A 53,347-nucleotide genomic window follows, 5' to 3' on the forward strand; every position below is an offset into this window, starting at 1 on the left:
TACTTAACATACTGGTTGTTTTGTTCAGTTTTCAAAGATCAATTTTTGTTAGCGACAATTATTAATATTATCAAAATCTATCAAAAATGTCAATAACTTTTTTGTTTTGTTTCGCTGTTTTGCTCGCTCCTGTTAAAGCGACAATTTCTATAATATCACACTCACAAACAGAAAGTCAATAACTTTTTTGTTTTGTTTGCTAATAAAGTGAAATGTGTTTTGTTTTGTCGTTTTCAGCAACGTTTTATAATATAGCACACAGAAAATAAGGTGTCAACATAAATATTGAAGTTTTATAGATAGAGAAATATACTGTAACAACCTTTCCTCTAAGCTAAATATTATACGCATGTTTTAATGAATATATATAAAGAGCACTTCCGTTTAAGAAATGCTCTTCTTTCTTTTTACTTATTACGCATTTGCGGAAATAGTAATACATCACGAATAGATGGAGAATTAGTTAAAAGCATTACTAATCTATCAATACCGATACCTAAACCACCAGTAGGAGGTAATCCATATTCTAATGCTTCAAGGAAATCCTCATCCATTTCATGTGCTTCCTCATTTCCCTGTTCTTTTTCTTTCACTTGAGCTTCGAAACGCTCTCTCTGATCTACTGGATCATTTAATTCGGAAAAGGCATTCGCATGCTCACGTCCAACGATAAATAATTCGAATCGATCTGTAAAACGGTCATCCTCCTTATTCTTCTTAGCTAACGGAGAGATTTCAACTGGATGGCCGTATACAAATGTTGGTTGAATTAGTTTTTCTTCTACTTTTTGTTCAAAAAACTCATTAACAATATGACCATAACTCATATTATCCTCTACTTCAACATCATGTTCTTTAGCTAAAGCTTGTGCTTCGTCATCAGACATCTGCTTCCAAAAGTCTACACCGGTGTGCTCTTTGATAGCATCTACCATATGAAGTCTTGTCCACTTAGGTTCTAAATTCAATTCAACGTCCCCGTAAGTAATAGTCGTTGACCCTATGACCTCTTCTGCAATATGAGCCACCATATTTTCAACTAGCTCCATAATATCATGATAGTCAGCATAGGCTTCGTATAACTCAATCATGGTGAATTCAGGATTATGTCTTGTAGATACTCCTTCGTTGCGAAATACTCTCCCTATTTCATAAACTTTTTCCATTCCACCTACGATTAATCTTTTCAAATGAAGTTCAATCGCTATACGCATATATAAAGGTATATCCAGCGCATTATGATGTGTAATAAAAGGACGTGCCGAAGCTCCACCTGCTATTCCATGCATCATTGGAGTCTCTACTTCTAAGAATCCACGTTCATCTAAATAACGACGCATTGATTGAATAATTTTACTGCGAGTCATAAATGTTTCTTTACTATCTGGATTTGTAATTAAATCTAAGTAACGTTGACGATATCGTTGTTCCACATCTTTTAATCCATGGAATTTTTCAGGCAGTGGTCGTAATGACTTTGTCAACATAGTGAAATTGTTCGCTTTTACCGAAAGCTCTCCTACCTTTGTTTTAAATACCGTTCCCGTTACGCCAACGATATCGCCCAGATCCGCAGATTTAAACAATTCATAAGCTTCTTCCCCAATCATATCTTTACGTACATATAATTGAATTTGCCCACTCAGATCTTGAATATGAGAAAATCCTGCTTTCCCTTTTCCTCGCTTTGTCATAATACGGCCAGCAACTGTTGTTTCTACAGCGATTTCTTCCAATTCTTCTTTAGAGTAATGGTCGTACTTTTCTCTTAATTCTTCTGACAAATGTGTGCGAACATATTTATCTCCAAAAGGGTCTACGCCTTTTTCTCGATACGTCTCCATCTTTTCTAGGCGCACACGCATCTGCTCATTTAATTCTTCGCTCATTTTTTTCACCTCGATATAATTGATAAAATAGCACTTTTTATTATAAAAATAACCGTTCTTCTTTTATATCAAAAAACTGCCAGCAACTTACTGGCAGTAATCAAGTTCATGAATAGTATAGAAAAGGAAACCATCAATGTCAATGTTAACCTACTCTTAACTTTAGCAATATACTAGGAAACTTCCATTTTTGCTTCTAATTGCTCGATATAGTCGAATAATAACTCCTCAAGTTCTACTTTTGTATCAATTTGGTTTATTTGATTACGAACTTTTCCATTTCCTCGCAAACCTTTTAAATACCATGCAGCATGCTTCATCATTTCCATAACTGCTACTTTTTCACCCTTTAATTTTAACAGCCTGTCTGCGTGAAGCATGCATACTTTTACTTTCTCTGCAGGGCTTGGTGTGCTTCTTTTTGAATATTTATATCATCTATATTTCACATAGCGTAAACCTCCTTACAAATCTTTTTGTTTAGGTTCTAATTCTTCAAGAGATATACCCAAGTGTTCTACTATGGCATCTAGCTGCTCTTTCATTGGTGTACGCTCTCCACGCTCTATTTCTCCTAACTGCGTAACAGAGACTCCAAGTTCACGAGCAAACGCTACTTGAGTATATCCCTTGAGCTTTCTAAAAGCCTTTATTCTTCTCCCCCATTGGTTTCTTTCCATTTGACGACCCCTTCTTTTTCTTCTGCAGGTAGCTTTTCTATAAGAGTAGAGACATCACTCTCTACATGAGATAAATACAATTGACCGTATATTTCTTGTAATGGGATTAAAACAAATGCACGTTTCTGCATATGTGGGTGTGGTAATATTAATCGATCTGTTTCTATATTTTCTTGATTATATAATAAAATGTCAAGGTCTAATGTCCTTGGACCCCATTTTATCTCACGCCTTCTCCCTTGCCGCCGCTCTACTTCTTGGCAAATATCTAATAATTGTTGAGGAGTTAAATTGGTTTGAATTTCTATAACCATATTTAGAAATCGATTCTGCTGCGTGTAGCCAACTGGTTCTGTTTCATAGATAGAAGATTGGCGTCCGACATCAATTTCAGCTTTGGTCTCTAATTGCTGTATAGCTTCCATTAAATGCTGTGAGCGCGGTTCTATATTAGAACCTAACGCTATATAGGCTTTGTTCATATACTACTTCTCTCCCTATATATTTCCACAGCAACTGACCGATAGTGTCCCGGTATTGGAGGATCAGGTTTATATACCTTTACACGACAAGCTTGTAAAGAAGGAAAATTTTGAAACAATTCCTTTGCGATCTTAGATGCAACTGCTTCTATTAGCTGTTTGGACGGTCCCTCGACTATGTCCTTTATCACATGATACACTGCTCCATAGTCAATGGAAGCATCCATTTGATCCGTTTCTCCCGCTTCACTTAAGTCTAATTCCAAGGTGAGGTCCACATAATAACGTTGCCCTAGTTTTTTCTCTTCTGCGAACAGCCCATGATATCCATAAAAAGCCATTTGCTCCAAAACAATTTTATCCATTTTATTGATCTCCCTTTTCCATTAGACAGTCCATCATTTTTGTCATACGATAAGTCATTTCAACATTATGAACCCTTACCACTTCAACGCCTTTCATGAGACCATAACAAACAGTTGCCCCTGTTCCTTCATCTCTTAGGTCCACAGGCAAATCCAACGTTAATCCAATAAAAGATTTACGGGAAGTACCAAGTAATATTGGATAACCTAAGCTTTTTATTTTGTCTAATCTTCTCATAACATTTAAATTATCCTCATATGTTTTCGCAAATCCTACCCCCGGATCTAAAATGATATGTTCATGTTTTACACCAGCAGCTAATGCAATATCTACGCTTTCTTGCAGATCTTTGATCACATCATCGATTAACGATTGATATTCCTTATTATCTCTATTGTGCATTAATATAATAGGTGCATCATATTGAGCAGCAACTTTAGCGATTTCGGGTTCTTTTTTAGCTCCCCAAATATCGTTAATAATGGACGCTCCTGCTTCTAGTGCTGCTTTAGCAACAGCGGCTTTGGAAGTATCTATTGAAATGGGAACGGATAGATGTTTAGATAATTCTTTTATTACGGGCTTTATTCTGTCTATTTCCTCAGCTTCTGGTACCGGTTCGTGCCCTGGCCTTGTTGATTCACCACCAACATCTATAATATGTGCGCCTTGCGCTTGCATTTGTTGAGCTTGTTGAATCGCTTTTTCGATTGTTGTATAGTTTCCTCCATCTGAAAAGGAATCTGGTGTTACATTTAAAATCCCCATCACTAATGTTTGATCATGATAATAATAATTCTTCACTTTTGTTTTGAGCCATTGACTCATTACTGTTCACCCTCTTAAAAAGTTTCTATCTTAGTATAGCACAGGAGTTGTTTAATATAAAAAAGCGATCACCTGATAAGTAGTGATCGCTTTTATGTAACTAGCTTGTGGTGTTTTTTATTATTCTTCGTCGAATTGGTATAATGGAGTTGATAAATAACGTTCCCCATTACTAGGGATAACTGCAAGTACTTTTTTCCCTTTACCAAGTTTACTCGCTACTTGTTTAGCAGCATAGATAGCGGCACCTGATGATACTCCTCCAAGTACACCGTCTTTACGAGCAGCCTCTCTCGCTGTCTCATATGCTTGATCATTAGAAACTGCAATAACTTCGTCGTACACATCTGTATTTAAAACTTCTGGAACAAAGCCTGCACCAATTCCTTGAATCTTGTGAGGACCTGGCTTTCCTCCTGATAAAATAGCTGAATCAGTCGGCTCTACTGCATAAAGCTTGATATCTTTAAAGTGATCCTTCAACACTTTACCAGCACCTGTAATCGTTCCACCTGTTCCTATACCTGAAACAAACGCATCTAATTGATCGCCCATTTGTTCGACAATCTCTTTACCTGTTGTGCGTGCGTGAACATCAGGGTTTGCTTGGTTATTAAATTGTTGAGGCATGAAATACCCGTTTTCTTCTTGTAGTTCTGTTGCCTTTTTAATCGCACCTTTCATTCCTTCAGCACCTGGAGTTAAAACTAATTCTGCTCCATACGCACGAAGTAGGTTACGACGTTCCATACTCATTGTATCCGGCATTACTAAGATAGCACGATATCCTTTAATAGCTGCAACCAACGCTAAACCAATGCCTGTGTTACCACTAGTTGGTTCAATGATGGTATCGCCTTCTTTTAATTCCCCTTGTTCTTCCGCTGCTTCAATCATTGCCAATGCAATACGGTCTTTAACAGAGCTTCCAGGATTCATAAATTCAAGTTTTAAGTAAATTTCTGCACCTTCTGGATCCACTGTACGGTTCAATTTAACAATTGGAGTGTTTCCGATTAATTCTGCGATATTTTGAGCAACTTTCATCCTATTTCCTCCTCAATCCCAAGTATTTTTATTGGTATTATAAACAATTTACACGACATAAGGCTGTATTGTCAACCCATAAGTTGGAAAACGCTTCATTAAATTACTTTTAAAGTACGCCACATCCCCCTTTAGCTCGGAAATCCCTTTCTTAACCTTATAAGAAAATCAGAGCATAAACCGCACGGTCCTTAATGATTTTTCTAACATGCATAAATTTCGTAGCAGAACCAAACTGCGAAATAGTGAAAATTTGACTTGGTGTAGATTCCTTCCATTCTAATTTGAGATGCGTGCTATCATTCGCTCCGGCAGAATACTACGCTTTCCGTGGGCTCGGCTTCAGCTAACTTGGTAAAGAAAAGCCCTTTACCAAGTGGATCTTCAGCTCTCGCTGTCCCACAGGAGTCTCCGTATTCTGCCTTCGCTAATAAAGAAGTTCTACCTTCTGGAAGAATAGATCCATAAGAATTCATTTCTTTATTCAATCAGAACTCCACACAAAGCGGAGGCAAGATACGTAGACTCCTGCGGAAACAACACGTGTCCGAAGACCCCGCAGCGAGGGACGAGCGAGGAGGCTGAGGCCGTGTCCGCGGAAAGCGAAGTATCTTGCCGAAGCGATTCTTTGCACTCAGCTTCGGAAGTATGGTAGAAAGTCATACTAAATTTATTGCGTAGTGTATGGATTTTGCGCACTATTTTTATACTTTCTGTTATAAAGAACAAAAAGGGATATGTGTTCACATATCCCTTATTTTTTCGTTTTTAATTTTTTGAGTTCATCAATGGAAAAAGTGTAAGTTTCATTACAAAAATGGCAGGAAGCATGGGCGCCATGGTCTTCTCGAATCATAGCATCAATTTCTTCGTTGCCTAAACCAGAAATAGCTGTTGCCAACCGCTCTTTAGAACACGGACATGTAAAACCAACAGGCAACTTCTCATGAATCTTCACATTTTCTTCTAATAGAAGATGCAATATCTCTTCAGGTGTTTTACCATCCTGTACCAGTTGGGAGATAGGCGGAATTTTATTTATGCGTGTTTCAATTTTGCCTATTGTTTCTTCCGAAGCTCCTGGCATCATTTGAATAATAAATCCACCAGCTGCTAGAATAGAATGATCCGGATTCACCAGCACTCCAGCCCCAACTGCAGATGGTACTTGCTCCGAATTCGCTAAATAATACGTAAAATCCTCACTTACTTCACCAGACACAATCGGCACTTGACCGGTAAAATGATTTTTTAGCCCCAAGTCTTTAACTACGCTTAATGTACCGTCTGTCCCTACCGCTCTTTTAACATCTAATTTTCCATGTTCATTGGACTCAAAATCTACATGGGGTTGTGTTAAATAACCACGCACTTCACCTTTCGCATTGGCGTCAGCAATGATGGCTCCAGTAGGGCCATTCCCTTCTATTTTAACCGTTAATTTATCTTCTCCCTTTAGCATAGCACCCATCATAGCCGTTATAGTGATCGTTCTACCCAATGCAGCAGATGCTGTTGCCCAAGTATCTTGTCTTTGTCGAGCTTCCTCTACCGTATCAGTTGATGTAATCGCATATGCTCGAACATTTCCTTCATAGGCTGTCGCCTTTAATAAATAATCACTCACTTTACACCGTTCCTTTCTCTTAAAAATTTTCCTCATTTCGTCTATAAATTTCGTATAACCCTTTTAACGTCAAATATGGATCCACTATATCTATAGTCGAAGAATCTTTCGCTATTAATGTTGCTAAACCACCCGTTGCGATTACCTGAGGTGTGTCATTCATCTCTTGTTTAATACGATAAACTACTTCATCAACTTGCCCTACATAACCATAATATACCCCAGACTGCATCGCGCCTACTGTGGATGCACCTAACACTTGATCAGGCTTTTTTAATTCGATCTTCGGTAATTTTGCCGCATTCATATACAAAGCTTCTAAAGAAATATTAATACCTGGGGTGATCACTCCACCCACATATTCTTTCGTTTCATTGATATAACAATAAGTAGTTGCTGTACCAAAATCAATGATAATCGCTGGCGCTCTGTATTCTTTTATGACCCCTACAGCATTAACAATCCTGTCCGCTCCTAATTCTTTCGGGTTCGGATATTTCATTTTTAAGTGAGGATTTACCTTCTCATCCCCAATAACCATTGGTTTACAATGAAAATATTTATCAGCCATACGCTGAAATGCAAAAAGAATGGGAGGAACTACAGACGAAATAATCAACCCATCGATGTCTGAAAAATGCAGATCTTCATGGGCCAGCAATGACTTAATAAACATCGCATACTCATCTTCTGTTTTATTTTTATCTGTTTGCATTCTCCACTGGTATTTTAGTTTATCCTCTGCAAAGACCCCTAATACAGTATTTGTATTCCCAACATCTAATACAAAAATCATTTTATGCACCGCACTTTACTATTTAGAGTTTACTTCATTTCATATTGTATCGATAGTATGACATATATCGCAAGTTAATTGTATGATGAATGAAAAAGCAGCTTCTCTTCGATTCGAGAAGCTGCTTTTTTTATTGCTTATTCCTTTTTGTCGTCTTCTTCTTTTGGCTTATCTTGATCCTGTGACTGGATGTTTACTCGTACATCCTTTTCCGTAGTCTGTTCCCCTTTTTTAGCGGAAGAGCCTGTACCATCTTGCTCGGATACTACCGGATCTGGCAACTCACCTTTATCGATAAGGGACTTAATTTGCGCTGCATCCAGCGTTTCTACCTCTAGTAATGTTTTAGCTACTAATTCTAACTTATCTTTATTATCTGTTAAAATCTGTTTTGCTCGATCATAGCAGCTCTGAATAAATTCTTGCACTTCTTGGTCTATTTCATATGCAATAGCATCACTATAATTTTGCTCTTGTTGCATATCTCTACCTAAGAATACTTGTCCACCGCTGCTGCCAAACTGTAATGGACCAATTTTTTCACTCATACCATATTCCATGACCATCTTACGAGCGATGCCTGTAGCGCGTTGGAAGTCATTATGTGCGCCAGTACTCACTTCACCAAAGATAATCTCTTCTGCTACACGACCACCTAACAAGCCAGTGATTTTATCTAACAATTCCGGTTTTGTCATAAAGTAACGGTCTTCGCGAGGTAACATAACAGCGTAACCACCTGCTTGCCCACGTGGTACAATCGTTACCTTATGTACCATATCTGCATCATCTAGTACCATACCGATAATGGTATGTCCACTCTCGTGATATGCCACAATATTTCTTTCCTTGTCTGATATAACGCGACTTTTCTTAGCAGGTCCAGCAATGACACGATCGATAGCTTCATCGACATCTTCCATGCCTATTTTTTCTTTATCATGTCTTGCCGCAACTAACGCTGCTTCATTAAGCAAGTTTTCTAAATCTGCACCTGAGAAACCTGGAGTTCGCATGGCAATTGTTTTTATTTCTACATCGTCTGCTAAAGGCTTATTTCTTGCATGAACTTTCAATACATCTTGACGACCTTTTAAATCTGGTCTATCCACTGTAATTTGACGGTCAAAACGACCTGGACGCAACAATGCAGGGTCTAAAATGTCTGGTCGGTTTGTCGCAGCGATAATGATAATTCCTTCATTTTCACCGAAACCATCCATTTCGACAAGCAATTGGTTTAAGGTTTGTTCACGTTCATCGTGCCCGCCACCAACACCTGCTCCACGTTGTCTACCTACAGCATCGATCTCATCTATAAAAATAATACATGGTGCATTTTTCTTTGCATTTTCAAATAAGTCACGTACACGTGACGCACCAACACCAACAAACATTTCCACAAAGTCTGAACCACTTATAGAAAAGAACGGAACACCGGCTTCACCAGCAACTGCTCGTGCAAGCAATGTTTTACCTGTACCAGGAGGTCCTACTAAAAGCACCCCTTTAGGTATCTTAGCACCGATAGCAGAGAACTTTCTTGGATCTTTCAAGAAGTCGACCACTTCTACTAGCTCTTGCTTTTCTTCATCAGCACCAGCCACATCTCTAAATCGTACCTTCTTCTTATCTTCACTGTACATTTTCGCCTTACTTTTACCGAAGTTCATGACACGACTGCCGCCGCCTTGCGCTTGGTTGAGTAAGAAGAAAAATAAGATGAATATAATCACAAATGGAATCATGGTTGTTAAGAATGTAACCCATCCACTTGGTTGTTCTTCTTCATCGACAGATAATATCCCTTGATCGGAAGCTATTTCCGTCACTTCCTCAACAATCGTTGGATTATCAGGAATATTTGTCACAAAAGCTGGGTTGTCCCCTGTTGCTAATTCACCAGAAATACGCATTACTCCATTAGAGGGGCGCATCTCCATGTCCTGAATTTCATTATTTTGCAATGCTTGCATAAATTCATTTACTTTAAATTCTTCAGCCTGGTTATTTTGGCTGCTAAATACTGATATGATCCCTATAACAACAAGGAATATTAAAAAGTACAGGATCACATTACGTATTATCCGATTCATTGCCTACCTCCTCCCGAAACGAGAAAACTATAGTAAATAGTACCATATTGAAATAGTTTATTACAACTAATATAACTATTATTTACGATATGTATGTGAAAAGTCCTGTCATTATTTCTTAATATGACAACTTTATTCATCCCCACCGTAAACTTCTGGCTTTAACACACCAATATATGGAAGATTCCGATATTTTTCTTGATAATCAAGTCCATAACCAACAACAAATTTATTAGGTACTTTAAATCCGACAACATCTGCTTTTATATCCACTGTTCTACCTTCAGGTTTATCAAGCAGCGTCACAATTTTAATCGAATTTGCCCCTCTATATTTAAATAAATCGACTAGATAGCTTAGGGTTAATCCACTGTCAATAATATCTTCCACAATTAAAATATCTCTTCCTTCTACTTTTGTGTCTAAGTCCTTAACGATTTTTACTTCTCCAGATGAACGCATTTCATTCCCATAACTGGATACGTCCATAAAATCCATTTCTAAATGTGTACGAATATTTCGTAAAATATCGGACATAAATGGTAGTGCTCCTTTTAAAACACCAATTGCAAGCGGAAATCTACCTTCATATTCATCCGTTAATTGATCACCTAATTCCTTGCATTTTGATTGGATATCTTCTGCAGAAATTAAAATTTCTTTTATTTCGTTATGCATTCCTATGCCTCCTGGTCCGTTTGTTCTTGATATTCAATACATACGAATTTTTGTGAATGCTTTGGGGTCATTATCTCTGCTTTTCGCAAGCCAATAACCCAAAGAATCGTTTGATCTTTTGCTACTAGAAGCGGCCAGTGATCTCTTTTATATAAGGGAATTTTCTCATCAATAAATAGATTTTTTATTTTTTTGCTGCCACCTAACCCTTTTATATTGATTCGGTCCCCAGGTTTTCGGGCTCTAACACTTAGCGGGAATAACTCTGCTCTCTCTAAGGGAACTTGCAAAGAGCTTGAATCCTCACTACAAGCATTTGTCGTAATCCAAGTTTTAATAAGATCTCCATTTGTCAGTGTTGTGACACCAGGAACTGTTATATGCTTTTCTTCCAATGAAGCATGTACCATATTGCTTTCAAAGAAAAAAATAAAGTCATCGTAGTTTTTCATTGCTTTTAATGAACTTGGAAAATCTATTTTGACATTTGCCTTATCTTGATGCAACAATGCAAAAAAATCTTCTTCATGCTTTATAGACAAACCTTCTGGAACCTTATCATATAGATATCCTAATATTAGATGAAAGGCTCTCCTTTGTAAAGCAATCGGGTGTTTGACGAAAGAGGATATAGAAAATGTAACAGTCCTATTTACAGAAGAAATGGTGACAAGTCGCTGAATTAATTTTTTTGATTCTTCTACTAAGTATTTTTCATCCTCTGTGACACGCTCCGTTAAATGCTGAACATGCCTATGTACACTGGGACTTTTCTCTTTTAATAATGGTAAAATATGATTTCTGTAAAAATTCCTTGTGTAATCATCTGATTGATTTGTGGGGTCTTCTCGAAAAGAAATCTCATACATGTGACAATATTCATAAATAGTATCTTTAGCGATACACAAAAAAGGACGAATGATTTCTCCTTTTGCAAGACATCTTTTCACGGGAATCCCTTTTAATAACGAAGGATTGGTATGTTGGGCTATTCGCATCATGACCGTTTCTACTTGGTCATCTCCATGATGAGCTAAGGCCAAATAATCAGCTTGGTAGTCGCTCATTAACCGCTCAAACAGAAGGTAGCGTAGGTTTCGCGCAGCTAATTGTGTACCTGCCTGTGATTGCCTTTTATATGCTTTTACATCTACCTGCTCACCTACAAATTCTATGTCAAGGGTTTCGCATAGCTCTTTCACGAAGCAAACATCCTGCTCTGATTCCTTTCCCCTTAAGCCGTGATCAATGGTTATTGCAATCAAACGAAGCTGCCAAGATTTACGAATAGAATGCAAATAATGAAGTAATAAAGTAGAATCTGCTCCACCAGATACTCCAATAATAACCGTTGCCCCATTATGCAAGAGCCGATGCCTTCTAATAAATGGCATCACATTATCATTTAAATCCTCAAAGACCACTAACCACCACCCCGCAAAAGTACCATTTACACTATTTTAACATATTATGAGTTAACTTTAATCATTATGATAAGAATATCGTAACATAAAGATAAACGGCACCACTAACAGAAAGTACACTCAGCATTTCTAATAGTGGATAGTAACTCTCCTCATCGCTATTGTTTAAAGTTCTATATGAAGAGCGCTTCTTGTCTCGTTGTTGATAATAATAAGTTAATAGATACTGCTTTACTTCTATTGCTTCTTTCACATGACCCAGAATTATCCCCTGTAATAATTTTCGAAATGGAGCAGGCTGTACTGCCTGATTTATTTTTTGCATTAATGTCCGCTTTGGATTATTACCTCTATTAAAGCCATTTGGATAATAGATTCTTAGCACAACCATAACAAGTGCAAATAAATCATAACCGGGGTCTGCTTTCCTTTCTCCCATTTTCCAATAAGCTCGATCATAAAATTCTGTATATTCTTTGATAGATCGTCCTTGCAAAGTCGTTCCACCAACGTCCACCCACCTTAAACGGATGGGATTTCTCGAAACAATTAAATTATCCAGCTTTAAATCACCAAATACATACCCTTGTTGATGCAAGAGATGTAAGTCTTTTGTAAAGCCAATTAATAAAGAAACAATCCATTCATCACCATTTCTTCTTATAAAACTCTCCAGCCTTTCACCAGAAATATATTCCATGACATAAAAAGCATACATATAACCATTTGATGCCTGATAGTCATCGACATCGATTAAGGCAGGTCCAAGGTTATCTCCTTGAACCTTTTGAAACGTTTTTAAGACATTGACTTCACTAGTAATCGATGTGCTTTGTTTACTTACTTTTAGTGCTACCTGCTTTTGTTCACATACACATAAATAAACAGTCCCTATAGCCCCTCTCCCGAGCTCTCGCACAATTTGATAACTTTTGTGATGCCACTTCCCTGTAATCTTTTGTCCCTTTCTAAGTTGAATATCAGGCTTCTTCAATGTCTCGGAAATCATTTCTCATGAATCTCCTTTTTAATGTCTTTTTACCAAATTGATACATAGCTTCCTTTAATGCGGGACCTGTAGGTGTAACACCACCACTTGCAAGTTTGGAAAAAATAGAGGTAATAGAGTCGAGCTGTGCTGTCCAATCAACTAATTGTTCTAACGGCTTCTTCTTACCTGGAAATTGGTAAATGGAGAAGCGATTACGGCCTATTCTTGCATTCATGCTCATGGATAAATCCATTAATGCCTCTTGCACCATTGGCAGCTTATTGCCCATACTAGCACTTGTATCAACCAATACTAAAACCTCTATGTCACAAGTTTCCCCTAAGTCATCTACCACCTCCATTACTTCTCCACGTTGTTCCGGAGGTAATTCCTCTAAAGATTGCTGATCACCTAATATTTGTTTAAGCTCTTTATTAACAACACCTTGTAATGTTTCATTCATCGCCTGCTTTGTAACAGTTTGTACCGTTTGAGACAAGGCTTGCTTATAAACTATTTGACTTACTCCTAATCCACAGTTTGCAATATCTTCTACCTCTTGCAGGCCGCTTGGCTGTTCTGTTTGATCATCTTCTAATATACCAATAACATTTACAGTAATCCCTTGTTCTGCGACCATTGTTGCAACATGGGCGGGGTTTTCTCCTTGATTGGAGCACCCATCGGTGATTAATAAAATTTGCTTTAACGTACCTGTTTTCATCGTGATATTCCTCCCGTTCATTAACTCTCACTATCGTTAACATGATCGCCAATGGACTGGGAGAATATACATTTAGTTAAAGACTTTACTTTCAACCTGGCACTGCTTGATCAATCGTGTGTGCTGTTTTGATCGGTGCCCACTCTGGTTGGTTTTTTTGTAATTGAGCTACTAATACAGTCATATCATCTACTATCTCTCCCGCTTGGGTGCGAATCACTTCTTCTAATAACAAATCAGCCATTTCTTGAGGATTTCTCGTTTCCATGTCTCTTAATTTTCTCTTTATCCAAAGATCCACATTTTCAATTTCCCTAGGTCCATCGAAAATGCCATCACTCATCATAATAAGGTAATCATCAGCCTTTAACTGTGCGTTTACTACCTCTACGTCAAATTCTTGAATAATACCAATTGGCAAATTACTTGCTTCAATCTTTTCAATGTTGTGATGACGCATAATAAAACTTGGTGTCGATCCTATTTTCAAAAATCTCACAGAAGCTTGATGTAAATCTATCATTGCTAAATCTAACGTCGCATAAATTTCTTCATTTGTTCGTAAAGACAATATAGAATTAATCGATTTAATCGCCACTTGTTCATGCATACCTGATTCTAATATTTGTTGTAGAAGCCTTAACGTTTCTGTACTCTCTTCATGGGCTCTGTCGCCATTCCCCATTCCATCACTAATTGCTAAAGCATATTTTCCTGCACCTAGCTCCATTGACTTATAACAATCCCCTGAAACTAGACCGCCGCCTTTTGCAGCATGGGCCACACCAGTTTTGACAACATATTTACGAGCTGATCCAAATGTAAAAAAACTATGCCCCTTCGCTAACGGCGATACATCTTCCGTAACTACTATAATGGTCTCATCTAATATATCTGACAAAATTGGTGCTATAAGTTTCGCTGCTTCCCCATGATAATGTTGGAACGTTATCACCATTTCAATATCTACATTGCCTTTTTCTAAATTATATATATCTAATTTCTCTAACTCGATACCTACATGTTTTAACGCTGCCACAATATCAAGTTCTTGTTGTTCATGGTTCTCCTTTTCCTTAATAATTTCTCTAGCAAAGTTACCCATCACCTCTGATACACCATTCAGTTGTTCCGCAACAAATTTACGACTTTCTAATACTTGTTTTTTTAACTGCTTATTAGCTTGGAAAAATGATAATTCTTGCTGCATCGTATCCATGACTCTTCTTGATTTGATACAATGATTCTCAAATTGACGTTGTGTTGTTTTGTGCAACTCTTCCTCTTCTTCTAATTGGTTTTTCACTTCTCTCATCAAATCATAGGTTTTATCAAACTGTTGTACCCAACAGACCTCTTTTTTAAAGCAAGTCTGGCATGTTTTTTCAGCAACATTACTAAGATAATAATCAACTTCCACATCCTGTTCCTGTAATTGATTGGAATCTGTTTGAAAGCTTCGTGATAATGCTTTGAATACATTGGAAAACCGCTCGACTCGATGTGCGGTTACGTTTCTCACTTTTTGCAGGTATTGCTCCTGTTCTTTGGAATGTTCAACTGTACCCGGAATATATCTAGCCACCTTTTTAATGTATTGGTCTGGGGTAATAATTAACAGGACAATAGCAAAAACAGATTCCAACAAGGCAGTTGTTATATATTCCATAGAACCACCGTATAAACCTATTAACAATGTACTAATCAACAGCCCGATACTTACAGCAATCTTTTTTCCTTCTTTTAACAAACCTCCCAATAGTCCTGAAAAAGCTAATAAGCTCATCTGATAAATGTTTGCAATATTGGCTAGACTTAAAATCAATCCTGCTACAACCCCAACTGTTGAACCAATAGCAGCCCCGCCTACATAAGCAAGTAATATAACTAAATACCTTGCTAACACTTGCTCTAATTGAGCACCATATACCGTTATACCAATTAAACCTGTTAGAACAGATGCTAGTAAGATAATTAGGCATACAATTTCTTCGTTTTTTAACGTTGGTTTATACCTTTTAGGTGATAATAATGGAATGCTTTGCATAAATATTAATAGTAAGACAGCAGCTAAAACACCTTCTACTACCGCCAGTGCCCACTGAACGTACGTAAGCGGAACAGTCATGGCATAAATACTTAACCGAGGTAAAACAGCTGCGCAAAAACCAATCACAGGGAGAATCTTCTCCAACCTTTCGCTTTGATTAAAACATACACAACAAAGCAAAAAGAAAAGCACACTCAAAAAGACATATAATCCATGTTGGAAACTATATGTACAAGCTCCAATGATGGAAAATAAAATTAATGGCATTACTTTATCCCTTCGTAAATACCACACAGATGCAACGAAAGCGATCACAAAAGGAGATAATGTTGACAATATGACGGCTCGTCCTAACAAAAAGCCTAATAAACATAATAGAAAACCTTTTTCGATCATCCAATAGCTCCATTGCATGGATAGCTTCTTCTTCCAGTTTACATAAAACGGTTGATCGTTGGATATTAACGATTTTGGTTTTTCTTCTGTAAAAGTATTCATTATTATCACTCCTCTTGTCCTCATTTAAGCATATTTTTCCTCCTTTTTTTGTCAAAACAAGGAACATGCCGTTCCAAAATGTTCGACTTGTTTCTTATCAAAAAGAAGAAACTAAGCTAAAAACGACAATTCCCTATGTGTAAACATGTCAATATTGCATGAAATAAGCTATTTTTACAAAAAAACTTTTTTACCCGATTGACAGATAAGTAAAGCTGTTGTAATATATTTTTTGTCGCCTAAGATTAGGTGATCCTTTTTAATAAATGGCGGTGTAGCTCAGCCGGCTAGAGCGTACGGTTCATACCCGTGAGGTCGTGGGTTCGATTCCCTCCGCCGCTATCATGAACGAAAAAAGCTACCGATCTGTGATCGGTAGCTTTTTTCTTTATGTCATAAACCCTTTTTTACAGTCTTCTTAACATGAATTTCCTTATATAGACAGCAAGTATTTAGCCTTTTCTCGCCCCTCGTCCTCCACGCTTCGATTCTGTATGCTTACGTAATGTTGCTAAGCGATCTTCAGAATCTTTTAAGAAGCGATTCATCTTTTGCTCAAAAGATTCGCTTTTCTCGCGGTTATTTTTTGGATTACCTTGACCTTTACGACGGTTTCTTTGAGTAGGATTATCTTTTGCTTTCTTAATAGATAATCCAATTTTTCCATCGTCTTCCACATTAAGAACTTTTACTGTTACTTCATCTCCAACAGTAAGGTGTTCATTAATGTCTTTCACATAATTATCGGCAACCTCACTAATGTGAACGAGACCTGTTTTTCCTCCTGGTAGCTCGATGAAAGCCCCAAAATTAGTGATTCCTGTTACCTTTCCCTGCAACTTGCTGCCTACTTCGATTGACATAAAAAAATTGCTCCTCCTTAAATTAATAAAAAAATATACTACAATTATATTATAGCCAAGCAATAAAAACGGTGTCAATAAGATGGTTCTTCTTCTGGCAATTTAAATATAATTTCGCCTTTTTCCGTGAAGAAATAGTTAGTCTTTGCAATCTGCAATAAATACTCTTCATCATTTAATAATTCTATTTCTTCTGTCAGCTGTTCTTCTTCTTGCTTTAGTGTTGTTAACTGATTGGACAATTCGGTGTATTCTTGTTCCATATCCTTTAATTTCGCTCTTTGGTCTAAGTGATAAGTAGTTAACCCTGTCATGGTAATCATCACGACAACAGCAAAAAGAGCTAATCTGCGAACCAACCTTTTTTTTCGCTTTTGCCGCCTCTTCATTTGCGCCTGATACTGTTCAATATAAGCATCATGAATACGTGAAACATTGTTTTGTTTTACCATGGGGTACACTACCTCCTTCTAATCCAACCTCAGTCTTTTCCTATTATTCTACTACAAAACTGACGAAAATGATGTAAGTATTTTTTCACATTTTTTGGCAATAATTTATAAATAAGAGTAAAGAGTAGGTGTATTGGGTAGTATATGAGCTTGCTTATCCACTTTACCATGTAAATAATGAGGAGGAATAATTTTGTAACAACAAAAGTGATCAATGCGACTATCAGCATAATTGGTTTGATTACCATAAAATAAAAGCACCTAGCTATAATACGATAAATATGTGAGATTATTTTAAATAGCTTGTCCAACCATCGATCGTATGTTTGTTCTAATAATGCTTTAAACATCGCATAACCACATAAAATAGCTAAGAAAATGTACATTCTGATAATGCCTTCATTAACAAAATACAGAATGCCATACAAAATACCTGCTTGCAATAACCAAAAAATGATCTCCAACACATATTTACTGATAGATGAGCCTGCCCAAAAGTTCGCTACTCGGTTATAGGTATGATAAGCTATTCCTACATATACCCCGGCACCAATCATTGTAAACATGGTCAGAAATTGAGTATCAAGCGTCATTTGAATAGCTTGCTAAATATACCTTTAGCTTTCTCCCCATGCTGTTCATCTAAATAAGAAAGCTCATAAACCTTGCCTTTAATGGAAACATGCCCTGACTCCACATCTAAATTTTTCATTTGGAGATTATCTCCACGTACGACTAAATAGCCCATAACAGTTTGTAATAAAAACTCTTCACTGTCGAAACTATCCACCTCTTTAACACCATCTATCTCTAGCAAACGACGATTCATCATCTTTACATGATGTTCCATTTGGGTAGTGCTCATCGGTTTTTTATCATAATAGTTCATTTTGTTCCCTCCTTTTATCCATTATTAATTTATGAATAAAAGGACAAGTTTAGAACTACGAGTTATCACTCTTGATCAATGTATTCTTCATTTTTAATGGTGTACAAATCACTTGCTTCATCTTTTTTAACTGTATCTTTCAGTTTACTAATTTTAATAGTTAGAAGTTTTTGACCAAATTGAATCTTCAATTCATCACCTACAGCTATGGTTGTGGCAGCTTTTGCCACATTATCATTCACTAAAATTCTCCCTTGGTCTGCAATCTCTTTTGCTAAAGTTCTTCGTTTAATCAACCTGGAAACTTTCAAAAATTTGTCCAACCTCATATACGATTTCCTTTCCTCTAATCATAAATTTTCTGTTGCTTAGCTTCATTCCAAAATCGATCAAGCTCTGCTAATGAAAATTCTCCCCAAGACTTTCCACTTTGTTGCACTTGCTTTTCAACATATGAAAACCGATGCTTAAATTTTTGATTTGTTCTCATCAGTGCTGTTTCTGGATTAATGTTATAATATCTTGCTACATTAATGATTGCAAATAAGATATCTCCTAGTTCTTTTTCCATTTCAGCTTCCACATTCTCAGCAATCGCTTCTTTCCATTCCTGTATTTCTTCCTCTACCTTTTCCCACATGTCTTTAGGGTTATCCCAATCAAAACCTACTTTGGATGCCTTCTTCTGCATCTCTTCAGCTATTAATGAAGCTGACATGCCTTTTACTATTCCATCTAGTATAGACTTAGGGTCTGTTTTTTTCTCTTCGTTTTTAATCGCTTGCCATTTACGATGCAGCTCTTCTTCATCATTGATTTGTTCACCTGCAAAAACATGAGGATGTCTTCGAATCATTTTTTCCGTTATATTATATATTACGTCATCGATAGTAAAAAATCCTGCATCCTCACCAATTTGACTATGTAGCATGACTTGCAAGAGCACATCTCCTAGTTCTTCCGCTATCGCATCGTCATCTTGCTCATCAATCGCTTCCAGTACCTCGTAAGATTCTTCCAATAAATATTTTTTAAGAGATTCATGTGTTTGCTTTTTATCCCAAGGGCAGCCATTAGGTCCACGCAAGATGCGAATCGTTTCTCTTAAGCGGAAAAATTGATGATTTAAATGTTCTTTTTTCGCAGGGGGTACATAGATACTTGTTAAATTACTTAAAGACATTTGTTGATCCAGCTCTACTAAAGAAACTGCTTTAATTTGCTCTTGGTCACTGCCTGCTGCTTCTACAATGTAGACAGTGTATTCTGGCGGTAAATCTTCCATTAAGGTCAGCTTTACTTCTGAAGCCATGATGGCATTATACACTTGACAGAATACAATATGGTGACGATACTGTAACTCGTCCCTGTTAAAACTTGTTGCGTCTATAAATTGAAATCCGTCTATTGGATCTATTTTCAAAGACGCAAATAATGCATCAAGGTAACTGTGACCTCCTTGCACATTGATTTTTACATCAGATTGATCTACTAAAAGTTTAACCGTTTGTTCTGCAACCATGGGGTGCCCTGGCACGGCGTACGTTATTTCCTGTTTTTGCTTCGCTAAGTCTATTAATTGTGCCTTAATCTCCTCATAAACCTCTTCAAATTGATCATGTTTTTCGTATATTGCATCAAAGGATTGAAATAATACCCCTTCTTCTCTTAGAGTTGCGATAACTGGGTGATCGATCGTTCTGACGTAACAATCATTCTTCATACTCGTTAAATGTCTGTACAAACCTAGGGGAAGTTGGTTGATATCTCCACCGCCTAATCCTATAACATGTATTACTGGTTGCACTTCTATAACCACCTTTTTGATTTTTGTAATTTATGAAGAATCGGAATATTCTCTATTTCAGCTTTGGTAAAAGCCTTAAACCAGAAAAGACCTAAGAGATAAAGTGTAAAGCCTATTAGCACACTAACCATCACAAGAAAGAATAATTCTATTCTTGTTTCCAGTCTTAAAATAGTATTTATATATTTTATGATGATTAAACCAATTGTCATCATGATGGTAGAAAGGCTAATCGCTCTCCAAGGAATTTGAAATACTCGCTCACCTTTCATTACTTTTTTCAATTGATAAACATTCAATAGATAAATAATAAATATAGCCACAGTGGTAGCCATAGCACTTCCACTAATACCAAGCCAAGGAACAAGAAAAGAGTTTAAAATAAGCTTAACCAACAAACCAATAACTAAAACCAGTGCAGTCCACTTTATATAACCAATCCCTTGTAAGATTGAAGCAATGGTTAATACTAACGAGCTAAACAGTAAAGAAATGGATAAAATACGTAAACTGTTGCTGCCTAAGCTATTTTTAAAGAGCAATTGATTTATTTCTGGGAAAAGAATCACTAGTCCTGCCACTGCCCCTACAGATAGAATAAAACAATACTTATTTAAACTCCTTACTTTTTCCAATGTTTCTTGACGATTGGTTTGCCATTGTATTTTTGTTGCTTGCGGGATAAGTGCTAAAGCAAAAGACGAGCCGACAATCGTGACTAATTGGAGTAATGGTTGGCCACGATCAAATACTCCTTTCCATTTCATCGCTTCTTTTAATGGCATCCCTTTTGCATGAAGACCTGGTACAATGGTAAAAGCATCTGCTAGCTGCATAAACAATAACAACATATGATTCATACTAATAATCAAGCCAGGCAAAATCACGGAACGGATCAAAAACCAAACGTCTAACTTAACAGGCTGTCTCTCAATAGTTAGTCGCTTTTTCCATTGCACATATAAATATAAAAAAGACATGGTGAATGCGCTAAGACTTGCCGCAACCGCTCCAACAGCTATATCATGGTGTACAAGCTTTTCGCGGTATATCCAATAAGCGGTCCATATAATAACCGCAGCTCTTATTAGTTGTTCGATCATCTGCGAATGTGCTGTCACCTGCATTTCCGATTGTGCTTGTAAGGCGCCTCTAAGTATTGCCACAAAGGGAATACAAAGAAAAACGAAAGCGGAGTATCTTATAGGAGTTTCTAACTTTACATCTCCCATCCATTGAGCAAGCCATGGACTTAAATTAAAAATCAATATAAAAGCTATCGCACAAAATAACATTAAAGTAAAAAACAACTTCTGATATAAAGCCAAATGATATTGATCTGCTTTTCTCTCTGCCATCACCTTAGACAATGCAGCAGGAAACCCATATAACGCAAACATAAAGGCAATCCCTAAAATAGGATATATTTGCTGATAAATATAAAATCCAAGATCGCCAGTTAAATTTTGAAGCGGTATACGATAAAAAGCGCTGATAACTTTACTAATTAGACCCGCTATAACTAAAGAAAAAGCACCTTTATATATGTATTTCTTCTCTAATGGAGCATTCATAACGTCTTCCTTCACTATATATTTTACTTATCTTATCTATTTACGATTATAGCACACACATATCCAGAATTCCCCACGAGCAAAAACAGATATTATTTCCTATATATTTTCTTCCATTGAAAGAAAGCCTCTAGCCAGTGTGGTTGGCTAGAGGCTTTGGTTCGGCATTAAATATCTACTATATCTTTGTCTTCTCGCTGAACATTCCCAGATGCTTTTAAGTTAACAGATTGCCCTTCTTCTAAGTTGGTAAAAATAACTGGAGTAACGATTGAAGATGCATGTTCCTCAATATAAGAGAGATCAACCTCCATCATTAGCTGACCTTTCTTCACTTCATCGCCTTCTTCAACTTTAGCAGTAAAGCCTTCTCCTTTTAAGTTCACCGTATCAATTCCAATATGAATTAAAATTTCGGTACCATTATCCGCTAAAATACCTATCGCATGTTTGGTTGGAAAAATGTTAATGATCTTACCATTAACTGGAGATACAATTTTTCCTTCTGATGGTTTAATCGCGAAACCGTCTCCCATCATTTTTTGTGAAAATACTTGATCTGGTACTTCTTCTAACGGGATTGCTTCTCCAGCAATCGGGCTTACAAAATCTAAATTCCCTGCTGCTCCTCCTTCACTAGATCCTTCACTCTCTTCTGAAGTGCTTCCTTCTTCTTTTTGTTTCACAGGGGTTTTTCCATCCATAATATCTTGCATTTGACCTCTGATCGTATCAGAGACAGGGCCATAAATTGCTTGAATATTATTTCCTACTTCCATCACACCAGAAGCCCCTAACTGCTTCAAGCGATCTTTGTTGACTTTGTTTTTATCATCTACACTTACACGCAAACGAGTAATACATGCATCTAAATTCGTAATGTTTTCTTTGCCACCCATAGCTGTCAAGATTTCATATGGACGATCGTCTACTTCTCCGTCATCTTCTCCGCCTTCCGCTTCATCTTCACGACCTGGTGTTGCTAAATTGAATTTCTCAATTGCAAATCGAAATCCGAAGTAATAAATAACAGAGAATACTAAACCTACAACGATGACCCAGAACCACTCGGTGCGGTTTGGCATAATACCAAACAAAATATAGTCAATCAAACCACCGGAGAAGGTCATCCCAATTTTGACATCTAATAGATACATTGTCATAAAGGATAAACCGGCAAAAACCGTATGAATAGCAAATAATAATGGTGCTACGAATAAGAATGAGAATTCCATAGGCTCCGTAATACCTGTTAAGAAAGAAGTTAAAGCAGCAGAGAACATGATACCACCAACGACTTTTTTCTTTTCAGGCTTCGCTGTATGATAAATCGCTAATGCAGCTGCTGGTAAACCAAACATCATAAAAGGGAACTTACCTGTCATGAAGTTACCCGCTGTAAAATCAACACCATCTTTTAACTGTTCGAAGAAAATACGTTGGTCCCCACGAACAATTTCTCCAGCTGCATTCGTATATTGTCCGAATTCAAACCAGAATGGAGAGTAGAAAATATGGTGTAGACCGAACGGAATGAGTGCTCTCTCAATAACACCAAACACAAATGTTGAGATCGTTCTATTTGTTTCTAACATGAAATGGGACACCGCGTTAAGTCCATCTTGCGCGAACGGCCATACTAAATACATGACAATCCCTAAAATCAGAGATGAAAATGCTGTAATGATAGGGACAAATCGCTTTCCTGCAAAGAAACCAAGAAACTGTGGCAATTCTATATTAAAGAATCGATTATACATATATGCAGCTAAAATACCTACGATAATCCCACCAAATACACCTGTACCAAGTGTAGGAACACCTAGTACGTTTTCATAAGCTGGATCTGACGTCATTTCTGCAGTAATGTCACCAAAAACACTCATCGTGACATTCATAATTAAATAACCGATAATAGCTGCAAGACCTGCAACCCCATCACCTTTTGCTAAACCGATTGCAACACCAACCGCAAATAGCAATGGCAAGTTATCAAAAACAATACCACCAGCTTCTGACATAACGGCTAGTATCGTTTGTACAATTTCATTTCCGAACCATGGGAATTTTTCTACCCATTGGTCTTGGGCAAAGCTAGTACCAAATGCTAACAATATACCTGCAGCAGGTAATAATGCAACTGGAAGCATTAATGCTTTACCAACTTTCTGCAAAGTACCAAATACATTAGACATTTTGAAAGTCCTCCTCCATCTATTATGTTTTAGATTAAAAGAATCCAACACAATTACTTTTTTCCATAAAAAATAAAAAAAGACATGAGCAAAAGAGTTTTCCGTCTCCATATGGGTATACTTCACCCATTAGATTAACCGAAAACAACCTTTTTACTCATGCCTGATCGAATCAGTAACACGTTACGATGATTGTGTTAAGCGTTGTAAATGAATCGTTAAATATAAGACCTCTGATTCATCCACTTGTTTATGTAATTGTTGTTGCATTACTTTAATTAATTTCCACGCAAGATTATAGCATACTGGGTAAGTTGATTTCAATAGTTTTGCTAAACTTGGTTCTTTTCCTAAAGGTTCGTCTTGATATACTCGCTCTATTGCACGATGTAAGTGCTGGATTAGACGGTTATAATTAATATCATTTCGATTTAATTCAACTTCCAACTGATCTTCAATCATACTTACGAGTTGAGAAATCAATTTATGGTGTCTATTCATTTCACGTAACGATTTATCTGTCACTGCACTATGGATGTGCAGTGCTATAAAACCAACCTCTCCCGAGGGTAAATCAACCCCTGCTTTTTCTTTTAAAACCGCTACCACTTCTTGTGCAACATGATATTCTTTTGGATAAAGTGATTCTATCTCAAAAAGAAACGGGTTGGAAAATTGTACATTTTGATTCACTCTATTAATAGCAAAAGATAAATGATCGGTTAATGCTACGTGAATATGCTCATGCAATGCTTCTCCCATACGCTTTTCTATCAAAATGATCACATCATTTAAAATCTCCATCAAATTTTGATCAACATGTGAGATTAACTGCTTATACTGTGCCTGCTCCTGTTCGCTCTTTAACAGGAATGTTTTTTCAGCTTGCTCTACCGGTACAACATCCCCTTTTTTCTTAGCAAAGCCAATCCCTTTACCAATCAAAATGACTTCTTGATAGATGGGATGTGTCGCTATTAACACATTATTATTTAACGCTTTCTTCACGAGCATTTCCTTTTGCACCTTTTCCACCTCATTTCTACTTGCACCTTGATACATTCTACTAGATAAATCACTTTTTGACTAATCAAAAAAAACTAGCGTAGAGATTATGTACTCTACACTAGTAATCATCGCCCTTGTTATTCCATTTGTTTAGCTAAGAAATTAGTAGCCGTATGGAGGACTTTTTCTTCTGCATCTGTAAAGGTTTGATCACCTCGAGACACCAGTACCATACAGCCAATTGGATCACCGCCTGCTACAATTGGCTGCATCATATAACCCGAGCATTCCTCTTCTTTATTTTCCATTAATTCTACCGTGCTTTCGGATTTTTCGACGATCGGCTTACGCCCATCCATTGCTTCATCAATTTGCTTGGAAATATGTTTTCCCATATATTCCTTTTTAGATTCACCAGCTACTGCTATAAATTCATCTCTATCACTTATTAAAACGGATAACCCTAATGAATCAAATAAAGCTTCCGCATACTCGGTAGCAAAATCACCTAATTCGCTGATCGGAGAATATTTCTTCAAAATAACTTCCCCGTCTCGATCAACAAAGATTTCCAAAGGATCTCCTTCACGAATACGTAATGTTCTACGTATTTCTTTTGGTATCACGACCCTTCCTAAATCATCAATTCGACGTACAATGCCTGTTGCTTTCATGTTAATCATTTACCTCACTTTCTGTTATGGACATTGTTTACAATTATTTCTAAACTACTGAAATAATTATGATGTAAGGTTAGTATGATGAATTATTATGAAAACTATACTTATTTCTAAAATAATTTCTAAATTTGGCATTATACGACAGTTGGACGTTGCATTTCTGTTAATGTTTGAATAAACTCTTCTAACATTTCATAGCGCTTATGCCACTGTCTCTTATCAAAACGAAACACTACTTTCAATTTCCGTTCTTCCGTACCAAGCTGAATAATTCTGCCATATTGATTGGCAAACTCAAATAACTTGGCACCGTCTACTTCTTGACTTCTGTTTTCCTCTACCAAAACTTCAATCTTTTGTTTGCGTTCTGTTATAGATTCAATTTTTTCTTTTTTGGCAACCATTTTTAATTTCGAAACATGGAATAAGTTTTCCACTTGCTCCGGATATTCACCGAATCGATCGATTAATTCGTCTCGTAAATCATGAATATCTTCTTCTGATATAATAGCTTGGAACCTCTTATACATGTCTATTTTTTGCTTTTCGTCTGGTATATACTCATCTGGAATATAGGCATCAATTTGAAGATCTAACTCTACCTCAAATGGCTGAACTTCTTCTAAATCTTTCCCCTGCTGCTTTGCTTCTACTGCTTCTTTTAACATTTGCGAGTACATATCAAAACCGACAGAGTCTATAAACCCATGTTGTTGAGCTCCTAAAATGTTCCCCGCACCTCTGATGGACAAGTCTCGCATTGCAATTTTAAAGCCTGAGCCTAATTCAGTGAATTCTTTAATAGCTTGCAGCCTCTTTTCTGATACTTCGGATAATACTTTATCTTGTTGATAGGTAAAATAAGAATAGGCAACTCGATTAGAGCGTCCTACCCTCCCTCTCAATTGATAGAGCTGACTAAGCCCCATATGATCAGCATTGTACACAATCAATGTATTCACATTCGGAATATCAACACCAGTTTCAATGATCGTTGTGCTAACTAAAACATCAGCCTCTCCTTCTAAAAAGGAAAACATCACATTTTCTAATTCTGACTCGTTCATTTGCCCATGAGCAACTGTCACCCGTGCTTCTTCAACTAATGCTTGTATTTCCTGTGCAATTCGTTCAATTGAATCCACTCTATTATATAAGAAAAACACTTGCCCTCCCCGAGCTAACTCTCTTTCAATCGCCTCACGAACGAGCGGCCCATTATACTCCATTACATATGTTTGAATCGGAAAACGGTTTTCTGGCGGTGTCTCTATCACTGAAAGATCTCTGACCCCAAGCATTGACATATGTAATGTACGTGGTATTGGAGTAGCCGTTAATGTTAGTACATCTACATTTGTTTTTAATTGTTTTATTTTTTCCTTATGCTTGACACCAAATCGTTGCTCCTCATCCACAATTAATAAGCCTAAGTCTCTATAAACGACATCCTTTGATAAAAGACGATGGGTACCAATAACAATATCAACGGTTCCATTTTTCAACCCTTTTAATGTGTCTGTTTGCTGCTTTCTTGTACGAAAACGACTTAATAAACCGATATTGATAGGATAATCCTGGAACCTCTCCATAACCGTCTCATAATGTTGTTGAGCTAATATGGTTGTCGGAACTAGTATCGCAACTTGCTTCCCATCAGCTATCGCTTTGAAAGCAGCTCGAATAGCAACTTCTGTTTTCCCATACCCTACATCTCCACATAGTAAGCGATCCATTGGACGTTTCTTCTCCATATCTTGCTTAATTTCTTCAATACAGCGCAGTTGGTCCTCCGTTTCTTGATAAGGAAAGGCTGCCTCAAAATCTCTTTGCATTTCTGTGTCCTCTGAGAAAGCATAGCCTTTTGCCGCTTCCCTTTCCGCATATAATTTCATGAGGTCATCCGCAATATCTTCTACTTTAGATTGAACTTTTCTTTTAACTTTTTTCCATTCGTTCCCACCAAGTGTGTAAAGCTTAGGCTCCTTCCCTTCAGAGCCCACATATTTTTGCACCAAATCAATTTGTTCGATTGGTACAAATAATTTATCATCACCGGAATACTTTAAAAGCATATAGTCCTTATGCAAACCATTTAATGACAGGGTCTCAATCCCAACATAGCGACCAATACCATGGTTTGAGTGTACGACATAATCGCCAATTTCCAACTCTTGATAACTTTTAATCCTTTCTGCATTAGACACTTTTTTCTTTCTTTTTGTTCGTGTTGTTTTTTGCTTAAATAGTTCACTTTCTGTAATAATAGCTAGCTTATGCATTGGCAATTCGAAACCACTACTGATATTTCCTGTTGTAATAGCAGGCTGTGACAATGGAAGATCAGGCAATGAATCACTTATTACTGCAGACATTTGATAATCTTCTAAAATAGATTGAACTTTTTCTACTCTTTGTTGATTTGGAGCCATAATCACCACAGAGAAGTCAGCTTTTTGCCATCTTTCCATTTCATTTTGCAATAAATGCATTTGTCCGTGGAACTGCTGCATGGCACGGCATGAAATATTAACAATATTGGAAGGATTCGTATTTGGGATATGACGCAGAAACACAGACAAATATAGTCGTGGCTGTGTCATTTTTGCCCACACATCATACCAATCAAAAGATAAATGCATGCTTTTTAAAGCTTGGTTTCTCTCTAAATGATCTTTTAGCCATTCCGCTTCTTCATCATCTAAGTGAAGCGCAGTTTCTTGTACCCTGCTCATTTCATCAAGTATAATCAATCCGTCATCTGGTAAATAATCTAACAAACTACTTTGAACATCATAGAAATAAGATATGTATTTCCTCATACCTTGGAAGCGTTCACAATGCTGTAGACGTTCAATATCTCCAGATATAGATTCCAATACTTCTTGTTTATCCGCATCTTTCTTTAAACTTTTCAACGTTTGTTGCAATGCTTTCTCCAGGCGCTGTGCTGCTGCTACTAAATCATGATCATTTAAAAGTTGTTCAGAAGCAGGCAATATACCCACGTGTTCAGCCTTATCCAACGACCTTTGCGTTTCTGGTTCATAAAAGCGAATAGAGTCTACTTCATCATCAAATAATTCAATTCTTACTGGCTTTTGTTTGGTTAACGGATAGATATCTAAAATACCACCGCGAAGACTAAATTCACCTGGATTACTTGTCATATCTTGACGCACATAACCCATTTCTACTAAACATTGCAAAGTGTGATCCATGTCAATGATTTCCGAAACCTTAAAGTGAAGTTGGTACTTCTTCCAATACTCTATTGGCGGAAGCATGCGTTTTAATGCAGCGACTGGAGCAATTAAAATACCTTTGTCTGACTCCAGCCAATGTACTAATGCATCAATTCGTTGGCTTAACAATTCTGGACTAGCAACTGCTAGTTCCGATGCTAACAATTCATTTACAGGGTAGAGATAGACATCAGATTGTTCTGAAAACTCCAGTAAGTCGTCATATAATTGCTGCGCTTGTGTTAGTTGGTGAGTTAACACTAAAGTCTTCTTCTTTGAAGCATCATGCGCCATTGCTGTTAATACACTCCGTGCTGACCCAGATAATCCTGATACCAACTGCTCCTTTAAACCTGACTGAATGCCATCTATTATCGAATATATATCGTCTCGATCCTTTAAGTAATGTTTAATTTCTTGCATAGCGCTCCCCCTACATACACTTAACCTAATATATGCTTGTTTTTAGTAAACAATGATCAATATAATTGCTTCTATAACCTTTTATACGTGCAAAAATGCTTTGGCATTAAACCAAAGCGATTTTTACCTTCATCCTATTGAATAAAAAAATCTAACTCATGATACTGCGGGTTGTTATCTAATAAACTTTGACAATTTTCACAGATAGTGTGAAGCGTTACACTTTGATCTGGTCTGTAATTCATGAGTTTTTCTTTTTCTTCCATGGATAATACATTCCAACCTATTTTTTCCAGATCAATCATGTTAGGGTTTATTCTGCCCACTTCACAACTACAGTGTTTACACGTATAAATTAAACTCATGATAGGACCCTCCATTTAAAGGTTCTACTTTCCGTCATGTACTTTTATTTTTGCCCTATCACTTTGTCACTATACGTGCTTTATTCATTATCATATTATTTATTATAATCGTTCATCACAATGGAAAAAGGTTTATCCATCCATACTTCCATCGCATCCGCTGCATGTGTTACCGCATCTTGCAGCACCGGTTCTTCCTCTTTGGAAAACTTACCCAACACATAATCAATAACGGACATTGGTACATCGGGTCTGCCTATTCCAAAGCGCAAACGATTAAAACGCTTTGTTCCTAAATGATCGATGACCGATCTGACACCATTATGACCACCGTGTCCACCAGTTTGTCTTAATCGTACTCTCCCTAGTGGTAAGTCTAGATCATCATAAATCACGACAAGATCTTCAGCATCTATTTGATAAAAATCCATTAATGGTCGAATAGACTCACCAGACAAATTCATATAAGTTTGCGGTTCTAACAGAATAATTTTGTCCTGCTGCGTATTTTCAACTGTAAATAGTCCATGAAATTTATTTTTAGACAACTTCCATTGGTTGCGTCTTAAAATCTCCTCCACAACCATAAATCCAACGTTATGTCTCGTGGATTCATATTTTTTACCTGGATTACCCAACCCCACTATACACTTCATACCTTACTTCTTCCTTTAACCATGTATTATATGAATTTAGTGTAACATAAAATTCGATTATTCTATAATTTTATCTACTGAAAGAAGACGCAGCTCTTTTACGCTGCGTCTTCTTTTATTCTTTTTATTCTTCCTCATCATCCGAATCCGACTTTTCATTGGCGACTTCTGGTTCTTCCTCTGTCGTTTCTTCTTCAGGTGGTTCTTCATCAGGGACTAAGACTGATACAATGGTTGTATTCTCATCTTCTAGTATTTCATAGTTCTTACCTTCCTTTAAATCTGAGACAAGAATACTATCGCCTACACCTAAGTCCGATACATCTATTGATATTTGCTCTGGAATATCATTTGGTTTTGCTCTAACCGCTAACTCATAAAGCGGCTGCTGTACAACGCCACCTTCATTTGCGCCTTTGGCTTCTCCTTCCAGAGAAATCGGAACCTGGACATCCATTTCTTCCTTCATGTTTACTACATAAAAGTCAGCGTGGACAAGTTCATCCTTAATAGGGTCTATCTGATAATCGTGAAGCATTACATCAAACGATTCTCCATCCACTTTTAAAGAGATAATAGCATTTTTCCCTTCATCTCTAACTGTTTTTAATAGTTCCATGCTATTCACCGATACTGTCTTCGGTTCTACGTTGTAACCATAGACTATCGCTGGAACATCTCCTGTTGATCTAAGCTCTTTCGTTGTTGAAGTTTGTAGATCATGACGCGCTTTTGCTTGTAATGCTACTGCCAATTCGATCACCCTCCATATTTTTAACCGTTATATGCCTATTTTTCCCTTGTTTATAAACAGTTAAACCTATTTTTCTAAGAAGTGACCTTTTTCATATAGTTTTATATCCAATATCAATTTCAGCGCATCTTAAATCAAAGCTGTTTTCTAAAAGATTGTTGCTTATTAAAAAACATCACTGCACAATAGCTATATACTGCGCATTAACTTTAACATGACTTTCTCATTCTTACTTAGGTGAGTGCTAGTACCGCGCTGCGGAAAAACACTCGCTTTCCGTGGGGAACGCTTCAGCCTCCTCGGAAGCAAAGGGCGCTTCCTGCGGGGTCTTCAGACTGTTCCTTTCCCACAGGAGTCTCGCATTTTTCCGCAGCTTAGGTTGGTGCTCGTTTTGAGTGAGAAAATATCATCAAACCTATGGAAAAATGAAATAAATCATAAATCGTACCACTCACTAGCGTAGACAACATACGGAGACTCCTGTGGGACAGCGAGAGCTGAAGATCCACTTGGTAAAGGGTTTTTCTTTACCAAGTTAGCTAAAAACCGCCCACGGAAAGCGAAGTATGTTGTCGGAGCGTATGATTACAGGCTTCAAAAATGAGGGAGATTTAAGCACTATATTAATATTTTACTGTGTCGCTGTTTTGTTCAATTGTGTATTAAAATAAAACCATGCAAAGCCAAAAGAGCTTTAATCAAACAAAATACTTACAGATTGGCGTTCATGGACGCGAATGATTGCCTCGCTAATTAAAGGTGCTACAGACAATTGTGTTACTTTATCAATTTGTTTTTCTTCGCTTAAAGGAATACTATTCGTGACCACTAACTCCTTAATTTTAGAGCTTTGAATTCTATCAATAGCTGGACCTGATAGAACAGGGTGTGTACAGCATGCATAAACATCTGTCGCCCCATTTTCAATTAATGCGTTTGCCCCTAACGTAATCGTACCTGCTGTATCAATTATATCATCAATTAATATGGCTGTTTTCCCTTCAATATTACCGACAATATTCATAACCTCAGCAACATTTGGGCGCGGGCGTCTCTTATCAATAATGGCAATCGGTGCCTTTAATCGATCAGCTAATTGACGAGCACGTGTCACCCCACCATGGTCAGGTGATACCACTACAATATCTTCCAGTTCTTTTTTGCTCCAATAGCTAGAAAGAATTGGTACACCAACTAGCTGATCTACTGGAATATCAAAAAAGCCTTGAATTTGTGGTGCATGCAAATCTAATGTAATGACACGAGAAGCTCCTGCTGTTTGTAATAAGTCGGCAACAAGCTTAGCTGTAATTGGTTCGCGAGCTCTTGCCTTTCTATCTTGACGTGCATACCCATAATAAGGCATTACGATATTAATCGATTTAGCAGATGCACGCTTTAACGCATCAATCATAATTAGAAGTTCCATAATATGCTGGTTCCCTGGCTCGCAAGTAGATTGAACAACATATACGTCACAGCCTCTAATACTTTCTTCAATATTAATTTGGATTTCACCATCACTAAACTTCGTTACCGAGCTTTTACCCAAGTCCACTCCGATATTTGCAGCAATCTCTTCTGCTAGTCTCGGATTCGAATTTAATGTAAAAACTTTTAACTTGGAATCCTTATATTCGGACATGATTTTCCCTCCATCATCTTTATAATCCCTTACTTATATTTCTTGGCATACCCTTCCTTATTTAATTGCTTTACTCGGCTAATCGATAACGCATCACCAGGTACATCTTCATGGATGGTCGAACCTGCTGCCACTAATGCACCTTTACCAACCGTTACAGGGGCGATCAGATTTGCATTGCAGCCAATAAATGCGTCATCTTCAATTTTCGTTAAGTACTTATTTTTCCCATCATAATTCACAGTGATGGTTCCACAACCTATATTAACACCACTTCCAATTTCAGCATCACCAATATAGCTTAAATGAGGTACTTTACTTTTATCATCTATTTTTGATTTCTTAATTTCAACAAAATTACCGATTTTTACATCATTACCTACATTAGCTGAAGGACGTATATGGGCGAACGGACCAACTTGTACCCTTGCTCCAATATAGCTGGAATTAGCAACACTATGTCTAAGTACGGTCCCTTCACCAATATGACAATCGTTCACTTCAGCATTCGGGCCAATTTCCGCATCCTTTTCAATGGTAGTATTACCTTGAATGACACAGCCTGGGTGGATCGTAACATCTTCTGCTATGTTCACATCAGTTCCAATGTACGTCTGATTCGGATCAATAATACTAACACCATTACGCATATGTTGCTCATTAATTCTTTCTTTCATGTACTGCTCGGCTTTAGACAATGCAACACGATCATTAACCCCAATTGTTTCATGGAAATCATCTGTTTGATAGGCTACCACTTTTTCGCCTTCTTTTTGAGCGATTTGAATCACATCCGGTAAATAATACTCACCTTGTGCATTATCATTGGAAACGTTTTTTAATGCTTCGAATAGCAATTGGTTATCAAAGCAATATGTACCTGTATTAATTTCCTGTACCTGTTGTTCTTCAGCTGTAGCATCTTTTTGTTCGACTATCTTTTCGACTTGATTATGATCATCTCGAATGATCCTGCCGTACCCTGTTGGATTCTCTGCATGAGCAGTTAAAATAGTCACTTTTGCCTGTTGCTCTTCATGGTAATCTAACACAGCTTGTAGTGTTTCTTTGGTTAGCAGCGGGGTATCTCCACATACCACAATGGTTGTTCCCTGCTTGTCTTGCAAAAACTTTTCTGCTTGTTGAACAGCATGGCCAGTCCCTAACTGCTCTTCTTGTACCACAAATTCTGAATCGTTTCCTAATTGATCCTGAACCTTCTCCGCACCAAACCCTACAACGGTTGTAATACTTGATAGCTGTAAAGATTTCAATTGGTCTACCACATGATGTACCATTGGTTTTCCTAAAACCGGATGTAGCACTTTATATAATTTAGATTTCATTCTTGTTCCTTTTCCAGCAGCAAGCACAACTGCATAACGATTAGACACGTTTAACCCTCCATTTCATCCTTCATAGGATTATCATGTATTTTTTATCAGCACTGTTTCAATTATGTACAATACTATCCCAATTATGAATATATACGAAACAGAGAGCATTTTCAATCATGAAAGGTAAGAACATAAGAAAAACCGGGCAAAACCGGCCCGGTCTCCTTTATAATTTTTCTGACATACATAAACTTTGTGATAGACATTTAATGCGTCCTAAGATGATATAACTCGATCAATGATGAGTGCAAGTCTTGCTGCTGAAAAACTCTCGCTTTCCGTGGGGAACGCTTCAGCCTCCTCGGTATTACGAACGAATTTGATGCTTTCTTTCCTATCAAAAAAAGTCTAATCCAAAATTTTGGATTAGACTTTTTGCACCATTTTTATGAAGCACCAGCTTCTTCATATTCAACTTCAGCTTCACCCACACGATGATATTCTTCCAATACAGCATCCTGAATTTTTGCTCGAGTGTTCGAATTAATCGGATGCGCAATATCTCTAAATTCACCATCGGGAGTACGCTTAGAAGGCATTGCTACAAACATTCCATTATTTCCATCGATCACACGAATATCATGAACAACAAATTCCTGATCTAATGTAATAGATGCGATTGCACGCATTCTTCCATCGGTATTCACGCGGCGTAATCTTACGTCAGTTACTTCCATTATGTATCACCACCTTTTCCCTTATATAAGAACTTATTATTTAAATTCAACAAATTTTCGAAAATTCCTGCTTAAATACAAAATTTTTTGAATATTTATTTTTTTTACGGGAAAAGGGAGGGGATAAGGTTTAATAAAAGTAATTCCCTTTCGTTACTTCAATTTGTTTATTATTATCATCAACATTTTTAATTTGGACTAAAGAAACATAATCGTCAACAACCCGGTCTTCTTCCTCGTCCTCTGCTTCTGCTAATACACCTATTGCTCGAACATTTGCATTAAATTCTTGTAATAAACTCTTCATCCCATTAATGGTACCCCCAGCCTTCATAAAATCATCTACAATACAGACGTTTTCCCCTGGCTGCAGGCTGCGCTTAGAGAGCACCATTGTTTGAATTTTCTTAGAAGATCCGGAAACATAATTGATACTCATGGTAGACCCCTCCGTCACTTTGGGGTCTCGACGAACTATGACGACAGGTACATTTAAAAAAGATGCAACTGCATACGCTAACGGAATCCCCTTCGTAGCAACGGTCACAATCGAGTCGATTTCCAAATTCGCAAATTTGGATGCAAACAGGCGTCCAATATTTCGGACTATGTTTGGATTTCCTAATATATCACTCATGAATAAATACCCTCCGGGGAGGATTCTTGTTGGATCTGCTAAATCGTTGCATAGCTTCTCAATAAATTGATTACTATGCTCTGAAGACATAGCTGGGATATACTTCACCCCACCAGCTGCTCCTGAGATAGAAGCTAAATAACCAATGCCATCTGCTTGGAAAATACGGTTCATAATAGCTAAATCCTCACTTATCGAGGATTTGGCAGCCCCATACGTTTCAGAGAAAAAAGGTAATGAGATAAGTTCCATCGGGTGTTCTATTAAATAATTGGTCATTGCTACTAAACGATCACTTCGTTTCATGACTACACCTCAAAATCCGAATGTTTTGTGGTAAATATAACATTATATACGTGTTTAATCAAGTGTTTGATTAACTCCTAACATCCGGACTACAAATACTTCTTCACAAAATCCTCTTAAGCTGTTGTAAAGCCTCATGGCTCTACTTTCATGTTTCACCAAACCAAATACAGTCGGTCCGCTTCCACTCATTAAAACAGCATCCGCACCTGAATCGACCATTTGTTGTTTGATTTGTTGTACCTCTGGATTTTTGGGAAGTGTCACGGATTCTAATACATTTTGAAGACGAGCACACATATCTTCATAATCGGAACGGTAAATAGCATCTATCATCGCTTTTGTATTAGGATGTTCCATTTCATCTAATTTTAACGACTTATAGACAGATTGTGTAGAAACACCTTGAGAAGGCTTAGCAAGGATTACCCAACACTTAGGAGGTGGAGGTAATTCTGTTATTTTTTCTCCACGTCCTTTTGCTAATGCCGTTGAATTATATACACAAAAGGAAACGTCTGATCCTATCTCTGAACCCAATTCCGCTAATCTCTCCACACTCAGCTTTAAATTCCATAATTGATTTAATCCTCGTAACACCGCTGCAGCATCACTACTTCCACCAGCTAATCCTGCTGCGACAGGTATTTGTTTATCTATTTTGATTTTAACTCCCGCTTTCACCTTATAAGTTTCTTGAAGTAATTTAGCTGCTCTGTAGGCTAAATTCCGCTCATCATTGGGAACAAAACGATTTTCTGATTCAATTACTATGGTTTGTTCTTCTAACCAAAACATTTCCACTCGATCAGATAAATCAACGGTTGTCATGACCATTTCTACTTCATGATATTGATCAGGGCGCTTATAAAGAACATCTAAGGATAAGTTGATTTTTGCAGGGGCTTTTTCCAAAATATACATATTTATGTCACCTACTTCTATTCCCTCAATCTAAATAATGCTTTATGTAAAGATACCATAAATGCAATAAAGGAACAAAGCCTAACTAGGCTTTGTTCCTATTCATGTTCTCTTCTGCGATTTGCACAGCTCGTTTTACCATGTTTCCCGCATCTCTTGCAGTTATTCCGCCCCAACCATCATTTTGCACTGTGTCGTAAAAACCTAATTCTTTAGCAAGCTCTTCTTTAAAACGGTGTGACATTATCCCCCGTCTTCTGCTCATCGAAGATTACTTCCCTTCTGTCGCTTTTTTACGACAGTCATAGTGTATGTAACAAGAGGATAGCTATACGGGAATATAGGAGGGATGTTGTTTCCTTATCAATTAAAATTTACCATAATAAAAAGCAGCAAACATGGTTTACTGCTTTCCTAATACAGCCTTTTCAAGCTCGTCCATAAAATTAAGCTCCACTGTTTCTGTTAAAATATCAGCATAGCTATAGGATACTCGCTCAAAAGCATTTTCGTCCTGATCTAATTCTACAATAAAAACAGAAGGATATGTTTCTGCTAATGTGCCATAACGTTCAATCGTTTTTTTTCTGCCACCATTAGCTTTTACCTTCAAACGACGTCCGACATAACCTTCTAAACCTTGTTTAATTTCATGCAATGTTTTAGCCAATACACTCCACCTCACTAAATATTAGTATACCACAAAACAGGGTTGACAGTCAATAAAATATTCCATTATAACAATATTGTTTAAAAACTGTCAATGATTTATTTCTCATTTTTTTCTCCTTAAATAGCCTTTCTATATTATTGAAAAATATGTATGGGTATACTAATTTTTTTAAAAAAATGGAGATTTTATTATGAATTGGATAATTCTAGATAAAATCGATTAGCTAAATCCGCAAATTCCTGTATATTTAAAGATTCCCCTCTTCTCGATCCATCTATCTCAGCAGCTTCTAAAACATTTTCTATTTCTTGCCTTTGCAGTTTGTCTTTTAAATATCTTGATAAATTATTTCGCAATGTTTTTCTTCGTTGTTGAAAGCAAGCTTGGACAAAATCGAAGAAAAAAGGTTCATTTTCTACATAGACCGGTGGTTCTTTTCTCATTTCTAAGTGAAGAACAGCCGAATCAACACGGGGTTGTGGCATAAACACTGTTTTGGGAACGACCATTTCCACGCTAGCCTTCGTATAATATTGTATGGCAATGGTCAGTGACCCGTATTCCTTGGTACTATGTTTTGCTGCCATTCGCTCTGCTACTTCCTTTTGAATCATGACTGTAATACTGGAAATAGGTAAATTTTCCATCAATAAATGCATTAATATTGGTGTTGTTATATAATAAGGCAGATTGGCCACAATTTTGACTTCCTTATCATCAGCAAAGGCTTTATTCCACAATTCCCTGACATTACTTTTTAAAATATCTTGATTAATAATGTCAATATTAGAATACGACTGTAATGTATGCTCTAAAATCGGTACTAGTCTGCCATCGATTTCAAATGCCACCACTTTGTTTGCGGCAATAGCCAACTGTTCGGTTAAGGCGCCTATTCCTGGTCCAATTTCTATAACATTTGTTTCTTTTGAAATACCGGCAACATCTATAATGTTCTGTAATATGTTAACATCGATTAAAAAGTTTTGACCTAAGCTTTTTTTAAAAGCAAAATGATAGCGATCTAATATTTCTCTTGTTCTTGTAGGTGTTGCTATTGCCTTATGTTCGCTCATACCCTTTCCTCCTGTATAATCTGTTCCATGGCTTGCTTAAACTCTTCTTCTGTTATTTGGAACATCTGCAGCCTTTTTAATAATTGTTTCCCATTTACATATCCTATACGTAAAAATAACCCTAATTTTTCTCTTCTTTCTTTTGCACCTGCTCCTCCAATTAAACCATATTGTAGTAAGTGATGCCTTGTTAGACTACTTTCTTGCTGTTGATTGATTTCATATACTTGACTTAACGCTCGACGGATTACTTCTGGTGATGCATGCTCAATACCTAGTCCTTTCTCCTTTTTAGAGATAGCTTCCTGTTTAGACAAAAAAGCGTGTTTACATCCTGGTATATGTTCATCTATTATTTTTCGGATTCGTTGTCCGGGATAATCTGGATCTGTAAAAATAATGACACCACGCTTTTGCTTTGCGTGAGCTATTTGTTCCAGTGTTTGCTTATTAATGGCAGAGCCATTTGTTTCAATCGTATCGGCATCTAAAACTTGTTTCAATCGAGCTGTATCATCCTTGCCTTCCACCACAATTACTTCTTTCACCTTCAACATGGATCCTCCATTCTTAAAAACCTAGTACAAACCATTGTACCACCATTTACACCAACAAGGAAATTCGCCTATGATTGCCCGGTATTTGAAAATAAATTTAATTTGTTTTTCACCAAATATTAAAACTTAATTTTAATTTAAAGAACTATAAAAATGGACGCAAAACTTGCCTATAATCCTTTATCATTATTCTGACATGCATAATTCGTAGTAGAACAAAACTGCGCAATAGTCAAAATTTATCTTGCTGTAGCTTCTTCCATTCTAGTTTGAGATGTGTGCTATCATTCGCTCCGTCAAAATACTTCGCTAATAAAGAAGTTCTACCTTTCAGGAGAATAGGCACATAGGAACTTATTTCTTTTGTGCTCTTTCTTTCTTCCATCAGAACACCACACAAAGCGAGGCAAGATACGTAGACTCCAACGGGAACAGCGCGAGCCGCAGACCCCGCAGGAAAGCGACTTTTGCTTTCTGAGGAGGCTAAGGCCGTGCCCGTGGAAAGCGAAGTATCTTGCCGAAGCGATTCTTTGCACTTAGCTTCGGAAGAGTGGTAGAAAGCCATGCTACAGTTATTGCGTCGTTTATGGATAATGTGCAATGAGGTTTATTTTTAAAAAGCAACAATCTTTTACGAAAAAGTTCAAATAAAAAACCTTTACCGTTATTGGTAAAGGCTATTTGGTGGTTTATTCTAATATTTTTACTTGAACTTGTTTACGTCCGTATCTTTCAGCTTGTTGCTTGGATGGCAAGTGAATATCAATTTTGTTGCCTTTAATAGCTCCACCCGTGTCACGGGCGATTGCATAACCGTATCCTTCCACCCATACTTTTGTTCCTAGTGGAATTACATTGGGGTCTACAGCAACAACACCATTTGGATTGGCTTTTAAATTATATCCTGTTGCAGTGAAACCTCTTCCGTCACATGTATCACAATTCCAATTATATGCGGTTGCACTCATATATAAAGTCTTAACAGCATTATCGCTTCCACGTGATACTGGCTCACTGGATTTTGCCTGGTTGTTGGTGCTAGGGGAAGGTGGTGGTGTTTTCGTTCCTACTGCAACCACTCGCTGCTTACTTTCTTTCTTCACTTCTTCTTTCACTAATTCTCGTGATACTTCTTCACCATTCTCTAATGTCACTTTATAATGCTTTTCTATCATTCCTTCCTCCCCGCTAGCTACAACTTTTTCTTTTCCCTTTTGCAACGAGGAGTCATTTCGTCTGACTACAGCATAGTCGACCTTTTCTTCTACGACGTCTGTTACTACTTCAACTCGTGTTATATCTATTTTCATATTAGATTCAAGCTCTTTTTCTTGTTCGGGTTCTACTCGATCTAAATCGCTAATTTCTACTTGCTTCTGTTCCAATAATTCCGCTATTGTATCGGCAGTTGTCCATATCTTTTCCTCTTCTCCTGCATCAACTAGCGTTACTTGAACCGCTTTTTCAATTTGAACATCTAATCCGTTATTGATTGCTTTCTCTCGGTTTACTGATAGGTCATCGTATTCTTCCACTTTGATGCCTTGTTCCTCAAGAAAAGCATCTACTGTATCTGCTGTGGAATACACTTTTTCTTTTTCCCCATCTATCGACACTGTTACTTGATTAGCAATCGTATGCTCTATTTCCATATCAGCAGTGATAGGGTCATCTAAATTATGTGAAAGGTCATCATGCTTGCTAACATCAATATCTAGTTCATCTAAAACATCTTCTACTGTATCTGCATGTGTTTGTACAGACATTACTTCATCCTCTTGAACAACAACTACTTCTGCTTTCGTTATTTCATATGTCATAAAACTAATAAAACTAATAAAACTAAGTAATGATACCGTATAAAGCAAAGTCTTTTTGTTCAGAAGATGACGAAATGATAATAGACGTTCCACGCATGTCTCCCCCTTCCATGACTTGTCGTTTGATTATATATACTTCAATGAAGCATGTCAAATGACTATTTCCAACAAAGAAAAGGAGTCAGCCCCTGTTAAATCAAGGGTGACTCCCTTTTTGCTGACATATGTTTCAAATACATTACAATATGGTAACACTAATAGCTCCATTGAAATGTTTTTGCGGTTATCGGACATATTACAACAAGTATTTAACCCTCTATACATCAATACTAAAAAATCGACGGGCATTTTCTGTTGTCATACGACATATGGTGTCAAAATCTTCCCCACGTAATTCTGCTATTTTTTCTGCAACAAGTTTTACGTATGCAGGTTCATTTCTTTTACCTCGATTAGGATGTGGAGCTAAAAACGGGCAATCTGTCTCAATTAAAAGACGATCCTCTGGTACATAGGCTGCTACTTCTTTCGGTAATTTGGCATTTTTAAAAGTTACTGGACCACCTAACGAAATATAAAAGTTCATATCCAAGCACGCGTCGATATATTTAACAGAGTCATTGTAGCAATGCATAATGCCGCCAACCTCACTGGCCCTTTCCTCTTGCAGGATCTGAATAATATCCTCTGTCGCTTCTCGATTATGAATAATAATAGGTAAATCCACTTGCTTTGCTAACTGTATTTGCTTTCTAAATACATCTTTTTGAACATCCTTCGGTGATTTATCCCAGTGATAATCTAATCCCATTTCACCTAATGCTACTACCTTTGGGTGTGAGGATAACTCTTTTAACCAGTCTAACTCTTTCTCTGTCATATCAATCGCATCAACTGGATGCCAGCCAACTGCCGCATAAATATGAGAATGCTTTTCTGCCATTTCGATCGCCTTTGGTATCGTTTCATGATCAAAGCCTACAATAACCATTTGCCCAACACCAGCTTCTTTGGCTCTTTCCAATACTTCTTCCCGATCTTCATCAAAATGCTCGACATTTAAATGTACGTGTGTATCAAATAACATATTATTTCCTCCTAGATAACAAACGGAAACGCTTATCGACAATTGATAAGCGTTTCTATGCCATGATTTATTTAACGACAGATCCATTTGGAAGGTTTTGTTCAACAGTTGCCAAAGATAAAGAACCATCTTTATCTTCACCTGATAAAATCATACCTTCTGATAACTCTCCACGTAACTTAACTGGCTTTAAGTTCGTTACACAAATCACTTTTTTACCTACTAAAGCTTCTGGTGTATAATATTTTGCAATACCAGACACAACTTGACGTTTCTCTGAACCTAGATCCAATTGAATACGCAGCAATTTGTCAGCATTTTTCATTTTTTCTGCATGTGTCACTTCTGCTACTCGCAGATCCAATTTCATAAATTCATCAAAAGTGACCTCATTTTTTTGCTCTTCTTGCTGCTCTTGTTTCTTCGGTTCAGGTTTTTTCATCATATCTTTAATAATTTGCACTTCCTTTTCCACATCTAAACGTGGGAAAATGGGATCTTTTTTTACAACAGATGTACCTTCTGCAATCACACCTTGTTGGGATACACTATCCCATGTTCTATCTTCTTTATTTGCCACGCCAATTTGTTCAAAGATTTTATCTGGTGTTTGAGTCATAAATGGACGTAATAAAATAGCAATTCTTCTCAAGCTATCTACTAAATGTGCCATCACGTTTCCTAATCGGTCTTTTTGGCTTTCATCCTTGGCTAAGATCCATGGCTCCGTCTCATCAATATATTTGTTTGTTCTGCTTACATATCTCCAAATTTGGGTCAATGCAACAGAAAAGCCCATTTCATCAAGTGCTTCTTCCACTTTTTCAATGGTTTCTTGGCCAAGTGTCTCTAATGATTGATCAAATTCCGTCTCACTAGCTTTAAAGGCAGGTACTTTGCCATCAAAATATTTGCTGATCATAGCAACCGTCCGGTTAAGTAAATTTCCTAAATCGTTAGCTAAATCATAATTAGTGCGTTCCACAAAACCTTCTGGTGTAAATACCCCATCAGAGCCAAATGGCACTTCTCTTAATAAGTAATAGCGCAGCGAATCTAATCCGTAACGTTCTGTTAGGTCGATTGGATTAACAACATTTCCTTTAGATTTCGACATTTTTCCATCTTTCATTAAAATCCAGCCATGTGCAAACACTTTTTTCGGTAAAGGTAAATCTAGTGCCATTAACATAATAGGCCAATAAATAGTATGGAAACGAACGATTTCTTTACTCATTAAGTGCACATCTGCTGGCCAATACTTTTGATATAAGCTATCGTCATCTGTACCATATCCTAGTGCGGTAATATAATTACTTAATGCATCAATCCATACATAAATAACATGCTTTGGATCACCAGGCACTTTAATTCCCCAATCAAATGTCGTACGAGATACTGCTAAGTCCTCTAAACCTGGCTTAATAAAGTTGTTGATCATTTCATTTTTACGGCTTTCAGGCTGAATAAAAGATGGGTTTTCTTCATAAAAAGCCAATAAACGATCCACATATTTACTCATTTTAAAGAAATAAGATTCTTCTTTGACAAAATCTACAGGACCTCCACAATCCGGACAACGTCCATTTTCTAACTGACGTTCTGTAAAGAATGATTCACATGATGTACAGTAACTTCCTTCATATTCATCCAAATAAATATCCCCTTGTTCTAACAAGCGGGCAAATATTTTTTCAACAACTTTCTTATGTCGATCTTCTGTTGTTCGAATAAAGTCGCTGTATGAAATATCAAGCTTTTCCCAAAGGTCTTTAATACCACTAACGATGTGGTCGACATATTCCTGTGGAGAGACACCACTTTCATCTGCTTTCTTTTGGATTTTTTGACCATGCTCATCTGTACCTGTTAAGTATCTGACATCATAACCTCTTAATCTTTTATATCGAGCCATTGCATCGCCAGCAACAGTACTATAGGCATGTCCAATATGAAGATTACCGCTAGGGTAATAGATCGGTGTAGTTATATAAAAGGTTTTATTCTGATCCGACATCCGTATACCTCCTCGTTTCCATTGTACGTTATTTATTATCTAAAATTAAACAGTCTGTTTTTATTGTAGCGATTTTTCGTTTACTTTTCCATTATTATTACATAATCTCCTATCGAATAGGTTTTTATAAGTAGATTTTTAACAGGATTAGTTAAAATTTTCCCACTTATTCTAATTATTTTAAAAATCTTGAAAAAAAGATACTATAAGTTTGACATTAATGGCAACTAATGGTACTATTACGCTATAGATGTCGAAAAATGACGGAAAAAGGGGAGAAATAATTAATGAAATCAACGGGAATTGTACGTAAAGTGGACGAATTAGGTCGTGTAGTTATACCAATCGAACTTCGCCGTACACTTGGCATTAATGAAAAGGACGCACTTGAAATTTATGTAGATGATGAGCGCATTATCCTGCAAAAATACAAGCCGAACATGACTTGTCAAATTACTGGCGATATTTCGGATGATAACATTGCACTAGCAGATGGGAAACTAGTTCTAAGTCCTGAAGGGGCTAAAGCACTTGTAGATGAAATTCAAAATAAATTGGACTAATTTTTTTTCATTTTACTTCGAGATTTGTCGAATTTTAGACCTTAATTATACTTATCGTTTATTTATCTATGTGAAAAGCTTGATAAACTTCCCTTTTCGGTATATCTCTAGTTTTCGATACTATTTTAATCGCATCCTTGCTGGAAGAGCCTTCTTCTTCCATTACTTTTTCGACATGGTCTGATAATGAAAGGGAATCCCACCAATTTCCCTCTTCCTTTACCGACACACCGTCCAATATAATACAACACTCCCCTTTCACCTTGTTTTGTTCTGTCCATTCTTTTAATTCAGATAACGTCCCTCTTCCCCATTCTTCATAACGCTTAGTTAATTCACGTGCGATACAAGCTTTTCGATCACCAAAATATTGGTATAAATCTTCAATGGTCTCTTGTAAGCGATGAGGTGATTCATATAACAGAACGGTTGCCTGGACTTTTTCTATATCTTTCAATGCGCTTTGTCGAATTTTCTTTTTCCGAGGCAAAAAGCCATAAAAGTAAAATTGGTCTGTCGATAAACCAGAACCAACTAAAGCACATAATGCAGCATTCGCCCCTGGTAACACCACAACAGGCAGTTCTTCTTTTGCAACGGCTTGTACAATAGCTTGTCCAGGATCAGATATCCCTGGCATACCTGCATCACTAACAACAGCTATTGATTGGCCTTCTCGCAGTATATCAAGCATTTGATCTTGCCTCGCTGCTTTATTATGTTCATGATAGCTTATCATTTTCCTTTTGATCTTAAAATGCTGTAAAAGTCTCCCTGTATTTCGGGTATCTTCTGCTGCTATTAAGTCCGCTTCTTTTAAAACTTGTAATGCTCTTATCGTTATATCGTCTAAGTTACCTATTGGTGTAGGTACAATATATAAAGTGCCTGTTTTCATTTCATGCTGATAGCTATTTTGTATCTTCATCTATTACATACCTTTCTTTTCTATTCTCTTTAATGAAAGAAAGCTTTTGTTCTTTAGTTAACTTTTTAATTTTAGCCTCAAGACTTAAAGCTTCTGATTTTGAGGAACATGCTGTTTGGTATACTAATTTAAAAGGAGCCCTTCCTCGCATATACTTCGCCCCTTTGCCTTTTCGATGCAGGGCTAAACGGTGGTTTATATTTGTGGTATATCCAGTATATAAGGTGTGATCTTTGCACTCTAACATATATACATAGTGCTGATTATTTTCTTCCATATAATATCCCTTCTAATTCAGGAGTATATTCTCCCTCATCTGTAAAAGCATACAACGGAGGAAGCATCTTTACATCAGACTTACCATCCCGTATCCCTTCTATTAATAACATATTTGCTTCTCTATCTTTCTTTGGATACACAAAACGTATTCGTTTCGGTTCTATTTTATAGGTGCGAAACAATGTCACAATATCGATAAATCGTGAAGGTCTATGCACCATTGCCACCTTCCCACCAGACTTTGCTAACTTACTGCAAGTTTCCACTACCTCTTCAAGCGTACAAAAGACTTCATGTCTTGCAATCGTTAAATAATCATTGTGATTGTGGTGTTTTTTGCTACTTGTTGGAAAATAAGGTGGATTAACAGTCACTAAATCAAATTTATCATTGCCAAATAAAGCAGGCATATCTTTTAGGTCACCATGAATCATCTTTATTTGGTCGGTTAACTGATTCATTTGAATGCTACGATTGGCCATATCAAACAATCGATCTTGAATTTCAACACCTGTAATGGGGACTTGTGATTGTTGTGATAGCAATAAGGGAATGACACCGTTTCCTGAGCATAAATCAATAATTTTCCCTCGTTTTATCGGTACATTCGCGAAATGGGCTAATAATACAGCATCTAATGAAAATGCAAATACGCTAGGACTTTGGATAATTTGCATGGATTGATCTGCTAGCAAATCATCTATTCTCTCATCTTCTTTCAATTCCATAAGATAAACTCCTTCAAAAAATGAACATCTATATACCATATATTATTTAAAAAGGCTTGATAAAGAAAAACAAACCTAAACCGCGGAAAAATGACAGCAAAGACCCTACAGTAGTGTTTTTCCACAGCAGAGATATAGACAGCATTATTTCCAGAACAGTATCTTAGCATCTTCACAATTTCCTTACAAGTGTTTCTTACATAATGGTTCAACTGTTAAGTGATTTGTAAAAAAAGACTGACACGGATTGAATGCGTCAGTCATCAGAAAGTTCTTTTTCCTTTTAATATCGGGACTATTTCGTTTTATTTAGGAATAATAAACAAAATAAACAATCCCCTTCTTGTCGTGGGCTGCCAAAGTGAACATTACAAATATGAAATCCCTCTTCATACAACCTTGCTAAATTATCATAGCCTTCACCAATGGATACATCACTATCTTCTGATTCCCCTTCATTTTGTTGTGAAGGCTGATCGTCTAAGCGTTGTCTTAAATGGTGATTCTCCATTTCTAAACGGTGATTTTCCTCTATTATATCACTCAACTGTTTTTTTAAATCTCCTAATTGTTGATAAAGCTGGCCTATTTGTTCTTCCATATATGATACTTGTTCAAATAAATCCTTTTTCTTCACGTGATCATCCACCCCATTAATCAGCGGCCTGGGTATTGATAACTCCTTCTTCCATTAGTTCATCTAACGTATATTCAATCACTCTTTCCTTTTCAGGAATTTCAACTTGAATAAGTCGCTCTAATATATTTAAGCCAACAACTTTCCCTTGACCATAGCCTGTTTTTATTTCTTCCCCTAAATCTGGAAGTTCACGCTTTGCTGTTTCATAATCATCATTTTCATATTTTAAGCAGCACATTAGGCGACCACATAATCCAGAAATTTTAGAAGGATTTAACGAAAGATTTTGATCTTTTGCCATTTTAATTGATACTGGCTCAAAGTCACCTAGAAAGGTAGAACAACAAAGCATTCTACCGCATGGGCCAATCCCGCCTAATAATTTTGCTTCGTCCCTTACACCTATTTGACGTAGCTCAATTCGTGTTTTAAACACAGAAGCAAGATCTTTTACTAAATTACGAAAGTCTACACGACCGTCTGCCGTAAAGTAAAAAATGACTTTATTTCGATCAAATGTATATTCTACATCCACTAAATTCATGTCCAATTTGTGTTCTTTTATTTTTACTTGACAAGTTTGATAGGCTTCATCAGCAATTTCTTTATTTTCTACGACAATTAGTTTATCTTTTTCATTGGCCACACGAATTACTTTTTTCAATGGCAGCACAACATCTTCTTCGTCCACTTGCTTTTTCGCCACGACAACTTTTCCGAATTCAATCCCTCTAACGGTTTCGACGATAACATACTCATCTTTCTCTATATCTAAGTTATCAGGATCAAAATAATATATTTTACCCGCTTTCTTAAAACGGACACCTATAACTTCAATCACTAGCATTCACCTCTGCATTTGAAGTGTTAATTGTTCCATTACTAATTGCGGATGTACATTTTGTTCAAGCTTTCGCTTCGCCTCCATGGTAGCCTGTAAATAGGTTGTCACATCAGACAATGACCAATACATACAAGCCTCTTCCATTTTATTTATATGTTGGATAAACACAATGGAAGCAGTATCATCTAAATGCTTATGAACAAGGTCTCGGAGCCATATTAAAAGTAGGTCCAATCCCTCGTGAAGCTGTTCTCTATCCTGAAAATGAGACATCCATTGTGTATGCACAAATAATGGCACTTCTTCTTGATTATTTTGGAGCATTTCAATTAATTGTACCACTATTTTTCGCGCCTGTGCAAACCAAGTATCTTTACTTTTTTCGATTGCTGCTTGTATATTTTGGGTAATCGTGGACATTAGTCTAGCATTGGCTTCTGTTAATCCTTCTTCTATTAAACGTTGCTCTAAAATTTTTGGATTTAATGGTTGTAGTGACATAACTTGGCACCTAGATCTTATTGTATTTAATATTGCTTGACTATTTTCTGTTAGAAGGATTGCAGTCGTATCTTGATTAGGATCCTCTAAAAATTTCAACAATCGATTAGATGCATTAGCTGTCATTTTATCGGCATCACGGATGATGTACATCTTCTTATTGGATTCTAACCCTGTATACGTAAATTCTTTTTGTAAATGTAAGATTTGTTCTTTCTTTATACTAGCCCCATCTGGTTGCACGATATGTAAATCTGGATGATTGCCACTTTCGATACGACGACAGTCGCTGCACTGTTCACAAGGCTCATAGTTTTGTTTTTTTCGACAAAAAATACTTTTTGCAAATAGAAGTGCTAACATATTTTTGCCTGTCCCCTTATCTCCTTGAAAAAGGTAGGCGTGTGACACCCGATTTTTTACGATACTATTTATCACCATTTTACTAATAATGGGTTGACTCTCCAGCATATCCTTCCATGAACCCATGATCTCACCGCCAATTCCTTTCCTTATCGATACTCAAAAAGAGGATTGATTAGCAATGGTTCTAATCCACCCTCTTTTTCTAGTCAAGATGTTTACGTATATAAATTAACTAAAAGTCCTTTTATTTCTCCAATCAATTCTAACACTTCTACCGCATTTTTTTCTTGATCCAATACAGTATCCGCTAATTCATTTAATTTATTATCAATCTCCTCTACAATCGTTAGTGGACGGCTATCACCGCCTAAATTAAAACTATGAGACTTTTTTAACCGCATCCCAAATTCTACCGCTTCTTTCACAAAACGCCTTACCAGTCTCTTATATGCAGCCAAATCTCTAAAAGACCGAAAACGAATGACTTTTTCTCCTTGAGCTGTTAATTCTGCCATTAGTTTTTGGAGTTCATTTTGTTGCAGCTTAGTAGCTTGTGCTCTTACCATAGAATCAAAATGTGGAGCAGATGCTCTCGTATTAGAGTTTTGTTTATTTAGTGCATCTAATTGTGTGCGCATCTCTTGGCTAATTTTCACTATCTTCAAACCTTTCCCATATAGAACTATTAAAACTGGTGGAAAGCTTCTACAGGAAGCACAAACACTGTAGCTCCTCCAACTTCTACATTTATCGGGCGTGGAATATAAGAATCAGCATTACCTCCCATTGGAGATACAGGAGACACCATTTGTTCCCTTTGACTACAGTTATCACGAATAATCGCAAGCGCGTCATCTACTTGTTCGTCCTCACAACCAATCATTAGTGTTGTATTTCCTTCCTTTAAAAAGCCACCGGTTGAAGATAATTTCGTTGCTTTAAATTTTTTCTCATTTAAAGCATCCACTAGCCGATTGCTATCCTTATCTTGCACAACTGCCATCACTAATTTCACCCGCAACGCCTCCCTTTTGATACATGACCTATTGTAATAGACTTTTAATCATATGATATGCTTTTTCCTCTACTTCTATTATACCAAGATTTGCATCAATCTGCTTTATTCTTTTGGGGAATTTTTTTAAAAGCTGATGATAAGCATTATGTACATTTTGATGGAAAGTCAACGCTTCAAGGTCTAATCTATTCTGTTCTCGAAGCTTATTCTCTTCAATTCGCTTTAAGCCCTTCTCTGGTTCTATATCAAAAAATAAGGTCAAATCCGGCATATGATCTCCAATAGCAAACTCATTTATTTGATACACTTCTGCCATTCCTAGCCCACGAGCCATTCCTTGATAAGCTAAGCTACTATCAATAAAACGATCACATAACACAATCTTACCTTGTTTAATGGCTGGTATCACTTTTTCAACTAAATGCTGACGCCTAGCTGCAGAATAAAGCAGAGCCTCTGTTTTCGCATCCATCTTTGTATGTTCTTTGTCTAAAATGACTTCCCTAATTTTTTCTGAAATCGGAATGCCCCCTGGCTCACGAGTAGACATAATCGAATGGCCTTCCATTTCTAATCGCTGTGCTAGTTTATGTAATATGGTGGATTTACCAGCACCTTCTCCCCCTTCAAAGGTTATGAATAATCCTTTCAATTAGCATCTCCTCTTTCTATAAATGAAACTTATATTTTCCCTATAAAGGATGATAGTAGTCTTAGGTTTTCCATTAACATCACGATGTTAATATAAGCACTTACTTCTTTTGATCAGAAAATACAAATAATCCTTCCATTCTATTATTTGGCTGAAACTTTACTCCATGTTCATATAATGAAAATACTTGAGCTAAATGTTGCTTGGTTATTTTTTCTCCTTTAGCTATAAGTGGAATACCTGGTGGGTAAGGGATAATCGACTCTGCTGCTATATACCCAACAGTTCCTTCCCATTCCATCCATTTTCTATCAAGCTTTTTCATTTCATCATAGGATAAAGCTAAAGTAGTGATTTCTTCCAAAAATGTTACCTTGTGTCTCTTTATTTTAGCATGATTTGCTGCATTATTTAATTGTCCTTTCACTTTTTCTATAACATGTATAAGCTTGTTTATCTTGACTGTAGGCTCTAGCCCTACTACAAATAATATATGCCAATCTGTTACAAGCTCTGGAAATATCCCTTCTGATTCTAATAATGACGCAATATCCTTGGTATCAACACAATCATTGACTTTAATCGTACATTTTAATGGATCATCTAGGTGATACTGTTTTTCTAACTGCCAGTAATCATTACTCGACATAGCCTTTCTTACTTGTTTCAGGTAATTGCCAAGGGTTCCCCACTGTTTTTGAGTGTAATTGGCTAAATAACATCGAGCTAAGTCAAGGCTAGCCATCACTGGATATGAGGGACTACTTGACTGTAAAACTTGCAAATAATGTTGAATCAGATCTTTATCTACTCGCTCTGTCTGAACATGTAGGTACGCCCCCATAGTTAAGGCAGGTGTCATTTTATGTGCTGACTGTACTACTATATCGGCACCTTGTGATACAGCTGATGATGCCTTGATAAATGACAGGGACAAATGACAACCATGCGCTTCATCTACTAGTACTGGAATATGATTATCATGTGCAATATCAATCATTGACTTTATATCATACGTTTTCCCATAATAATCGGGATATGTTAATATTAACGCTTTCGCTTCAGGATATTCTTGGCAGGCTTTTTGTACAACAGATAACGATGGTTGAGTATAACGCTCCAATTCCATATCAAGTTCAGGGGCTATAAAAACTGGCTTTGCCCCTGCCAGTTCTATACCATGTAGAATTGACTTATGACAATTTCGCTGTACAATTACAACATCGTTCGGTTGACAACATGCTAAAATCATAGTTAGGTTGCCTGCTGTACTTCCATTTACTAAAAAGTAGGTGCGATCTGCATGAAACCAATTGGAAGCTAATTCCTGCGCTTGTTCGATAATACCTTCTGCTGCATGTAAATCGTCTAAATCCGTTAACTCTGTCAAATCTATTTTAAAGATATTACTGAAATATTCATATCCTTTTCTCGTATATATTTGGCCGTTCTTATGACCAGGAACATGAAAGGAAACATTCTGTTTTCGCGCAAATTGATCAAGTTGATCGAATAATGGTGTATCTAAATGGTTCATATACTTTCTTTCCCTTTCTCTCAACTAATAATTCTTCTTTATATCATAGAATTTTGCCTATTCTATTAGAAAAAATTAGCTTATCACCAAGTCCTTATGGCGAAAGCCTTAGTTTTTCTTATACTATATTCCGACAAATTTCATGCTTTCCTTTAGTATAAAAAAATCAACCATCCCTAGATGGCTGATTCTATTATAAAGTATAGCTTGATTGATTAATAGCTCTCAATTTTTTGACAAACATTTGGTAGTTAGATTCACCTGGTTTTGTATTTACTATTTCTTTTTCACATTCACTACAGATAAAAAAATGATATAAAAAAATGCCGTCTTCTTTCTCTTTTTCACAGATACCACAATGTTTTTGTATTACCTTTTCACTCATTTTTTCCACCTCCATTCATTATCATGCCCAATCTATGAAAATATATTCCTGATTTCTATGATTTTTATCTTAAACTAAAAAGTCTTTTTATGTCTTTTTCACGTGAAACATTATATTTTATGTTGAAAAATAGAAGATTATGTCTCATATTTCTATCAAACTAGATTAGCTTTTTCAAGAATTCATTAGTTTGGTAATTTTTAATCATCATAAGATTAAAGCATCCGTTTGACCATTTCGTTTTGGGAATCCTATTACAACATTAAATACAAACAAATAAACGGTCGTATAGTATAATAAATAATGTGCGTTAAGTAGCTCACCGAAACATTTGAATTAGAAACATAAAAATTATTAATAGTGTTAAATCCCCGCTGTGTAAAAACACTCGCTTTCACCCAAGGGCACAAGTGCGATATCTACTCAAGCTCCTTTTTCTCGCTTTCGCAGTGTCTTCTATGCCGAGGGCAGCACTCCAGCCTTCTCGCTCACCAAAACCGTTCAGTACGGGGATCTTCGGAAGCTAATCTTTCCCAGAAGTCTCGCATTTTTCCGCAAATTAGTGTGGTGCTCGTTTTGATTAAGAAATCGTAAATCTTACTACTTATTTTATGGATATATAAACAAATTTTATACTTTCTTCACTTGTAAAAAAAAGCTGACTCAAATTCGCTAATTGCGATCATTTGAGTCAGCTTTACTTTGTATTGCCTGGCAACGTCCTACTCTTGCGGGGGCAAAGCCCCAACTACCATGGGCGCTGGAGAGCTTAACTGCTGTGTTCGGCATGGGAACAGGTGTGACCTCTCCGCTATCGTTACCAGGCCTGCAGGATGCAGGTCGATCGATGTTGCCACATAGATGTGACGCTCTTAGTCGATCATCCTTTTCATTTTAAAAAGGATATACCCTAAAAACTAGATAAGAAAAATAGAGATCAAAACCGAACGGTTTTAAGCGTTCATCATGATAGTTAAGTCCTCGATCGATTAGTATTCGTCAG

General features: G+C 36.9%; 52 protein-coding genes, 1 tRNA gene, 1 rRNA gene and 1 pseudogene. 2 read left to right on the plus strand and 53 right to left on the minus strand.

Annotation, left to right across the window (positions count from 1 at the left end; genetic code table 11):
- Positions 1 to 407: 407 nt before the first annotated feature.
- The 15 genes and pseudogenes from lysS to spoIIE form a co-directional block, all read right to left on the minus strand.
- Complete coding sequence (gene lysS / locus GHD00_RS16875) at positions 408 to 1,889, minus strand: lysine--tRNA ligase (protein WP_163539337.1); 1,482 nt, start codon at positions 1,887 to 1,889, stop codon at positions 408 to 410.
- A 173-nt stretch (positions 1,890 to 2,062) separates the two neighbouring features.
- Positions 2,063 to 2,299, minus strand: a pseudogene (locus GHD00_RS16880) (tRNA-dihydrouridine synthase); the annotation flags it as partial.
- A gap of 54 nt (positions 2,300 to 2,353) precedes the next feature.
- Positions 2,354 to 2,569, minus strand: coding sequence for a helix-turn-helix domain-containing protein (locus GHD00_RS16885; RefSeq protein ID WP_163539339.1), 216 nt, complete (start codon positions 2,567 to 2,569; stop codon positions 2,354 to 2,356).
- Positions 2,539 to 3,051 (minus strand): 2-amino-4-hydroxy-6-hydroxymethyldihydropteridine diphosphokinase, encoded by a 513-nt coding sequence (folK, locus tag GHD00_RS16890; RefSeq protein WP_163539340.1) that lies wholly within the window; start codon positions 3,049 to 3,051, stop codon positions 2,539 to 2,541. The genes GHD00_RS16885 and folK overlap by 31 nt, the downstream gene beginning before the upstream one ends.
- On the minus strand, positions 3,048 to 3,416 hold the full coding sequence (gene folB, locus GHD00_RS16895; protein WP_163539341.1) for a dihydroneopterin aldolase: 369 nt from the start codon (positions 3,414 to 3,416) through the stop codon (positions 3,048 to 3,050). Before folB ends, folK begins: the two co-directional genes overlap by 4 nt.
- 1 nt (position 3,417) lies before the next feature.
- The gene (folP, locus tag GHD00_RS16900; RefSeq protein ID WP_163539342.1) at positions 3,418 to 4,245 is read right to left on the minus strand and encodes a dihydropteroate synthase; all 828 of its coding nucleotides are present in this window, start codon (positions 4,243 to 4,245) and stop codon (positions 3,418 to 3,420) included.
- Positions 4,246 to 4,365: 120 nt separating this feature from the next.
- Entirely contained in the window at positions 4,366 to 5,292 is a 927-nt protein-coding gene (gene cysK, locus GHD00_RS16905; protein ID WP_163539343.1) for a cysteine synthase A, read from the minus strand.
- 754 nt (positions 5,293 to 6,046) lie between these two features.
- The gene (hslO, locus tag GHD00_RS16910) at positions 6,047 to 6,919 is read right to left on the minus strand and encodes an Hsp33 family molecular chaperone HslO (RefSeq protein WP_276208289.1); all 873 of its coding nucleotides are present in this window, start codon (positions 6,917 to 6,919) and stop codon (positions 6,047 to 6,049) included.
- A 19-nt stretch (positions 6,920 to 6,938) separates the two neighbouring features.
- Positions 6,939 to 7,715 carry a type III pantothenate kinase gene (locus GHD00_RS16915; protein WP_163539345.1) on the minus strand — a complete coding sequence of 259 codons (777 nt, stop codon included), beginning with the start codon at positions 7,713 to 7,715 and terminating at the stop codon, positions 6,939 to 6,941.
- 137 nt (positions 7,716 to 7,852) lie between these two features.
- Positions 7,853 to 9,811: an ATP-dependent zinc metalloprotease FtsH gene (ftsH, locus tag GHD00_RS16920; protein ID WP_163539346.1), complete on the minus strand. Its 1,959-nt coding sequence runs from the start codon at positions 9,809 to 9,811 to the stop codon at positions 7,853 to 7,855.
- A 132-nt stretch (positions 9,812 to 9,943) separates the two neighbouring features.
- A complete protein-coding gene (gene hpt / locus GHD00_RS16925; protein ID WP_163539347.1) occupies positions 9,944 to 10,489 on the minus strand; it encodes a hypoxanthine phosphoribosyltransferase in 546 nt (181 codons plus the stop codon).
- 2 nt (positions 10,490 to 10,491) lie between these two features.
- Positions 10,492 to 11,913, minus strand: coding sequence for a tRNA lysidine(34) synthetase TilS (tilS, locus tag GHD00_RS16930; RefSeq protein ID WP_163539348.1), 1,422 nt, complete (start codon positions 11,911 to 11,913; stop codon positions 10,492 to 10,494).
- A gap of 64 nt (positions 11,914 to 11,977) precedes the next feature.
- Complete coding sequence (locus GHD00_RS16935; protein WP_163539349.1) at positions 11,978 to 12,922, minus strand: protein kinase domain-containing protein; 945 nt, start codon at positions 12,920 to 12,922, stop codon at positions 11,978 to 11,980.
- The gene (locus tag GHD00_RS16940; RefSeq protein ID WP_163539350.1) at positions 12,894 to 13,628 is read right to left on the minus strand and encodes a VWA domain-containing protein; all 735 of its coding nucleotides are present in this window, start codon (positions 13,626 to 13,628) and stop codon (positions 12,894 to 12,896) included. Before GHD00_RS16940 ends, GHD00_RS16935 begins: the two co-directional genes overlap by 29 nt.
- Before the next feature lie 91 nt (positions 13,629 to 13,719).
- Positions 13,720 to 16,176, minus strand: coding sequence for a stage II sporulation protein E (gene spoIIE, locus GHD00_RS16945; protein WP_163539351.1), 2,457 nt, complete (start codon positions 16,174 to 16,176; stop codon positions 13,720 to 13,722).
- A 268-nt stretch (positions 16,177 to 16,444) separates the two neighbouring features.
- Here spoIIE and GHD00_RS16950 point away from each other — a divergent pair.
- A tRNA-Met gene (locus GHD00_RS16950) sits at positions 16,445 to 16,518 on the plus strand.
- 110 nt (positions 16,519 to 16,628) lie between these two features.
- Here the strand turns inward: GHD00_RS16950 and GHD00_RS16955 are convergent.
- From GHD00_RS16955 to metG, 26 genes are all read right to left on the minus strand, one after another.
- The gene (locus GHD00_RS16955) at positions 16,629 to 17,039 is read right to left on the minus strand and encodes a S1 domain-containing RNA-binding protein (RefSeq protein WP_163539352.1); all 411 of its coding nucleotides are present in this window, start codon (positions 17,037 to 17,039) and stop codon (positions 16,629 to 16,631) included.
- A 74-nt stretch (positions 17,040 to 17,113) separates the two neighbouring features.
- Positions 17,114 to 17,491 carry a septum formation initiator family protein gene (locus GHD00_RS16960; protein WP_163539353.1) on the minus strand — a complete coding sequence of 126 codons (378 nt, stop codon included), beginning with the start codon at positions 17,489 to 17,491 and terminating at the stop codon, positions 17,114 to 17,116.
- 29 nt (positions 17,492 to 17,520) lie between these two features.
- Positions 17,521 to 18,084: a spore cortex biosynthesis protein YabQ gene (gene yabQ / locus GHD00_RS16965; RefSeq protein ID WP_163539354.1), complete on the minus strand. Its 564-nt coding sequence runs from the start codon at positions 18,082 to 18,084 to the stop codon at positions 17,521 to 17,523.
- Positions 18,081 to 18,380 carry a sporulation protein YabP gene (yabP, locus tag GHD00_RS16970; RefSeq protein WP_163539355.1) on the minus strand — a complete coding sequence of 100 codons (300 nt, stop codon included), beginning with the start codon at positions 18,378 to 18,380 and terminating at the stop codon, positions 18,081 to 18,083. Before yabP ends, yabQ begins: the two co-directional genes overlap by 4 nt.
- A gap of 65 nt (positions 18,381 to 18,445) precedes the next feature.
- A complete protein-coding gene (locus tag GHD00_RS16975) occupies positions 18,446 to 18,709 on the minus strand; it encodes an RNA-binding S4 domain-containing protein (RefSeq protein WP_163539356.1) in 264 nt (87 codons plus the stop codon).
- A 17-nt stretch (positions 18,710 to 18,726) separates the two neighbouring features.
- Positions 18,727 to 20,187 carry a bifunctional methyltransferase/pyrophosphohydrolase YabN gene (gene yabN / locus GHD00_RS16980; RefSeq protein WP_163539357.1) on the minus strand — a complete coding sequence of 487 codons (1,461 nt, stop codon included), beginning with the start codon at positions 20,185 to 20,187 and terminating at the stop codon, positions 18,727 to 18,729.
- A 2-nt stretch (positions 20,188 to 20,189) separates the two neighbouring features.
- On the minus strand, positions 20,190 to 21,761 hold the full coding sequence (locus tag GHD00_RS16985) for a putative polysaccharide biosynthesis protein (RefSeq protein ID WP_163539358.1): 1,572 nt from the start codon (positions 21,759 to 21,761) through the stop codon (positions 20,190 to 20,192).
- A 167-nt stretch (positions 21,762 to 21,928) separates the two neighbouring features.
- Positions 21,929 to 23,956, minus strand: a complete 2,028-nt coding sequence (gene ptsG, locus GHD00_RS16990) for a glucose-specific PTS transporter subunit IIBC (RefSeq protein WP_163539359.1) — start codon at positions 23,954 to 23,956, stop codon at positions 21,929 to 21,931.
- Between the two features lie 183 nt (positions 23,957 to 24,139).
- On the minus strand, positions 24,140 to 24,982 hold the full coding sequence (gene glcT, locus GHD00_RS16995; RefSeq protein ID WP_163539361.1) for a glucose PTS transporter transcription antiterminator GlcT: 843 nt from the start codon (positions 24,980 to 24,982) through the stop codon (positions 24,140 to 24,142).
- Positions 24,983 to 25,101: 119 nt separating this feature from the next.
- Positions 25,102 to 25,638, minus strand: a complete 537-nt coding sequence (gene spoVT / locus GHD00_RS17000) for a stage V sporulation protein T (protein ID WP_163539405.1) — start codon at positions 25,636 to 25,638, stop codon at positions 25,102 to 25,104.
- A gap of 140 nt (positions 25,639 to 25,778) precedes the next feature.
- The gene (mfd, locus tag GHD00_RS17005) at positions 25,779 to 29,312 is read right to left on the minus strand and encodes a transcription-repair coupling factor (protein ID WP_163539363.1); all 3,534 of its coding nucleotides are present in this window, start codon (positions 29,310 to 29,312) and stop codon (positions 25,779 to 25,781) included.
- 134 nt (positions 29,313 to 29,446) lie between these two features.
- Positions 29,447 to 29,677 (minus strand): anti-sigma-F factor Fin, encoded by a 231-nt coding sequence (gene fin / locus GHD00_RS17010; RefSeq protein ID WP_163539365.1) that lies wholly within the window; start codon positions 29,675 to 29,677, stop codon positions 29,447 to 29,449.
- A gap of 95 nt (positions 29,678 to 29,772) precedes the next feature.
- The gene (pth, locus tag GHD00_RS17015) at positions 29,773 to 30,333 is read right to left on the minus strand and encodes an aminoacyl-tRNA hydrolase (RefSeq protein WP_163539366.1); all 561 of its coding nucleotides are present in this window, start codon (positions 30,331 to 30,333) and stop codon (positions 29,773 to 29,775) included.
- A gap of 124 nt (positions 30,334 to 30,457) precedes the next feature.
- Positions 30,458 to 31,087 (minus strand): 50S ribosomal protein L25/general stress protein Ctc, encoded by a 630-nt coding sequence (locus tag GHD00_RS17020; RefSeq protein ID WP_163539368.1) that lies wholly within the window; start codon positions 31,085 to 31,087, stop codon positions 30,458 to 30,460.
- Between the two features lie 694 nt (positions 31,088 to 31,781).
- Complete coding sequence (locus GHD00_RS17025; RefSeq protein ID WP_163539406.1) at positions 31,782 to 32,735, minus strand: ribose-phosphate diphosphokinase; 954 nt, start codon at positions 32,733 to 32,735, stop codon at positions 31,782 to 31,784.
- 26 nt (positions 32,736 to 32,761) lie between these two features.
- A complete protein-coding gene (gene glmU / locus GHD00_RS17030) occupies positions 32,762 to 34,126 on the minus strand; it encodes a bifunctional UDP-N-acetylglucosamine diphosphorylase/glucosamine-1-phosphate N-acetyltransferase GlmU (protein ID WP_163539369.1) in 1,365 nt (454 codons plus the stop codon).
- Positions 34,127 to 34,515: 389 nt separating this feature from the next.
- The gene (gene spoVG / locus GHD00_RS17035; protein ID WP_163539370.1) at positions 34,516 to 34,806 is read right to left on the minus strand and encodes a septation regulator SpoVG; all 291 of its coding nucleotides are present in this window, start codon (positions 34,804 to 34,806) and stop codon (positions 34,516 to 34,518) included.
- A 130-nt stretch (positions 34,807 to 34,936) separates the two neighbouring features.
- Complete coding sequence (gene purR, locus GHD00_RS17040) at positions 34,937 to 35,749, minus strand: pur operon repressor (protein ID WP_163539371.1); 813 nt, start codon at positions 35,747 to 35,749, stop codon at positions 34,937 to 34,939.
- Positions 35,750 to 35,803: 54 nt separating this feature from the next.
- Positions 35,804 to 36,673, minus strand: a complete 870-nt coding sequence (gene ispE, locus GHD00_RS17045; protein WP_163539373.1) for a 4-(cytidine 5'-diphospho)-2-C-methyl-D-erythritol kinase — start codon at positions 36,671 to 36,673, stop codon at positions 35,804 to 35,806.
- Positions 36,674 to 36,758: 85 nt separating this feature from the next.
- Positions 36,759 to 36,938 carry a small, acid-soluble spore protein, alpha/beta type gene (locus GHD00_RS17050; protein WP_163539374.1) on the minus strand — a complete coding sequence of 60 codons (180 nt, stop codon included), beginning with the start codon at positions 36,936 to 36,938 and terminating at the stop codon, positions 36,759 to 36,761.
- Between the two features lie 138 nt (positions 36,939 to 37,076).
- A complete protein-coding gene (veg, locus tag GHD00_RS17055) occupies positions 37,077 to 37,343 on the minus strand; it encodes a biofilm formation stimulator Veg (protein WP_163539376.1) in 267 nt (88 codons plus the stop codon).
- 191 nt (positions 37,344 to 37,534) lie between these two features.
- Positions 37,535 to 38,422, minus strand: coding sequence for a 16S rRNA (adenine(1518)-N(6)/adenine(1519)-N(6))-dimethyltransferase RsmA (rsmA, locus tag GHD00_RS17060; RefSeq protein WP_163539377.1), 888 nt, complete (start codon positions 38,420 to 38,422; stop codon positions 37,535 to 37,537).
- Positions 38,419 to 38,976, minus strand: a complete 558-nt coding sequence (gene rnmV, locus GHD00_RS17065) for a ribonuclease M5 (RefSeq protein WP_163539379.1) — start codon at positions 38,974 to 38,976, stop codon at positions 38,419 to 38,421. Before rnmV ends, rsmA begins: the two co-directional genes overlap by 4 nt.
- A gap of 692 nt (positions 38,977 to 39,668) precedes the next feature.
- Complete coding sequence (locus GHD00_RS21320; RefSeq protein ID WP_276208290.1) at positions 39,669 to 40,892, minus strand: G5 and 3D domain-containing protein; 1,224 nt, start codon at positions 40,890 to 40,892, stop codon at positions 39,669 to 39,671.
- 223 nt (positions 40,893 to 41,115) lie between these two features.
- On the minus strand, positions 41,116 to 41,886 hold the full coding sequence (locus GHD00_RS17075; RefSeq protein WP_163539380.1) for a TatD family hydrolase: 771 nt from the start codon (positions 41,884 to 41,886) through the stop codon (positions 41,116 to 41,118).
- A gap of 67 nt (positions 41,887 to 41,953) precedes the next feature.
- Positions 41,954 to 43,903, minus strand: a complete 1,950-nt coding sequence (metG, locus tag GHD00_RS17080) for a methionine--tRNA ligase (protein WP_163539381.1) — start codon at positions 43,901 to 43,903, stop codon at positions 41,954 to 41,956.
- A 287-nt stretch (positions 43,904 to 44,190) separates the two neighbouring features.
- Here metG and GHD00_RS17085 point away from each other — a divergent pair, with 287 nt between their 5' ends.
- Positions 44,191 to 44,466, plus strand: a complete 276-nt coding sequence (locus GHD00_RS17085; protein ID WP_163539382.1) for an AbrB/MazE/SpoVT family DNA-binding domain-containing protein — start codon at positions 44,191 to 44,193, stop codon at positions 44,464 to 44,466.
- Positions 44,467 to 44,524: 58 nt separating this feature from the next.
- On the opposite strand, the gene rsmI is transcribed toward GHD00_RS17085, so the two are convergent.
- From rsmI to rrf, 12 genes are all read right to left on the minus strand, one after another.
- The gene (rsmI, locus tag GHD00_RS17090; protein WP_163539383.1) at positions 44,525 to 45,394 is read right to left on the minus strand and encodes a 16S rRNA (cytidine(1402)-2'-O)-methyltransferase; all 870 of its coding nucleotides are present in this window, start codon (positions 45,392 to 45,394) and stop codon (positions 44,525 to 44,527) included.
- Positions 45,378 to 45,671 carry a GIY-YIG nuclease family protein gene (locus tag GHD00_RS17095; RefSeq protein ID WP_163539385.1) on the minus strand — a complete coding sequence of 98 codons (294 nt, stop codon included), beginning with the start codon at positions 45,669 to 45,671 and terminating at the stop codon, positions 45,378 to 45,380. Before GHD00_RS17095 ends, rsmI begins: the two co-directional genes overlap by 17 nt.
- Positions 45,658 to 46,401, minus strand: coding sequence for a tRNA1(Val) (adenine(37)-N6)-methyltransferase (locus tag GHD00_RS17100; RefSeq protein WP_163539387.1), 744 nt, complete (start codon positions 46,399 to 46,401; stop codon positions 45,658 to 45,660). Before GHD00_RS17100 ends, GHD00_RS17095 begins: the two co-directional genes overlap by 14 nt.
- A 295-nt stretch (positions 46,402 to 46,696) precedes the next feature.
- The gene (gene yabA, locus GHD00_RS17105; protein WP_163539389.1) at positions 46,697 to 47,038 is read right to left on the minus strand and encodes a DNA replication initiation control protein YabA; all 342 of its coding nucleotides are present in this window, start codon (positions 47,036 to 47,038) and stop codon (positions 46,697 to 46,699) included.
- 16 nt (positions 47,039 to 47,054) lie between these two features.
- Positions 47,055 to 47,882, minus strand: coding sequence for a PSP1 domain-containing protein (locus GHD00_RS17110; RefSeq protein WP_163539391.1), 828 nt, complete (start codon positions 47,880 to 47,882; stop codon positions 47,055 to 47,057).
- 6 nt (positions 47,883 to 47,888) lie between these two features.
- The gene (gene holB, locus GHD00_RS17115) at positions 47,889 to 48,875 is read right to left on the minus strand and encodes a DNA polymerase III subunit delta' (RefSeq protein ID WP_163539393.1); all 987 of its coding nucleotides are present in this window, start codon (positions 48,873 to 48,875) and stop codon (positions 47,889 to 47,891) included.
- Positions 48,876 to 48,967: 92 nt separating this feature from the next.
- The gene (locus tag GHD00_RS17120) at positions 48,968 to 49,408 is read right to left on the minus strand and encodes a YaaR family protein (RefSeq protein ID WP_163539395.1); all 441 of its coding nucleotides are present in this window, start codon (positions 49,406 to 49,408) and stop codon (positions 48,968 to 48,970) included.
- Between the two features lie 29 nt (positions 49,409 to 49,437).
- Positions 49,438 to 49,767, minus strand: a complete 330-nt coding sequence (locus GHD00_RS17125) for a cyclic-di-AMP receptor (RefSeq protein WP_163539396.1) — start codon at positions 49,765 to 49,767, stop codon at positions 49,438 to 49,440.
- 28 nt (positions 49,768 to 49,795) lie between these two features.
- Positions 49,796 to 50,422, minus strand: coding sequence for a dTMP kinase (gene tmk, locus GHD00_RS17130; protein ID WP_163539399.1), 627 nt, complete (start codon positions 50,420 to 50,422; stop codon positions 49,796 to 49,798).
- A 100-nt stretch (positions 50,423 to 50,522) separates the two neighbouring features.
- Positions 50,523 to 51,959, minus strand: a complete 1,437-nt coding sequence (locus GHD00_RS17135) for an aminotransferase class I/II-fold pyridoxal phosphate-dependent enzyme (protein WP_163539401.1) — start codon at positions 51,957 to 51,959, stop codon at positions 50,523 to 50,525.
- A gap of 193 nt (positions 51,960 to 52,152) precedes the next feature.
- Complete coding sequence (locus tag GHD00_RS17140; RefSeq protein ID WP_163539402.1) at positions 52,153 to 52,344, minus strand: sigma factor G inhibitor Gin; 192 nt, start codon at positions 52,342 to 52,344, stop codon at positions 52,153 to 52,155.
- Between the two features lie 709 nt (positions 52,345 to 53,053).
- Positions 53,054 to 53,169 (minus strand): 5S ribosomal RNA (gene rrf, locus GHD00_RS17145).
- Positions 53,170 to 53,347 lie beyond the last annotated feature (178 nt).

Origin of the sequence: Gracilibacillus sp. YIM 98692, from assembly GCF_010993965.1 — a bacterium.
In the GTDB taxonomy this organism is placed as follows: Bacteria; Bacillota; Bacilli; order Bacillales; family Amphibacillaceae; genus Gracilibacillus.

Bases quoted from the DNA above. Each gene is read 5' to 3' on its own strand.
- lysS (WP_163539337.1), bottom strand. From the start codon at position 1,889: ATGAGCGAAGAATTAAATGAGCAGATGCGTGTGCGCCTAGAAAAGATG.
- GHD00_RS17085 (WP_163539382.1), top strand. From the start codon at position 44,191: ATGAAATCAACGGGAATTGTACGTAAAGTGGACGAATTAGGTCGTGTA.
- holB (WP_163539393.1), bottom strand. From the start codon at position 48,875: ATGGGTTCATGGAAGGATATGCTGGAGAGTCAACCCATTATTAGTAAA.
- metG (WP_163539381.1), bottom strand. From the start codon at position 43,903: ATGTCGGATCAGAATAAAACCTTTTATATAACTACACCGATCTATTAC.
- spoVT (WP_163539405.1), bottom strand. From the start codon at position 25,638: ATGAAAGCAACAGGCATTGTACGTCGAATTGATGATTTAGGAAGGGTC.
- hpt (WP_163539347.1), bottom strand. From the start codon at position 10,489: ATGCATAACGAAATAAAAGAAATTTTAATTTCTGCAGAAGATATCCAA.
- rsmA (WP_163539377.1), bottom strand. From the start codon at position 38,422: ATGAGCGAACATAAGGCAATAGCAACACCTACAAGAACAAGAGAAATA.
- GHD00_RS17075 (WP_163539380.1), bottom strand. From the start codon at position 41,886: ATGTTATTTGATACACACGTACATTTAAATGTCGAGCATTTTGATGAA.
- GHD00_RS16940 (WP_163539350.1), bottom strand. From the start codon at position 13,628: ATGAAAACAGGTACGTTAAAGCAAATTTTATTAATCACCGATGGGTGC.
- spoVG (WP_163539370.1), bottom strand. From the start codon at position 34,806: ATGGAAGTAACTGACGTAAGATTACGCCGCGTGAATACCGATGGAAGA.
- rsmI (WP_163539383.1), bottom strand. From the start codon at position 45,394: ATGAAGATACAAAATAGCTATCAGCATGAAATGAAAACAGGCACTTTA.
- cysK (WP_163539343.1), bottom strand. From the start codon at position 5,292: ATGAAAGTTGCTCAAAATATCGCAGAATTAATCGGAAACACTCCAATT.
- GHD00_RS17140 (WP_163539402.1), bottom strand. From the start codon at position 52,344: ATGAGTGAAAAGGTAATACAAAAACATTGTGGTATCTGTGAAAAAGAG.
- ptsG (WP_163539359.1), bottom strand. From the start codon at position 23,956: ATGTCTAATGTATTTGGTACTTTGCAGAAAGTTGGTAAAGCATTAATG.
- GHD00_RS16955 (WP_163539352.1), bottom strand. From the start codon at position 17,039: ATGTCAATCGAAGTAGGCAGCAAGTTGCAGGGAAAGGTAACAGGAATC.
- GHD00_RS16975 (WP_163539356.1), bottom strand. From the start codon at position 18,709: ATGAGGTTGGACAAATTTTTGAAAGTTTCCAGGTTGATTAAACGAAGA.
- yabP (WP_163539355.1), bottom strand. From the start codon at position 18,380: ATGAACTATTATGATAAAAAACCGATGAGCACTACCCAAATGGAACAT.
- spoIIE (WP_163539351.1), bottom strand. From the start codon at position 16,176: ATGAATACTTTTACAGAAGAAAAACCAAAATCGTTAATATCCAACGAT.
- folK (WP_163539340.1), bottom strand. From the start codon at position 3,051: ATGAACAAAGCCTATATAGCGTTAGGTTCTAATATAGAACCGCGCTCA.
- GHD00_RS17100 (WP_163539387.1), bottom strand. From the start codon at position 46,401: ATGGAATTGAAAGAAGATGAGAGAATAGATGATTTGCTAGCAGATCAA.
- yabQ (WP_163539354.1), bottom strand. From the start codon at position 18,084: ATGACGCTTGATACTCAATTTCTGACCATGTTTACAATGATTGGTGCC.
- mfd (WP_163539363.1), bottom strand. From the start codon at position 29,312: ATGCAAGAAATTAAACATTACTTAAAGGATCGAGACGATATATATTCG.
- GHD00_RS17050 (WP_163539374.1), bottom strand. From the start codon at position 36,938: ATGAGCAGAAGACGGGGGATAATGTCACACCGTTTTAAAGAAGAGCTT.
- folP (WP_163539342.1), bottom strand. From the start codon at position 4,245: ATGAGTCAATGGCTCAAAACAAAAGTGAAGAATTATTATTATCATGAT.
- purR (WP_163539371.1), bottom strand. From the start codon at position 35,749: ATGAAACGAAGTGATCGTTTAGTAGCAATGACCAATTATTTAATAGAA.
- GHD00_RS16985 (WP_163539358.1), bottom strand. From the start codon at position 21,761: ATGAATGCTCCATTAGAGAAGAAATACATATATAAAGGTGCTTTTTCT.
- GHD00_RS16960 (WP_163539353.1), bottom strand. From the start codon at position 17,491: ATGGTAAAACAAAACAATGTTTCACGTATTCATGATGCTTATATTGAA.
- GHD00_RS17095 (WP_163539385.1), bottom strand. From the start codon at position 45,671: ATGGAAGAAAATAATCAGCACTATGTATATATGTTAGAGTGCAAAGAT.
- GHD00_RS16915 (WP_163539345.1), bottom strand. From the start codon at position 7,715: ATGATTTTTGTATTAGATGTTGGGAATACAAATACTGTATTAGGGGTC.
- ftsH (WP_163539346.1), bottom strand. From the start codon at position 9,811: ATGAATCGGATAATACGTAATGTGATCCTGTACTTTTTAATATTCCTT.
- GHD00_RS16885 (WP_163539339.1), bottom strand. From the start codon at position 2,569: ATGGAAAGAAACCAATGGGGGAGAAGAATAAAGGCTTTTAGAAAGCTC.
- fin (WP_163539365.1), bottom strand. From the start codon at position 29,677: ATGAGTTTAATTTATACGTGTAAACACTGTAGTTGTGAAGTGGGCAGA.
- GHD00_RS17135 (WP_163539401.1), bottom strand. From the start codon at position 51,959: ATGAACCATTTAGATACACCATTATTCGATCAACTTGATCAATTTGCG.
- folB (WP_163539341.1), bottom strand. From the start codon at position 3,416: ATGGATAAAATTGTTTTGGAGCAAATGGCTTTTTATGGATATCATGGG.
- pth (WP_163539366.1), bottom strand. From the start codon at position 30,333: ATGAAGTGTATAGTGGGGTTGGGTAATCCAGGTAAAAAATATGAATCC.
- GHD00_RS16935 (WP_163539349.1), bottom strand. From the start codon at position 12,922: ATGATTTCCGAGACATTGAAGAAGCCTGATATTCAACTTAGAAAGGGA.
- ispE (WP_163539373.1), bottom strand. From the start codon at position 36,673: ATGTATATTTTGGAAAAAGCCCCTGCAAAAATCAACTTATCCTTAGAT.